Annotated in this window: 53 protein-coding genes and 1 riboswitch (1 of these 54 running past the window's edge); of the genes, 20 read left to right on the plus strand and 33 right to left on the minus strand. The window is 73.3% G+C overall.

The genetic code is table 11. From position 1 onward, the window contains the following. Positions 1-201: 201 nt before the first annotated feature. Positions 202-897, minus strand: coding sequence for a GntR family transcriptional regulator (locus ACPXCS_RS14580; RefSeq protein WP_425951708.1), 696 nt, complete (start codon positions 895-897; stop codon positions 202-204). 170 nt (positions 898-1,067) lie between these two features. Between ACPXCS_RS14580 and ACPXCS_RS14585 the strand changes: the two genes are divergently transcribed. The 5 genes from ACPXCS_RS14585 to ACPXCS_RS14605 are packed head-to-tail and all read left to right on the plus strand — an operon-like array spanning position 1,068 to position 5,449. Further along, on the plus strand, positions 1,068-2,369 hold the full coding sequence (locus tag ACPXCS_RS14585) for an MFS transporter (protein WP_425951709.1): 1,302 nt from the start codon (positions 1,068-1,070) through the stop codon (positions 2,367-2,369). Then, positions 2,366-3,193: a putative hydro-lyase gene (locus ACPXCS_RS14590; protein WP_425951710.1), complete on the plus strand. Its 828-nt coding sequence runs from the start codon at positions 2,366-2,368 to the stop codon at positions 3,191-3,193. Before ACPXCS_RS14585 ends, ACPXCS_RS14590 begins: the two co-directional genes overlap by 4 nt. Positions 3,194-3,210: 17 nt before the next feature. Then, positions 3,211-3,969 carry a LamB/YcsF family protein gene (locus ACPXCS_RS14595; RefSeq protein ID WP_425951711.1) on the plus strand — a complete coding sequence of 253 codons (759 nt, stop codon included), beginning with the start codon at positions 3,211-3,213 and terminating at the stop codon, positions 3,967-3,969. After that, positions 3,966-4,583: a 5-oxoprolinase subunit B family protein gene (locus tag ACPXCS_RS14600; protein ID WP_425951712.1), complete on the plus strand. Its 618-nt coding sequence runs from the start codon at positions 3,966-3,968 to the stop codon at positions 4,581-4,583. The genes ACPXCS_RS14595 and ACPXCS_RS14600 overlap by 4 nt, the downstream gene beginning before the upstream one ends. Beyond that, positions 4,580-5,449 carry a biotin-dependent carboxyltransferase family protein gene (locus ACPXCS_RS14605; protein ID WP_425951713.1) on the plus strand — a complete coding sequence of 290 codons (870 nt, stop codon included), beginning with the start codon at positions 4,580-4,582 and terminating at the stop codon, positions 5,447-5,449. Before ACPXCS_RS14600 ends, ACPXCS_RS14605 begins: the two co-directional genes overlap by 4 nt. A gap of 197 nt (positions 5,450-5,646) precedes the next feature. On the opposite strand, the gene ACPXCS_RS14610 is transcribed toward ACPXCS_RS14605, so the two are convergent. The 5 genes from ACPXCS_RS14610 to ACPXCS_RS14630 form a co-directional block, all read right to left on the minus strand. Continuing rightward, positions 5,647-6,525 carry an SGNH/GDSL hydrolase family protein gene (locus ACPXCS_RS14610; protein ID WP_425951714.1) on the minus strand — a complete coding sequence of 293 codons (879 nt, stop codon included), beginning with the start codon at positions 6,523-6,525 and terminating at the stop codon, positions 5,647-5,649. After that, entirely contained in the window at positions 6,522-7,700 is a 1,179-nt protein-coding gene (locus tag ACPXCS_RS14615) for a glycosyltransferase (protein ID WP_425951715.1), read from the minus strand. Before ACPXCS_RS14615 ends, ACPXCS_RS14610 begins: the two co-directional genes overlap by 4 nt. Next, the gene (locus ACPXCS_RS14620) at positions 7,697-8,824 is read right to left on the minus strand and encodes a glycosyltransferase family 4 protein (protein WP_425951716.1); all 1,128 of its coding nucleotides are present in this window, start codon (positions 8,822-8,824) and stop codon (positions 7,697-7,699) included. Before ACPXCS_RS14620 ends, ACPXCS_RS14615 begins: the two co-directional genes overlap by 4 nt. A 187-nt stretch (positions 8,825-9,011) precedes the next feature. Next, entirely contained in the window at positions 9,012-10,430 is a 1,419-nt protein-coding gene (locus tag ACPXCS_RS14625) for a HEAT repeat domain-containing protein (protein ID WP_425951717.1), read from the minus strand. 300 nt (positions 10,431-10,730) lie between these two features. Beyond that, entirely contained in the window at positions 10,731-11,123 is a 393-nt protein-coding gene (locus ACPXCS_RS14630; protein WP_425951718.1) for an ankyrin repeat domain-containing protein, read from the minus strand. A 296-nt stretch (positions 11,124-11,419) separates the two neighbouring features. Here ACPXCS_RS14630 and ACPXCS_RS14635 point away from each other — a divergent pair, with 296 nt between their 5' ends. Then, positions 11,420-11,614 (plus strand): hypothetical protein, encoded by a 195-nt coding sequence (locus tag ACPXCS_RS14635; protein ID WP_030843336.1) that lies wholly within the window; start codon positions 11,420-11,422, stop codon positions 11,612-11,614. 52 nt (positions 11,615-11,666) lie between these two features. After that, the gene (locus ACPXCS_RS14640) at positions 11,667-13,592 is read left to right on the plus strand and encodes a hypothetical protein (protein WP_425951719.1); all 1,926 of its coding nucleotides are present in this window, start codon (positions 11,667-11,669) and stop codon (positions 13,590-13,592) included. Positions 13,593-13,643: 51 nt separating this feature from the next. Here the strand turns inward: ACPXCS_RS14640 and ACPXCS_RS14645 are convergent, their stop codons facing one another. After that, positions 13,644-15,143 (minus strand): PLP-dependent aminotransferase family protein, encoded by a 1,500-nt coding sequence (locus ACPXCS_RS14645; RefSeq protein WP_425951720.1) that lies wholly within the window; start codon positions 15,141-15,143, stop codon positions 13,644-13,646. A gap of 64 nt (positions 15,144-15,207) precedes the next feature. Between ACPXCS_RS14645 and ACPXCS_RS14650 the strand changes: the two genes are divergently transcribed. From ACPXCS_RS14650 to ACPXCS_RS14665, 4 genes are all read left to right on the plus strand, one after another. After that, positions 15,208-15,897 (plus strand): YczE/YyaS/YitT family protein, encoded by a 690-nt coding sequence (locus ACPXCS_RS14650; protein ID WP_425951721.1) that lies wholly within the window; start codon positions 15,208-15,210, stop codon positions 15,895-15,897. Further along, positions 15,894-16,661 carry a glycerophosphodiester phosphodiesterase gene (locus ACPXCS_RS14655; protein WP_425951722.1) on the plus strand — a complete coding sequence of 256 codons (768 nt, stop codon included), beginning with the start codon at positions 15,894-15,896 and terminating at the stop codon, positions 16,659-16,661. Before ACPXCS_RS14650 ends, ACPXCS_RS14655 begins: the two co-directional genes overlap by 4 nt. 49 nt (positions 16,662-16,710) lie before the next feature. Beyond that, the gene (locus tag ACPXCS_RS14660; protein WP_425951723.1) at positions 16,711-18,057 is read left to right on the plus strand and encodes an MFS transporter; all 1,347 of its coding nucleotides are present in this window, start codon (positions 16,711-16,713) and stop codon (positions 18,055-18,057) included. Positions 18,058-18,323: 266 nt separating this feature from the next. Further along, complete coding sequence (locus tag ACPXCS_RS14665; RefSeq protein ID WP_003977404.1) at positions 18,324-18,698, plus strand: RNA polymerase-binding protein RbpA; 375 nt, start codon at positions 18,324-18,326, stop codon at positions 18,696-18,698. Positions 18,699-18,798: 100 nt separating this feature from the next. Here ACPXCS_RS14665 and fxsA read toward each other — a convergent pair whose 3' ends face one another. The 4 genes from fxsA to ACPXCS_RS14685 all read right to left on the minus strand — a co-directional run bounded on the left by fxsA (position 18,799) and on the right by ACPXCS_RS14685 (position 22,896). Then, entirely contained in the window at positions 18,799-19,377 is a 579-nt protein-coding gene (gene fxsA / locus ACPXCS_RS14670) for an FxsA family membrane protein (RefSeq protein ID WP_425951724.1), read from the minus strand. A gap of 83 nt (positions 19,378-19,460) precedes the next feature. Then, entirely contained in the window at positions 19,461-20,264 is an 804-nt protein-coding gene (locus ACPXCS_RS14675) for a polyprenol monophosphomannose synthase (RefSeq protein ID WP_425951725.1), read from the minus strand. Positions 20,265-20,797: 533 nt separating this feature from the next. After that, positions 20,798-22,399 carry an amidohydrolase gene (locus ACPXCS_RS14680; RefSeq protein ID WP_425951726.1) on the minus strand — a complete coding sequence of 534 codons (1,602 nt, stop codon included), beginning with the start codon at positions 22,397-22,399 and terminating at the stop codon, positions 20,798-20,800. Positions 22,400-22,455: 56 nt separating this feature from the next. Further along, positions 22,456-22,896, minus strand: coding sequence for an Lrp/AsnC family transcriptional regulator (locus ACPXCS_RS14685; protein WP_006136660.1), 441 nt, complete (start codon positions 22,894-22,896; stop codon positions 22,456-22,458). Positions 22,897-23,165: 269 nt separating this feature from the next. On the opposite strand from ACPXCS_RS14685, the gene ACPXCS_RS14690 reads away from it, so the two are divergent. Continuing rightward, positions 23,166-23,600, plus strand: a complete 435-nt coding sequence (locus tag ACPXCS_RS14690) for a hypothetical protein (RefSeq protein WP_425951727.1) — start codon at positions 23,166-23,168, stop codon at positions 23,598-23,600. A 180-nt stretch (positions 23,601-23,780) separates the two neighbouring features. Next, the gene (locus ACPXCS_RS14695) at positions 23,781-24,029 is read left to right on the plus strand and encodes a hypothetical protein (protein WP_383334896.1); all 249 of its coding nucleotides are present in this window, start codon (positions 23,781-23,783) and stop codon (positions 24,027-24,029) included. Here the strand turns inward: ACPXCS_RS14695 and ACPXCS_RS14700 are convergent. Next, entirely contained in the window at positions 23,992-25,164 is a 1,173-nt protein-coding gene (locus tag ACPXCS_RS14700; protein ID WP_425951728.1) for an acyl-CoA dehydrogenase, read from the minus strand. The genes ACPXCS_RS14695 and ACPXCS_RS14700 overlap by 38 nt on opposite strands. Positions 25,165-25,496: 332 nt before the next feature. Here ACPXCS_RS14700 and ACPXCS_RS14705 point away from each other — a divergent pair, with 332 nt between their 5' ends. Beyond that, the gene (locus ACPXCS_RS14705; protein WP_425951729.1) at positions 25,497-26,759 is read left to right on the plus strand and encodes a glycoside hydrolase family 18 protein; all 1,263 of its coding nucleotides are present in this window, start codon (positions 25,497-25,499) and stop codon (positions 26,757-26,759) included. Between the two features lie 63 nt (positions 26,760-26,822). Here the strand turns inward: ACPXCS_RS14705 and ACPXCS_RS14710 are convergent, their stop codons facing one another. The 3 genes from ACPXCS_RS14710 to ACPXCS_RS14720 all read right to left on the minus strand — a co-directional run bounded on the left by ACPXCS_RS14710 (position 26,823) and on the right by ACPXCS_RS14720 (position 29,164). After that, on the minus strand, positions 26,823-27,479 hold the full coding sequence (locus ACPXCS_RS14710) for a TetR/AcrR family transcriptional regulator (RefSeq protein ID WP_425951730.1): 657 nt from the start codon (positions 27,477-27,479) through the stop codon (positions 26,823-26,825). A 75-nt stretch (positions 27,480-27,554) separates the two neighbouring features. After that, positions 27,555-27,695: an SCO1431 family membrane protein gene (locus ACPXCS_RS14715; protein WP_425951731.1), complete on the minus strand. Its 141-nt coding sequence runs from the start codon at positions 27,693-27,695 to the stop codon at positions 27,555-27,557. 92 nt (positions 27,696-27,787) lie between these two features. After that, positions 27,788-29,164, minus strand: coding sequence for a peptidase C39 family protein (locus tag ACPXCS_RS14720; protein ID WP_425951732.1), 1,377 nt, complete (start codon positions 29,162-29,164; stop codon positions 27,788-27,790). Positions 29,165-29,377: 213 nt separating this feature from the next. Between ACPXCS_RS14720 and ACPXCS_RS14725 the strand changes: the two genes are divergently transcribed. Next, positions 29,378-30,034, plus strand: coding sequence for a uridine kinase family protein (locus tag ACPXCS_RS14725; protein ID WP_425951733.1), 657 nt, complete (start codon positions 29,378-29,380; stop codon positions 30,032-30,034). Between the two features lie 433 nt (positions 30,035-30,467). Continuing rightward, complete coding sequence (locus ACPXCS_RS14730) at positions 30,468-32,330, plus strand: AAA family ATPase (RefSeq protein WP_425951734.1); 1,863 nt, start codon at positions 30,468-30,470, stop codon at positions 32,328-32,330. A 71-nt stretch (positions 32,331-32,401) separates the two neighbouring features. On the opposite strand, the gene ACPXCS_RS14735 is transcribed toward ACPXCS_RS14730, so the two are convergent. The 10 genes from ACPXCS_RS14735 to ACPXCS_RS14780 all read right to left on the minus strand — a co-directional run bounded on the left by ACPXCS_RS14735 (position 32,402) and on the right by ACPXCS_RS14780 (position 41,548). Then, positions 32,402-33,478, minus strand: a complete 1,077-nt coding sequence (locus tag ACPXCS_RS14735) for a hemolysin family protein (RefSeq protein WP_425951735.1) — start codon at positions 33,476-33,478, stop codon at positions 32,402-32,404. Then, positions 33,475-34,809: a hemolysin family protein gene (locus ACPXCS_RS14740; RefSeq protein WP_425951736.1), complete on the minus strand. Its 1,335-nt coding sequence runs from the start codon at positions 34,807-34,809 to the stop codon at positions 33,475-33,477. Before ACPXCS_RS14740 ends, ACPXCS_RS14735 begins: the two co-directional genes overlap by 4 nt. 238 nt (positions 34,810-35,047) lie before the next feature. After that, a complete protein-coding gene (locus tag ACPXCS_RS14745) occupies positions 35,048-35,500 on the minus strand; it encodes a PH domain-containing protein (protein WP_425951737.1) in 453 nt (150 codons plus the stop codon). 15 nt (positions 35,501-35,515) lie between these two features. Beyond that, positions 35,516-36,364, minus strand: coding sequence for an ATP phosphoribosyltransferase (hisG, locus tag ACPXCS_RS14750; protein WP_425951738.1), 849 nt, complete (start codon positions 36,362-36,364; stop codon positions 35,516-35,518). A gap of 46 nt (positions 36,365-36,410) precedes the next feature. Beyond that, the gene (locus tag ACPXCS_RS14755; protein ID WP_031486114.1) at positions 36,411-36,683 is read right to left on the minus strand and encodes a phosphoribosyl-ATP diphosphatase; all 273 of its coding nucleotides are present in this window, start codon (positions 36,681-36,683) and stop codon (positions 36,411-36,413) included. A 34-nt stretch (positions 36,684-36,717) separates the two neighbouring features. Continuing rightward, positions 36,718-37,203: a 6,7-dimethyl-8-ribityllumazine synthase gene (ribH, locus tag ACPXCS_RS14760; protein ID WP_425951739.1), complete on the minus strand. Its 486-nt coding sequence runs from the start codon at positions 37,201-37,203 to the stop codon at positions 36,718-36,720. Positions 37,204-37,223: 20 nt separating this feature from the next. Next, the gene (locus ACPXCS_RS14765; protein ID WP_425951740.1) at positions 37,224-38,516 is read right to left on the minus strand and encodes a bifunctional 3,4-dihydroxy-2-butanone-4-phosphate synthase/GTP cyclohydrolase II; all 1,293 of its coding nucleotides are present in this window, start codon (positions 38,514-38,516) and stop codon (positions 37,224-37,226) included. Continuing rightward, the gene (locus ACPXCS_RS14770) at positions 38,513-39,154 is read right to left on the minus strand and encodes a nicotinamide mononucleotide transporter family protein (protein WP_425951741.1); all 642 of its coding nucleotides are present in this window, start codon (positions 39,152-39,154) and stop codon (positions 38,513-38,515) included. Before ACPXCS_RS14770 ends, ACPXCS_RS14765 begins: the two co-directional genes overlap by 4 nt. After that, positions 39,151-39,759, minus strand: a complete 609-nt coding sequence (locus ACPXCS_RS14775; protein ID WP_425951742.1) for a riboflavin synthase — start codon at positions 39,757-39,759, stop codon at positions 39,151-39,153. Before ACPXCS_RS14775 ends, ACPXCS_RS14770 begins: the two co-directional genes overlap by 4 nt. A gap of 145 nt (positions 39,760-39,904) precedes the next feature. After that, a riboswitch (FMN riboswitch) is annotated at positions 39,905-40,035 on the minus strand. Positions 40,036-40,318: 283 nt separating this feature from the next. Next, complete coding sequence (locus ACPXCS_RS14780; protein WP_425951743.1) at positions 40,319-41,548, minus strand: ROK family transcriptional regulator; 1,230 nt, start codon at positions 41,546-41,548, stop codon at positions 40,319-40,321. Between the two features lie 136 nt (positions 41,549-41,684). Between ACPXCS_RS14780 and ACPXCS_RS14785 the strand changes: the two genes are divergently transcribed. Continuing rightward, on the plus strand, positions 41,685-42,890 hold the full coding sequence (locus ACPXCS_RS14785) for an MFS transporter (RefSeq protein WP_425951775.1): 1,206 nt from the start codon (positions 41,685-41,687) through the stop codon (positions 42,888-42,890). Here ACPXCS_RS14785 and ACPXCS_RS14790 read toward each other — a convergent pair. Next, complete coding sequence (locus tag ACPXCS_RS14790) at positions 42,850-43,308, minus strand: acyl-CoA thioesterase (RefSeq protein WP_425951744.1); 459 nt, start codon at positions 43,306-43,308, stop codon at positions 42,850-42,852. The genes ACPXCS_RS14785 and ACPXCS_RS14790 overlap by 41 nt on opposite strands. A gap of 141 nt (positions 43,309-43,449) precedes the next feature. On the opposite strand from ACPXCS_RS14790, the gene ACPXCS_RS14795 reads away from it, so the two are divergent. Then, a complete protein-coding gene (locus ACPXCS_RS14795; RefSeq protein WP_425951745.1) occupies positions 43,450-44,829 on the plus strand; it encodes a uracil-xanthine permease family protein in 1,380 nt (459 codons plus the stop codon). Here the strand turns inward: ACPXCS_RS14795 and ACPXCS_RS14800 are convergent. Beyond that, on the minus strand, positions 44,808-45,941 hold the full coding sequence (locus ACPXCS_RS14800) for a glycoside hydrolase family 6 protein (RefSeq protein ID WP_425951776.1): 1,134 nt from the start codon (positions 45,939-45,941) through the stop codon (positions 44,808-44,810). The two genes, ACPXCS_RS14795 and ACPXCS_RS14800, sit on opposite strands and share 22 nt — an antisense overlap. A gap of 175 nt (positions 45,942-46,116) precedes the next feature. Between ACPXCS_RS14800 and ACPXCS_RS14805 the strand changes: the two genes are divergently transcribed. After that, entirely contained in the window at positions 46,117-46,842 is a 726-nt protein-coding gene (locus ACPXCS_RS14805) for a DUF5995 family protein (protein WP_425951746.1), read from the plus strand. Here ACPXCS_RS14805 and ACPXCS_RS14810 read toward each other — a convergent pair. Together ACPXCS_RS14810 and ACPXCS_RS14815 are read right to left on the minus strand one after the other, a co-directional pair. Next, positions 46,839-48,536 carry a flavin monoamine oxidase family protein gene (locus ACPXCS_RS14810; RefSeq protein WP_425951747.1) on the minus strand — a complete coding sequence of 566 codons (1,698 nt, stop codon included), beginning with the start codon at positions 48,534-48,536 and terminating at the stop codon, positions 46,839-46,841. The two genes, ACPXCS_RS14805 and ACPXCS_RS14810, sit on opposite strands and share 4 nt — an antisense overlap. A 47-nt stretch (positions 48,537-48,583) precedes the next feature. Then, positions 48,584-49,372, minus strand: a complete 789-nt coding sequence (locus ACPXCS_RS14815; RefSeq protein WP_425951748.1) for a carbon-nitrogen hydrolase family protein — start codon at positions 49,370-49,372, stop codon at positions 48,584-48,586. Positions 49,373-49,691: 319 nt separating this feature from the next. On the opposite strand from ACPXCS_RS14815, the gene ACPXCS_RS14820 reads away from it, so the two are divergent. Beyond that, on the plus strand, positions 49,692-50,327 hold the full coding sequence (locus tag ACPXCS_RS14820) for a Repetin (protein ID WP_425951749.1): 636 nt from the start codon (positions 49,692-49,694) through the stop codon (positions 50,325-50,327). Here the strand turns inward: ACPXCS_RS14820 and ACPXCS_RS14825 are convergent. The 4 genes from ACPXCS_RS14825 to ACPXCS_RS14840 form a co-directional block, all read right to left on the minus strand. After that, positions 50,296-51,492, minus strand: coding sequence for an MFS transporter (locus ACPXCS_RS14825; RefSeq protein ID WP_425951750.1), 1,197 nt, complete (start codon positions 51,490-51,492; stop codon positions 50,296-50,298). The genes ACPXCS_RS14820 and ACPXCS_RS14825 overlap by 32 nt on opposite strands. A 136-nt stretch (positions 51,493-51,628) precedes the next feature. Further along, a complete protein-coding gene (locus tag ACPXCS_RS14830; protein WP_053668336.1) occupies positions 51,629-52,081 on the minus strand; it encodes an Lrp/AsnC family transcriptional regulator in 453 nt (150 codons plus the stop codon). 10 nt (positions 52,082-52,091) lie between these two features. Further along, positions 52,092-53,561, minus strand: a complete 1,470-nt coding sequence (locus ACPXCS_RS14835; RefSeq protein WP_425951751.1) for an amino acid permease — start codon at positions 53,559-53,561, stop codon at positions 52,092-52,094. Between the two features lie 299 nt (positions 53,562-53,860). Then, positions 53,861-55,292, minus strand: the 3' portion of a protein-coding gene (locus ACPXCS_RS14840; RefSeq protein WP_425951752.1) for a GuaB1 family IMP dehydrogenase-related protein. The gene runs 11 nt beyond the window's last position; 1,432 of the gene's 1,443 nt are visible here — the last part of the coding sequence; the start codon falls outside the window, past its right edge — the gene reads right to left on this strand; it ends in the stop codon at positions 53,861-53,863.

Below are 55,292 nucleotides of genomic sequence, written 5' to 3' on the forward strand. Positions count from 1 at the left end.
CAACCACCACCGCTGCCACACCGCACTCGGCGGCAAGCCACCGATCAGCCGCGTGAACAACGCTCCGGGTCAATACAACTAGGTCCTGGGTCTGACATCGGCCCAAACGACGCGGTGCGCCTCTCCGGAGACGCCGGGCGGGGCGGCCCGCACATCCTCACCGGCGCCCGGCTTTCGGCCGTCCTCACCGGCGCCCGGCGTTCAGCCGTCCTCGCCGACGCGGCGGCGGTACACCTCCACGACCCGTTCCAGCGAATCGTCGAGGTATCCGGCGAGCAGGTGCTCGGCCCGCGCGCGGTCTCCGGCCTGAAGGGCCTGGAGAATAGCGACATTTCGCGCTATGTAGGGTTCGTGCAGTGGCTGCGGTTCGTCCACCACGTGGAAGGCGAGGCGCAGTTCGGCGAAGACGCTGCGCATCAGCTCGGCGGTGCGCTCGCTCGCGGCCAGCGCGACCAGTTCCCGGTGGAAGTGGATGTTCGCCGTGCCCACCGCCTTCCAGTCGCCGTCACGGGCCGCCCGCTGCCCCTCCTCGACGGCGCCGGCCAGCCCGTCGAGGCCGTACGGCGGCTCTCCCAGGCCCCGCACCACGGCGCACTCGACCAGCCGCCGGGTGCGGTAGATGTCCTCGACGTCCTCCACGGTCAGGACCCGGACGAAGACGCCCCGGTTCAGCTCGTGGACCAGCAGGCGTTCGTGGGTGAGCAGCCGGAACGCCTCGCGCAGCGTGTTGCGGGAGACCCCGAGCGCCCCGCCGATGCTGTCCTCCGACAGCCGCGTCCCGGGCGGGAAGTAGCCCTCGGCGATGCGGCTCCTGAGGATGTCCGAGACCCGCTCGGCCGTGCTGGTGCGCCCCAGGAGAGCCCGGTCGTCGGCGAGGTCCTTCAGCTGCTCTGCCATGCCGGAATTCAATCGCAGATCCCAAGAACGAACCAACATGGGTATTGAGGGATCGTTGAACAATCCTCTACGGTGCTGTGCACGGCGCCGCTCCCGCACCGCGGCGCCGACGGCTTCCGCACGGCCCGCTCACCTCCAAGCACCCTCCGTCCTCCCTCTGCGAGGTGCCCATGAGCACGACCCCTCCACCGCAGGCACTGACCGGCACAACGCGCCCCGGGCCCGCCGGACCCGCCCCGGACGACGGGGCGTTCGGCTGGCTGCGGGCCCTGGGCCCGCGCGGCCGCCGCGCGTTCGCCGGCGCCTTCGGCGGCTATGCGCTGGACTCCTACGACTACTTCACGCTGCCGCTCAGCATGGTCGCGCTGTCGGCCTACTTCGGCCTGAACAGCGGCCAGACCGGTCTGTTCACGACCGTCACCCTGGTGGTCTCCGCGGTCGGCGGCGCACTGGCGGGCGTCCTCGCGGACCGCATCGGCCGGGTCAAGGCCCTGATGATCACGGTGATCACGTACGCGGTCTTCACCGTCGCCTGCGGCTTCGCGCCCAACTACGAGACGCTGCTGGTCTTCCGCGCCCTGCAGGGCCTCGGCTTCGGCGGCGAGTGGGCGGTCGGGGCGATCCTGGTCGCCGAGTACGCGAGCGCCAGGCACCGGGGCCGTACGCTCGGCGCGATCCAGAGCTCGTGGGCGGTGGGCTGGGGCATGGCCGTGATCGCCTACACCGTCATCTTCTCGCTGGCCGGCGACGACCTGGCCTGGCGCATCATGTTCTGGACCGGCGCGCTGCCCGCGCTGCTCGTCATCTGGTTGCGGCGCAGTGTGCACGACGCGCCCGAGGCGACCGCGGCCCGCGAACAGAGCTCGGAGAAGGGCTCGTTCAAGGCCATCTTCAAGCCGGGCCTGCTGCGGATCACGCTCTTCGCCGGACTGCTGTCGACCGGTGTCCAGGGCGGCTACTACACGCTGGCCACCTGGGTACCGACGTATCTGAAGACCGAGCGCGACCTGTCGGTCGTCGGCACCGGCGGCTACCTCACGTTCCTCATCTCCGGCGCCTTCATCGGCTACCTGACCGGCGGTTACCTCACCGACAAGCTGGGCCGGCGGCGCAACATCTGGCTCTTCGCCCTGCTGTCGGCGCTGTGCATCCTGGCGTACGCGAACATCCCGAGCGGCGCCAACACCCTGCTGCTGATCCTCGGTTTCCCGCTCGGGTTCTGCATGTCGGCGATCTTCAGCGGCTTCGGTTCGTACCTGAGCGAGCTGTACCCGACGGCGGTGCGCGGCACGGGGCAGGGCTTCACGTACAACACCGGGCGCGCGGTGGGTGCCGTGTTCCCGACGACGGTCGGTTTCCTGGCGGACAGCTGGGGCGTGGGCGGCGCGCTGGTCTTCGGCGCGATCGGCTACGGCATCGCGGCGCTGGCGCTGCTCGGGCTGCCCGAGACGCGCGGGAAGGAGCTCACGTGAACCGCACGAGCGCCGGGGACCGTCCGGTGGTCCTGGTCGACGAGCACGCGCGCGCCTGGAGCCCGGCCGCGGCCCGGGCCCGCTTCCGCGACGGCCTCACCGGCCCCACGGCCGGGGTCGCGGGCGGCCACACCCAGGTCAACCTGATCTCGGTGCCCGCGGACTGGGCCTACGACATGCTGCTGTTCTGCCAGCGCAACCCCAAGCCGTGCCCGGTCCTCGACGTCACCGACGCCGGCTCCTGGACGACCGTGCTCGCCGAGGGCGCCGATCTGCGCACGGACCTGCCGCGCTACCGGGTGTGGCGGGACGGCGAACTGGTCGACGAGCCGACCGACGTGCGCGCGTACTGGCGCGAGGACCTGGTGTCGTTCCTCATCGGCTGCAGCTTCACCTTCGAGTGGGCGCTGGGCGAGGCGGGTGTGCCGATCCGCCACGTCGAGCAGGGGCGCAACGTCCCGATGTACGTGACGAGCCGGCCCTGCCGTCCGGCGGGGCGGCTGCACGGCCCCATGGTGGTGTCGATGCGGCCGGTGCCGCCCCGGCATCTGGCGGCGGCGATCCGGGAGAGCAGTCTGCTGCCCGCGGTGCACGGCAGCCCGGTGCACTGCGGCGATCCCGCAGGGCTCGGCATCGCCGACCTCGCCCGCCCCGACTTCGGCGACCCGGTGGACACCGAGCCGGACGACATCCCGGTGTTCTGGGCGTGCGGGGTGACCCCGCAGGCCGCCGTCATGGCCTCGCGGCCGCCGTTCGCCCTCACGCACGCCCCGGGGCAGATGTTCCTCACCGACGCCCGCGACGAGCAGTACCGCGTGGCCTGACAGGAGACACTGGATTCATGGCCTGCATCGACCTGAACGCCGACCTCGGCGAGGGCTTCGGCCGCTGGCGGCTCACCGACGACGAACGGCTGCTGTCCGTCGTCACCAGCGCCAACGTGGCCTGCGGCTTCCACGCCGGGGACGCGGTCACCATGCGCCGGGTGTGCGCGCTGGCGGCCGAGCGCGGGGTGCGCATCGGCGCCCAGGTGTCCTACCGGGACCTGGCCGGGTTCGGGCGGCGCGCGATGGACGTGCCGCCCGCCGAACTCGCGGCGGAGGTCGCCTACCAGATCGGCGCGCTGGAGGTCTTCGCCCGCGCGGCCGGCTCCCGCGTGTCCTACGTCAAACCGCACGGCGCGCTCTACAACCGGGTCGTGCACGACGAGGGGCAGGCCGCCGCGGTGGTCGACGGCGTGCTCCTCGCGGACCCCGCGCTGCCCGTCCTCGGCCTGCCCGGCTCGCGCCTGCTGGAACGGGCGGGGAAGGCGGGGCTGCCGGTCGTCACGGAGGCGTTCGCCGACCGCGCCTACACCGACGCGGGCACCCTCGTGCCCCGCTCCCGGCCGGGCGCGGTGGTCACCGACCCGGACGCCGTCGTGGAGCGCTCCCTGGGCCTGGCGGCCTCCGGTGCGGTCGTCACCGAGTCCGGGGCGCGCATCGCGGTGCGCGCCCGGTCCCTGTGCCTGCACGGCGACACGCCCGGCGCGGTGGAGCTGGCCCGCCGGGTCCGGGAGCGGCTGGAGTCCGCGGGCGTCCGGGTGGAGGCCTTCGCATGAAGGTGCTGCCGGTCGGTGAGGACGCCCTGCTCGTCGAGGTCGCCTCGGGCGACGAGGCCCAGGCCCTGCACGCGGAGCTGCTGCGGCGCCGCGCGGAGGGCTCGCTGTCGGCCCGCGAGATCGTCCCGGCGGCCCGTACGGTCCTCCTCGACGGCCTCGACGCACCGGCCCGGGTGGCCGCCGAACTGACCGCGGCCGACCTGCCGCCCGCTCCCCCGCCCGCGCGCGACGTGATCGAGATCCCCGTGCGCTACGACGGCCCGGACCTGGCCGACGTCGCCGCGCACTGGGGCGTGCCGGAGCCGGAGGTGGCGCGTATCCACGCGGGCACCGACTTCCGGGTCGCCTTCTGCGGCTTCGCACCGGGCTTCGGCTACCTCACCGGCCTGCCGCCCCGCTACGACGTGCCGCGCCGCGCCACCCCGCGCACCGCCGTCCCGGCCGGTTCGGTGGCCCTGGCGGGGCCGTACACGGGTGTCTACCCGCGCTCCTCGCCGGGCGGCTGGCAGCTGATCGGCACCACGGACGCCGTGCTGTGGGACCACGCGCGCGTGCCGGCCGCGCTGCTGTCGCCGGGCGTGCGCGTGCGGTTCGTCCCCGAGGCGGGATCATGACGGACCGCGCGCTCGCCGTCGTACGCGCCGGGGCCCTCACCACCGTGCAGGACCGGGGCCGCCCGGGGCACGCGCACCTCGGCGTGCCCCGCTCCGGTGCGCTGGACGGGCCGGCGGCGGAGCTCGTCAACCGGCTGACCGGCAACCCGCCCGGGGCGGCCGTGCTGGAGACGACCCTCGACGGCTGTGCCGTGCGGCCCCGTTCGGCCGTCACGGTGGCGGTGGCGGGCGCGCCCTGCCGGGTCACGGTGGACGGACGGCCCGCCCCCTGGGGCGCGCCGGTGCGGGTGCCGGGCGGTGCGCTGCTCGACATCGGACCGGCCCGGTCGGGGGTCCGCGCCTACCTGGGCGTCTCGGGGGGCATCGCCGTCGAGGCGGTGCTCGGCAGCCGGTCGACCGACCTGCTGTCCGGGCTCGGCCCGCCGCCCCTCACGGACGGCACGGTGCTGCCGCTGGGCCGGCCCTCGGGCGTGCACGCGCGCGTGGACGTCGCCCCGCAGCCGGCCCCGCCGGCCGAACTGGTCCTGCGGGTGACCCTCGGCCCGCGCGCGGACTGGTTCACGCCGGAGGCGGTCCGGACCTTCGTCTCGCGCGCCTACCGGGTCTCCTCCGCGAGCAACCGCATCGGCCTGCGCACGGACGGGCCCGCCCTGGAGCGCGGCAGGGCCGGGGAACTGCCCAGCGAGGGCATGGTGCTGGGCGCCGTGCAGGTCCCGCCGGACGGCCGCCCGGTGGTGTTCCTGGCCGACCATCCGACGACCGGGGGTTACCCGGTGATCGCCGTGGTCCGCCCCTCGGATCTCCCGGCCGCCGCCCAGGCGAGGCCCGGCACCCCGGTCCGCTTCGTGGCCGTACGGCGCCGCTGACCCGTGTCACACCGGCAGAGCCCCGGCACCTGCCGGCGGTCCCGGCGGCCGCACGACCGACGACCTCGCCGGGACGCCCACCTGCCGCGGGTAGCAGCTGCTGCCCGCGGGAACGCAACCCCCGAACCGCCCGCCGGCCGGGCCCGGTGGACCGACGGGGGCGCCCCGACCACCGGGAACCCGGCAGCGGGGCACGGTCAGGCCGCGTCCGGCTGTTCCGCCCCCGACAGCGTGGCGAGGGCCGCGGACACCGCCGCCGAGGCCCGCAGATCCAGCCGGGCGCTGGTGCCGCGGGCGCGGTGGCGGAGTTCGTCGGCGGCCAGGGTCAGCAGCTGGGGCAGCAGGTCGGTGCACCGGCGGGCCACCCAGCCGGTACCGGCCGTGGCCAGCCACCACAGGCTCGCCGACCTCGTCGGGCCGGGCGACTCCGGCTCGGGCGACGGCGCGGATCCGGTGGCGAGGCCGTGCCCGGCGAGCAGCGCGTGGAAGCGCAGGGCGAGCTGCCGGTGCCCCCGCTCCCCGGGGTGCAGCCGGTCCGCGCTCCACATGGCACGGTCGGTGGTCCAGTCGCCCTCGCAGGCGTGCAGGTGCAGCGCCCCGTAGCGGTCGGACAGGGCGTGCACCACCGTGTTCACGGCCCGCTGCCGCCGGGCCAGGGGACGCGCCAGCGCCCCGGGCAGCCCGAGCATCGTCCCCGGGTCGGGCAGGCAGGCCGTGAGCAGGACCGCGCCCTGCCCGGCGCAGGCCGCGTACACCCGGTCGAGCCGGGCCGCCACAGCCCGTATGTCGAAGGTGCAGCGGAGGGTGTCGTTGACGCCGACGACGACGGACACCAGGTCGGGCCGCAGCTCCAGCGCGGTGGGCAGCTGCCGCTCCAGGACGTCCCCGGTCTGTGCCCCGCTCACCGCGAGGTTGGTGAACCGGACGGTTCCGGTCCCCAGCCCGGCGGCGAGCAGCGCGGCCCAGCCGCGCCACCCGTCGCCCACCGGGTCCCCCACCCCCTCGGTCAGCGAGTCCCCGAGGGCCACGAAACGCAGGGACCCGTCGCGCCCTCCCGCGCCCCGCGCGGGTCTCATGCCACGCCCCCGGGCACGGACGGCCGCGCGGGAACGGCCGCGTCGTGGGCGGCGAGGAACGCGTCGACCGCCGCGTGCCACCCGAAGCACTCGGCACGCGCGCGTGCCGCCTCACGGCGGTCCGCCTCCAGGCGTTCCAGCAGCAGGTCCACGGCGTCGGCGAAGGCCTCCCCGCGGTCCGCGGCGACGGCCCCGGCGGAGCCGATCACCTCCGGCAGCGCGGACGACGCGCTCGCCACCACGGGCGTGCCGCAGGCCATGGCCTCCAGCGCGGCGAGCCCGAAGGTCTCGGCCGGTCCGGGTGCCAGGGCGACGTCGGCGGACGCCTGGAGCGCGCCGAGCAGGGCGCGGTCGCGGAGGTGCCCGAGGAAGGTGACCGGCAGGCCGCTCTCCCGCGCCCGCTGTTCGAGCCGCGGCCGCAGGGGGCCGTCCCCGGCCACCACCAGCACCGCCCGGCGCCCGCGCCGCCGCAGCGCCTGCAGGGCGTCCAGGGCCGTGCCGGGCCGCTTCTCCACGGACAGCCGCGAGCACATCACCAGCAGCGTCTCGTCCTCGCGCGCGTGCCGCGCCCGCAGGCCCGGGTCGCGCAGGGCCGGGTGCCGCTGCACCAGGTCGACCCCGAGCGGGGCCCGGACGACGTTGCGCGCCCCGATCCGCACGAACTCCCGCTCGGCGAACTCGGTCGTGCACACCACGCGCGCGTACGTGTGGGCGGTCCGGACGTTGAGGGCGTCGGCGGCACGCCGGGCGGCCCCCTCGGGCAGGCCCCAGGTGCGCAGGACGCCGTCGGCCGTCTCGTGGGAGACCATCACGGCCGGGATCCGGGCGCGCCGCGCCCACTTGCCGGTCCACCGCAGGGTCGTGCGGTCGGACACCTCCAGCCGGTCCGGCGCGAGTTCCTCCAGCAGCCCGGCCACCCGCCGCCTGTCGGTGAGGACGCGGTAGCCGCCGGTCCCGGGCAGCAGCGGACCCGGGAGGGTGATGACCCGGCCCTGCTCGGTCTCGCGGTCGCTGGTCCGCTCGCCGGGGACCACGAGGACGGGCTCGTGGCCCGCCTCCCGGTAGCCCCGGCCGAGTTCGCGCAGTGCGGTGCGCAGACCGCCGGAGGCGGGGGCGACGAAGTTGGCGAGGCGGACGATCCGCAGGGAGCGGCCCTCGACGCGGTTCGCGTTCATGCCGCCACCGCCGTCCGCCGCCCGGCGAGCACGTTCGCGTAGTGCCCGATCAGCCGGTCGCCGACGGCCGCCCAGGTGCGGCCCTCGACGGTGGCGCGCCCGGCGGCGCCGAAGGCGGTGCGCAGCGCGGGTGCGGCGGCCAGGGTCCGCACGGCCTCCCGTACGGCGGCCGCGTCGCGCGGCGGCACCAGGAACCCGGTGTGCCCGTGCGCGACGAGGTCGAGCGGTCCGCCCGCGGCGGGGGCCACCACGGGCAGGCCGCTGGCCATGGCCTCCTGGACGGTCTGGCAGAAGGTCTCGAACGGGCCCGTGTGCACGAAGAGGTCCAGGGAGGCGAAGACCCGGGCGAGGTCGTCGCCGGTGCGGCGGCCGAGGAAGACGGCGCCGGGCAGCGTCTGCTCCAGCGAGGGCCGGCTGGGTCCGTCGCCGACGATCACGACCCGGACGCCGTCCAGGCCGCAGGCGCCGGCGAGGAGTTCGACCTGCTTCTCGGGGGCGAGCCGGCCGACGTAGCCGACGATCAGCTCGCCGTTCGGGGCGAGTTCGCGGCGCAGCGCCTCGTCGCGGCGGTCGGGCCGGAACCGTTCGGTGTCGACGCCGCGCGGCCACAGCTCGACCCGGGGCACCCCGTGGGTCCGCAGGTCGCGCAGGGCCGCGCTGGAGGGGGCGAGGGTGAGGTCGGCGGCACCGTGGACGGAGCGGATGCGCCGCCAGGCCGCGGCCTCCCCGGCGCCCATGTAGGTGCGGGCGTATCCGGCCAGGTCGGTCTGGTAGACGGCGACGGCGGGGATGCCGAGCCGGGCGGCGGCGGCCATGCCGCGCACCCCGAGGACGAAGGGGCTGGCCAGGTGGACGACCTCGGTGCGGTGCTCGACGAGGGTGGCGGCCAGCCGCCGGCTGGGGAGGGCGACGCGCACCTGCGGGTAGCCGGGGAGCGGGAGGGAGGGGACGTGGACGACGGGGCACGGCGCGGACCCGTCGGGCTTGTTCCCCGGGGCGGGGGCCGGGGCGACGACGACGGGGGCGTGACCGCGATCGACGAGGTGCCGGGCGGTCTGGAGCGCGCAGTGGGCCACGCCGTTCACATCGGGGGGAAAGGATTCGGTCACGATGACGACACGCATACCGGTGTTGTCGCCGGGCTGGACGTGGCCGCGTCAACGTCGATCTTTCCGGCCGAGGAACGTCCCATGAGCGTTGCGATGCGCACCCGCGCAGGTCAGGCCGTGTCCATGCCCTCCTGACCCGCGAGCCACCGCACGTTCATCTCGGTGGCCTGATGCGGCCCTGGCAGTTCCTCCTGGAGGGGGGTCACACGGCGGTTTCCTCGGGGCCGATCCGGCTGCGTACGGCCGTCTGGACCTCGGCCTCCTCGGCGGGGTCTGCGGCGAGGCGGCGCAGGCGCTCGACGACGCGGGCGTCTCCGGTCTCGGCGTGCCGGGCGGCGATTTCGCGGGTGGTCTCCTCGCAGTCCCACAGGCATTCGACGGCGAAGCCCGTGGCGAAGGAGGGGTCGGTGGCGGCGAGGGCGCGGGCGGTGCGGCCGCGCAGATGGGAGGAGGCGGTCTCGCGGTAGACGTGCCGCAGGACGGGGGCGGCGCAGGCGATGCCGAGCCGTCCGGTGCCGTCGACGAGGGTCCACAGGGTCGGCGCGTCGGGTCCTTCGCCCCGTACGGCTTCCCTGAGGGCGGCGAGGACCAGGTCGCGGTCCTGGGCTCCGCCCCGGCAGGCGAGGACGCGTCCGGCGGCGGCGCCGAGGGCGTCGGGCCGCCGGACCCAGCCGCGCGCCCGGTCGACGGCGGCGAGGGAGCGCATCCGCTCGAAGGCGTCGACGGCGGCTTCCCCGACGACCGTCGAGCCGGTGGCCACGGCGCCCTCGATCAGGTCGAGGGCGTCGGGATCGTTGCCGTCGGCGAGATAGCGCAGGGCGGTGCACCGGGCACCGTCACCGCCGTCCCGCGCCGCGCGGACGATCTCGGCCCGGTCCTCGGGTCCCGCCACCGCGGTGAGACAGCGGGCGGCCGGGACGTGCAGCGCGGCGCCGCGGTCGAAGCCCTGCTGGGCCCATTCGAAGACGGCCTGCACGCTCCATCCGGGGCGGGGTCCCGAGGGGCGCATCTGCCGCTGCCAGCGGTCGAAACAGCCGGCTTCATGGGCGGCACGCACGCGTGAGGCGACGGATTCGCGGGGGTCCTCGGCCCACAGCCGCCACGGCCGGGGCTCGAAGGCGTCCCGGACGGCGGCGGCCAGCTCGGCCTCACCCTCCGGATCGGCCGGGAACCGGGCCAGGACGGGGGCGGCGAGGGCGCGCAGGCCCGCGTCGTCGTCCCGCAGGGCCAGCTCGTCCAGGGCCCAGGCCCAGTTGGTGCCGTGGGCGGCGTACCTGCGCAGCAGAGCGAGCGCGTCCCGCCTGCCGTAGGAGGCGAGGTGCCCGAGGACGGCGAGGGTGAGCCCGGTGCGGGACTCGTCGGCGTCGAGGACGTCCTCGGCGTCGAAGAGGTGGGCCTCGATCTCGTCCAGCTCGCCGTTCAGGTCGAGGTAGAGGCGGGCGTAGTAGAGGGAGCGGTTCTCCACCTGCCAGTCGTGGCGGGGATCGCGCAGCACGCAGTGGTTCAGCGCCGCGAGCGCCTCGGGGCGCGGGGCGGTGAGCGCGTGCAGTGTGCCGTCGCCGCGGCCCCGCTGGAGCAGGCCGAGCAGCGTACCGCTGGGCGCTATGACCGGATCGAACATGGGAAACAGCCTCACATCAAGCGTCGACGCAACCGGGGACGTGTACTACCTGGCCGCGCGACAACACGTCGGAGTGCCCGCCGTTTCCTGCTTGCTGTAGACCATCTTCCTCTGCCTCTCGTCGGTGGCCCTTGCGGACCGCGTCACGGCCCGCGCGGTGCGGCAACACCTGCCCAACCATCACGTCCGTGAACCACGTCGTCATGATGACTCGGCACTTCCGTCTGCCGCGACCGAAATTTCGGCGGCCCCGTTCCGCCTCCCCCGTTTCTCGTGTCGTTCCAGGTCAGCCTGGTCGGCCTAGTGCGCGCCGAACAGTTCGAGCAGTTCCGTCCGGCCGAACATGCGGGCCGTGTCGACGGCCGAGGGCGTACCCGCGGACGGGTCGGCGCCGCCCTCCAGGAGGGCCTTGATGACGTCCGTCTCGCCCTTGAAGACGGCCCCCGCGAGCGGGGTCTGGCCCCGGTCGTTCACCCGGTCCGCCTCGGCGCCGCGGGCGAGCAGCGCGCGCACCGCGTCGGAGTGGCCGTGGTAGGCGGCGAGCATCACGAGCGAGTCGCCGCGGTCGTTGGTGAGGTCGGCCGGGACGCCCGCGTCGACGTACGCCACGAGCGCCTCGGTCTGTCCCCGGCGGGCCAGATCGAAGATCTTGGTCGCCAGCTCCACGACCTCGGGGTCGGGGACTTCGGTCATCTGCCGGACCGCCTCTCCATCACGTCTCGTCGAGTGCGTACGCCTGCGCCGGGTGCAGCCGTACGAGTGAATCGCCAGGGTACTGGCTCGCGCGGCACATGACCCGATGTGCCCGAGGTAAAGATCACCACAGTCGTGTCCGGGCGCAACAGCCCGGCTCCACCGGATCAGGGACCACTCCGCCACGCGGGGGAAATCGTCCGAATTTCACCCACTTGCACCTTTTATCGTATGGATACATCCTGTGAGCCTGGAAGTACTCATGGTGACTGTCCCCGCGAACCAGGAGAACTCAAATGATCCTGTCCATCTCAGGCGTGGTCCTGCTCGGCATCGTCGTCTTCATCTTCTTCCGCAAGGACGGCCTGAAGGCCTCCCACGCGGTGGTGGCGATGCTGTTCGGCTTCTACCTGGCGAGCACGGCCATCGCCCCGAGCATCAAGGCGGGCGGCGAGAGCCTGGCGAGCCTCCTCGGCGGCATCAAGTTCTGACGACCCCACTTCCCGTACGCACCCCGCCCGTACGCACCGACTGGAGGCAGCAGTGGCCCGGCGCCCCCTCCCCCGCATTCTGAGCAACGGCAGCGCCCAGCTCGCCCGGAGCCGGGAGCTGGCCCGGACGGCCGCCGACAGCGCCACCGACGTCCTCCACCCGCTGATCACGATCATGCGGGGTCTGCGCCGGCTGGCAGCGGCCGGCCGGCGCAGATGGACCGAGACCCCGAAGGAGAGACGGGGGGCGCTGCTGTTCCTGGTGGCCTCCGTGATCCTCGTGGTGGCCCTGGTGCCGTACGGGCCGCTGCTGGCCGCCATCACCCTGATGGCGGCCGCGGCCTGGCAGGGCCGGGACCGCACTCCGGCGGCTCCCGACGGCCCGGACGAGTCGCAGAGCGAGCGCCTGAAGTCGCTGTACGAGGCGCTCGTGCCGTACTTCTCCGCCGCCGAGGACCCCGAGCCGCTGTACGCGCACGGCGGCGCCTGGGACAAGGTCTTCCCCACCTACGCGTTCGACGGCGGCGGCCGGATCTCCCACCTGGTGGTGCGCTACCCGGCGTACTTCACCGACGGCGAGGCCGAGTCCCGCGCGCGGATCGAGCACCTCCTCGCGGCGAAGTCGGGCCGCGGCCGCGAGTACCACTTCACGTGGGACGAGGAGGGCAACCAGTTGACGCTCGGCGTACTGCAGCCCCTCCCCGTCGACATCACCGCCCAGCCCTTCGTCACCGCTCCCGGCGAGACGGTCCTGGGCTTCACCGACCCGACGCAGGTCCGGCGCACGCTCCCCGTCGGCCACGGCGAACGGCAGCGGGACGTGCCCCCGGTCCTGTGGCGCACGGGCCTGCGCTCCACGGAGCCGCACCTGCTCGTCCTCGGTCAGCCGGGCAGCGGCGTCTCGACGCTGCTGCGCTCCCTGGCGCTGCAGGCCCTCCGGCACGGCGACGTGGTGATCGTCGACGGGGGCGGCACCGGCGAGTACGCCTGCCTGACCGGACGGGACGGCGTGCTGGCCGTCGAGTGCGGTCTCAGCGGGGCGACGGCCAGCCTGGAGTGGGCCGCGTCCGAGACGGAGCGCCGCCTCATCGCCGCCAACCGCGCCCACCAGGCGGGCCATCCCCCGCCGGAGGACACCAAGCGGCCGCTGTGGATCCTCCTGGACCGGCCCACCGCGTTCACCCACCTGGCGGCGGCGGACGACCGCAAGGACCCGCAGTCCCTCCTCCAGGTGCCCCTGCGGCACGGCCGCCCGGCGCACGTCACGGTGGTCGTGGCCGACCAGCTGGACAGCTTCGAGGCCCTCGCGGAGCCGGTGCGCAGGCACACCCGCGCCCGCGTGGTCCTCGGCCCGGCGACGGCCGACCAGCTCCGGTCGGTGCTGGGCGCGCCCCCGCACACCACCCCCGTCGACCAGATCCCGCCCGGCCGCGGCTACGCCCGCCTGGGCACGGGCCCGGTCCACCGCCTCCAGGTCCCGGCCACGCCGAACCCCTTCGACGACGCCAGCCCCGAGGCGCACCGCGAGGCGGTCCTCGCCCTGCTCCCGCCCCGCACGACACCGGCGGACGGGGAGACGGTCCCGGAGCCCGACGGATCCCCCGGCGAGCCGGAGCCGCTGCCCACGGAACAGGAACCGGCACACACACCGGCACAGGCGCAGACGCCGGCACACACACCGGCACAGGCACAAGCACAGGCACAAGCACAGACGCCGGCACCGGCGCCCGTGCAACAGCCGGAGCCCGTCCCGGCCGCGGTGACCGCCGAACCCGCCCCGGCCGCGGCCGCGGTGACCGCCGAACCCGTCCCGGCCGCGGTGACCGCCGAACCCGTCCCGGCCGCGGTGACCGCGGAACCCGCCCCGGTCGCGGAGCCGCAGGAGCCGCGGTCCGCACCGGTGCCGGTCCTCACCAAGGACCCCCTGCCGAACCCGGTCCCGGTGCTGACCAAGCCGACGGATTCCACGCGCGGCTGACCGGCCCGCCACCGGCCGGCCCCTGCACAGGGTGGGGCGTGCGGAGACCCGCTAGGCCACGAAGGTTCGCGGCGCCTCCGTACCCCCCACCCCGCCGGACTCCACCAGTCCCGCCGCCGCGGCCAGCCGTACCGCCGCCTCCTCGGCCACCGCGCCTCCGACGGTGAACGGCAGCCGCACGTATCCCTCGAACGCCCCGTCCACGCCGAACCGCGGTCCCGAGGGCACGCGCACGCCCACGCGCTCCCCCGCCTCCGCCAGCCGCGAACCGGACAGCCCGCCGGTGCGCACCCAGAGGGTCAGCCCGCCCTGCGGCACCTCGAACTCCCACCCGGGCAGCTCGCGGCGCACGGCCGCCACCAGCTCGTCGCGGTTGGCCCGGGCCTGCTCCCGCCGCACCTCCACGGCCTGCTCCCAGCCCCCCGTGCCGAACAGCCAGTTCACGGCCAGCTGCTCCAGGACCGGCGTACCGAGGTCGGCATAGGCGCGCGCCGCGACCAGGCTGCGGATCACGTCCGGGGCGGCCCGCACCCAGCCGATGCGCATCCCGGCCCAGAACGCCTTGCTCGCCGACCCCACCGTGATCACGGTCGAGCCGGCCGGGTCGAAGGCGCACACGGGCCGCGGCATCCGCACCTCCGCGTCGAGCCACAGCTCGCTCATCGTCTCGTCGGCGATCAGCACGGTCCCCGCGGACCGCGCGGCGTCCACCAGCCGCCGCCGCTGGTCCTCGTCGGCCAGGGCCCCCGTCGGGTTGTGGAAGTCGGCGACGACGTAGGCGATCCGGGGCGCGGCGTCCCGCAGGACCTGCCGCCAGCGGTCCATGTCCCACCCGGTGAGTCCCTCGGCCATCGCGACGGGCACCAGGCGGGCCCCGGCCTCCCGCATCAGCTGGAGGATGTTGGCGTAGGAGGGCGACTCGACGGCGATGCGCTCGCCCCGCCCGCCGAAGAGATGGCAGATCGCGTCGATCGCTCCCATCGCCCCGGTCGTCACCATGATCTGCTCGGGCATGGTCGGGATGCCGCGCGCGGTGTAACGCTCGGCGATCATCGCCCGCAGCGCGGGCAGCCCCGCCGGATAGTCGCCGTGCGTGTGGGCGTACGGCGGCAGTTCCTCCAGCGCGCCCTGCACGGCCCGGGTGAGCCAGGGCTCGGGGGCGGGCAGCGCGGCGCAGCCGAGGTCGATCACCGAGCCGAGGGCCTCGGGCGGCAGGGGCTCCAGCCCGCGTGCGGGCAGCGGGTTCCCTGCGGGCACGGCGGTCCAGCTGCCCGCACCCCGCCGCGACTCCAGGAAGCCCTCGCTGCGCAGCGCCTCGTACGCGGCGGCCACCGTCGTGCGGCTGACGGAGAGGGAGAGGGCGAGTTCCCGCTCGGCGGGCAGGCGGGCGGCCACCGGGACGCGCCCTTCGAGCACCAGCAGGCGGATGCCGTCGGCGAGGGCGCGGTAGGCCGGCGGGCGTCGCGTGCCGGGCCCGGCCGGGCGGTCCTGCTGGGAGTTGAGCAGCCGGGCGAGCTGTGCCGCCCCCACGGCCGAGGTCCACTGCGCCATCGGAATCAGTCCACCTTCCCCGGATTGGCCCTGGATGGCCGCTCCATCCACGCCACAGGGTGTCATGCATCAGTCCACCACCACCACACGGGGGCACATCATGGCCACGCGGGGACGCCTCACCCGGCGGCTCGTCCAGCTCTACGCCGGTCTCGCGCTGTACGGCGCCAGTTCCGCCCTGCTCGTCCGGTCCGGGCTCGGTCTGGAGCCGTGGAACGTGCTGCACCAGGGCCTCGCCGAGCGGACGGGACTGTCGATCGGCGTCGTGCTGACGATCGTGGGCGCGGCCGTGCTGCTCGCGTGGATCCCGCTGCGCCAGCGGCCCGGCCTCGGCACGATCTCCAACGTGCTGGTGATCGGCATGGCGATGGACGCGACCCTGGCCCTGGTGCCCGACGCCCACGGCTGGGTGCTGCGCGTCGGCCTGATGATCGGCGGGATCGTCCTGAACGGCGCGGCGACCGGCCTGTACATCGCCGCCCGCTTCGGCCCGGGCCCGCGCGACGGACTGATGACGGGCCTGCACCAGCTCACGGGCGTCTCGATCCGCCTGGTGCGGACGGGCATCGAGCTCACGGTCGTGGCGACCGGCTTCGTCCTGGGCGGCACCGTGGGCATCGGCACCCTGCTGTACGCGCTGGCCATCGGGCCGCTCGCCCAGCTGTTCCTGCGGCTGTTCGCCGTCCCCGCGGCACCCGCCGGCAGCACGGTCGTTGCCACCGGTCAACCGGAAGGAGCGATACTGCGTCCGTGACCCCGCGGATACGCCATCCCTACCTCGACCACCCCGGCCCCCTCGCCTTCGCCCACCGGGGCGGGGCCGCGGACGGTCTGGAGAACACCGTGCGGCAGTTCCGCAACGCCGTCGAGGCCGGCTACCGCTACATCGAGACCGATGTGCACACCACGCGGGACGGCGCACTCGTCGCCTTCCACGACACGACGCTGGACCGGGTGACCGACGGCACGGGCCGGATCGCCGATCTGCCGTGGCAGGAGGTACGGCAGGCGCGCGTGGCGGGGCGGGAGCCCGTGCCGCTGTTCGAGGAGCTCCTGGAGACCTTCCCGGACGTGCGCTGGAACGTGGACGTCAAGGCGGAGGCCGCCCTGCTCCCCTTCCTCGACCTGATCGGCCGGACGGACTCCTGGGACCGGGTCTGCCTCGGCTCGTTCTCCGAGGCACGGGTGGTGCGCGCCCAGCGGCTGGCCGGTCCGCGACTGGCCACGTCGTACGGCACCCGGGGCGTGCTGAACCTGCGGCTGCGCTCCTGGGGGCTGCCGGCCACGGTGCGCCGCTCGGCGGTCGCCGCGCAGGTCCCGGAGGTCCAGTCCGGCATCCAGGTGGTCGACCACCGCTTCGTGCGCGCCGCCCACGCGCGCGGCCTGCAGGTGCACGTCTGGACGGTCAACGAACCCGGGAGCATGCACCGGCTTCTCGACCTCGGTGTGGATGGCATCATGACCGATCACATCGACACGTTGCGCAAGGTCATGGAGGACCGCGGCGTCTGGGTCTGAGACCCCGGGCCCGGCGCCTTCGCGCGTTCACGGGGAAGCGAGGGCACGGGTGGGCACCGACACCCTGCGGACACCGCCCGACGATGGGGCGGATCTCAGACGCGAGCAGCGCGGCTGGTACTTCTACGACTGGGCGTGCTCCGTCTACTCGACGAGCGTGCTCACCGTGTTCCTCGGCCCCTATCTGACGTCGGTCGCCGAGTCGGCCGCGGACGCCGACGGCTTCGTCCACCCGCTCGGCATACCGGTGCGCGCCGGGTCCTTCTTCGCGTACTCGGTCTCCCTGTCGGTGATCGTGGCCGTGCTGGTGATGCCGCTGGTGGGGGCCGCCGCCGACCGCACCGGCCGCAAGAAGCCGCTGCTCGCGGCCGCCGCGTACACGGGTGCCGGGGCGACGACGGCCATGTTCTTCCTGGACGGCGACCGCTATCTGCTCGGCGGCGTGCTCCTGGTCGTCGCCAACGCCGCCCAGAGCGTGGCGATGATGCTCTACAACTCCTACCTGCCGCAGCTCGCCCCGCCCGAGCAGCGGGACGCGGTGTCCTCGCGGGGCTGGGCCTTCGGGTACGCGGCGGGTTCGCTGGTCCTCGTCGTCAACCTGGTGCTGTACACCGGCCACGACGGCTTCGGCCTGTCGGAGGGCATGGCCGTCCGCATCTGCCTGGCCTCGGCCGGCCTGTGGTGGGGCGCCTTCGCGCTGATCCCGCTGACCCGGCTGCGCGACCGCCGGCCCGCCGCGCGCCGGACCGCGGCCCTCCCGGGTTTCCGGCAGCTCGCCGCGACCGTCCGCGACATGCGCCGGCACCCCCTGACCCTCGGCTTCCTGCTCGCCTACCTCGTGTACAACGACGGCATCCAGACGGTGATCTCGCAGGCCTCGGTCTACGGCTCGAAGGAGCTGGGGCTCGGGCAGTCCACCCTGATCGGCGCCGTGCTGCTGGTGCAGGTGCTGGCCGTGGCGGGCGCCCTGACGATGGGACGGCTGGCCCGGAGGTACGGCGCCAAGCGCACGATCCTGGGCTCGCTGGTCGCCTGGACGGTGACGCTCGCGGCCGGATTCTTCCTGCCCGCCGGGGCGCCGGTGTGGTTCTTCGTCCTGGCCACCGGGATCGGCCTGGTCCTGGGCGGCAGCCAGGCGTTGTCCCGCTCCCTGTTCTCCCATCTGGTCCCGCCCGGCAAGGAGGCCGAGTACTTCTCGGCGTACGAGCTGAGCGACCGCGGCATGAGCTGGCTCGGGCCGTTGCTGTTCGGGCTCACCTACCAGCTGACCGGGAGCTACCGGGACGCGATCATCTCGCTGGTGGCCTTCTTCGTCCTGGGATTCGCCCTGCTCGCGAGGCTGCCGGTACGGCGTGCGATCGAAGAAGCGGGGAATCCGGTTCCTGACAGGATTTAGCACTCGACGCGAAAGGGCTGTAGTGTACGCGTTTGGCCTGCCAGGCGTACCGTTACTGCGCGTCAAAGATGCCGAAACGCTGGGTTACATCTGCTAGCAGATGTGACAAACCGGGCGCTGGTGGGTACAACAAGGGCGGCTACGACGGCGACGCATGACCCGGAACGGGACTCGGAACGGGAATCTTTACCGCCGACCGGACGTTGACCGGATGACGACGACAGCGACACCTGTCCTGTGGGCGACAAGCCCGGGAGGCACGATTCATGAGTGAGCGAGCTCTTCGCGGCACGCGCCTCGTGGTGACCAGCTACGAGACGGACCGCGGCATCGACCTGGCCCCCCGCCAGGCCGTGGAGTACGCATGCGAGAAGGGGCACCGCTTCGAGATGCCCTTCTCGGTCGAGGCGGAGATCCCGCCGGAGTGGGAGTGCAAGGTCTGCGGGGCCCAGGCACTCCTGGTGGACGGCGACGGCCCTGAAGAGAAGAAGGCCAAGCCCGCGCGTACGCACTGGGACATGCTGATGGAGCGGCGCACCCGCGAGGAACTCGAAGAGGTCCTCGAGGAGCGCCTGGCGGTTCTTCGCTCCGGGGCGATGAACATCGCAGTTCATCCCCGGGACAGCCGCAAGTCGGCCTAGGTCCCGGCAAGGCCTGGCGGATAGATCAGCGCACAACGGTGACCGCGGGCGCCGTACGAGAGTACGGCGCCCGCGGTTTTGCCGTGCCCTCGCGGGACCGTCAGTGCGTCAGCGGCGGGCGCGGCTGACCGGTGGCACCGCCGCCCGGTTCGTCCCGGACGACCTCGCCCTGGACGACCTTGCCGTCGGGGCGGTACATCCGGGCCTGCTGGAAGGCGCCGCCCAGGGTGCCCGGGTCGACCTCGCGCAGCTTGCGCTCGAAGGTGCGCTCGGCGGAGCGGCTCACGGCCTTCTGCACCGGGGGCAGCAGCAGGAGCAGGCCCACCGCGTCCGAGAGCAGGCCGGGGATGATCAGCAGCAGACCGCCCAGCATCATCAGGCCGTTGCCCTCGCTGTTCGGCCGGGCCGCCGCGGGCATCGCTCCGCTCTGCTGCTGTTGCAGCGTCTCGGAGAGCTTGCGGAAGGCGCGCCGGCCGGCCCGCTTGATGACGACGGAGCCGAGGACGAGGCCCGCCAGCAGGATCAGCAGGACCACGAGACCGCTCGACGCCCCGGCGACCAGCGTGAGCAGCCAGATCTCCAGCACGAGCCATGCCGCGATCCCCAGCGGCAGGAACCTGAGCAGGCGTGAGCGCCGGGGCCGGGCGGGGTGGCTGGGGGTCTGAGCGCCAGTCGTCATGACTCCAGTGTGCCTGGCCCCTGCTCAGCACGGGATAAGGCCCCGATCAGGTGTTCCGGTACGTCGGGCGGGCCCCTCGGGTGCTACGGCCTGGACGGCTTGGCGCCGCGCCCCGTGACCTTGCTGACGCGCTCCCCCACGCCCCACGCCGTGACCCGCCACAGGGCCTCGACGAGGATGTCACGGCTCATCTTGGAGTCGCCGAGCTCGCGTTCGACGAAGGTGATGGGCACCTCGACCACGTGGTAGCCGGCCTTGACCGCGCGGCGGGCGAGATCCACCTGGAAGCAGTACCCCTGGGAGGCGACCTCGTCGAGGCCGAGGCCCTCCAGGGTCTCGCGGCGGAACGCGCGGTAGCCGCCGGTGATGTCGCGCAGCGGCAGGTCGAGGGCGAGGCGGGAGTAGAGGCTGCCGCCCCGGGAGATCACCTCGCGCGACTTCGGCCAGTTCACCACCCGGCCGCCCGGCACCCAGCGCGAGCCCAGCACCAGGTCGGCGCCCTTGAGGGCGGTGAGCAGGCGGGGCAGTTCCTCGGGCTGGTGGGAGCCGTCGGCGTCCATCTCCACCAGCACGCCGTAGTCGCGCTCCAGGCCCCAGCGGAAGCCCGCGAGGTAGGCGGCGCCCAGGCCCTCCTTGCCCCTGCGGTGCAGGACGTGGACGTGGTCGTCCGAGACGGCCAGTTCGTCGGCGAGCTTGCCGGTGCCGTCCGGGCTGTTGTCGTCGGCCACGAGCACGTGCGCCTCGGGGACGGCCTCGCGCACCCGGCCGACGATGCTCGTGATGTTCTCCGCCTCGTTGTAGGTCGGGATGATCACCAAGGCCGTGCCGAGCGGGCCGAACTTCCTCCCCTGGGCCCCCCTCGCGCGGGTGCCGTCGCCGTCGTTCACTGCTGCCCCTTCATGTCCGTACGCAGGGGTCCACCATAGTGGCCCTCGCCTGCGCTGACGTGACAGGACGTTCGAATGGTGGTGTCGAATCGGCGGGACGCGGGCAGGAATGCGCCCCGCGGCGCGCGCGGACGGCGGATGGGGGCCCGGCGCCCTTCGGGCCGACCTGGGATCCGCCGGCTGCGGATCGACCGAAAGCCGTTGTCTACTGAGCGTCCGGGCCCCACCCGGGTCACACCTCCCCGACCGGCCGGAACGCTCCCTCGGCGTCGCGCCGGCCTGAGCCTGGCTCCCAGTGGCGGTGCCCGGTGCGGCACACCGTCCCTGACCCGGCGGCGCTGCGACGAGTGTGCGAACGCTCCCCGGTCGGGCGTCCGGTGGTGGACTCGGCCGAACCTACCGGCCCCCTGCTGCTGCCTGTCAACAGCCTCCTGACCTGCGCTTCTCGCGGCAAGGGCCAGGTCAGTGCGGTGGATGCGCAGGTCGCACGCGCGGGGGTGGGCGCACGATCGCGGGTGCGCCCACCCCGTAGATCACTCGCCCGGCCGTACGAAGACCGTGCGTCCGCCCACCACCGTGCGCAGGCAGACGGGCAGGTCGTGGCCGGGGGTCAGGTCGGGCAGCCCCGGGGTGCCGGAGCGGGGGTCGGTCGACCAGCGGGCGACCCGGTCGTCCGGGGCCTGGACGACGAGTTCGCCGGTGCGCCACACGGCGTAGTCGGCCGGGGCGCCCGGGACGAGGACCCCCGCGTCGTCCCGGCCCACGGCCCGCCAGCCGCCCCGCGTGTGCGCCGTGAAGGCGGCGCGCACGGAGACGCGGTGCTCCGGCGTGCGGTGGAAGGCGGCGGCCCGGACCGTGCCCCAGGGGTCGAGCGGCGTGACCGGGCTGTCGGAGCCGAAGGCGAGCGGCACACCGGCGCGCAGCAGGGCAGCGAAGGGGTTCAGGGCGCGGGCCCGCTCCGCTCCGAGGCGCTGGGCGTACATGCCGTCCTCGCCGCCCCACAGGGCGTCGAAGGCGGGCTGGACGGAGGCGGTGAGGCCGAGTTCGGCGAAGGCGGCGATCGACTCCGGGGTGAGCATCTCGGCGTGCTCCACACGGTGCCGGGCCGCCCGGATCCGGGCGAGTCCCAGCTTGTCGGCGGCGGCGCGCACGCCCTCGACCACGGCGTCCACGGCGGCGTCGCCGATGGCGTGGAAGCCGGCCTGGAGCCCGGCCTCGGTGCAGGCGACGACGTGGGCGGCGATCGCGGTGGCGTCCAGGTAGGCCCTGCCGGTGTGCCCGGCGTCGGCGTACGGCTCGTGCAGGCGGGCCGTGTGCGAGCCGAGGGCGCCGTCGGCGAACAGGTCGCCGGCCGCGCCGGCCGCGCCCAGCTCGCGCGCCTTGGCGACGTCCTGCTCGGCCCAGTAGCCGACCACGCGCGGTCCGGGTTCCTCGGCGGCCAGGCGCAGCAGGCCGGTGAAGTCGTCCTCGGAGGAGATCTCCGGGCCGGCGCATTCGTGGAGAGTGCCGATGCCGAGCGAGACGGCGTGCGCGAGGGCGGCGCGCTGCGCCTCGGTGCGCTGCCGGGGCGTCACGGCCGCGAACGCAGCGGCGCGGACGGCGTGGTGGGCGTCCGCGGTGAGCGGCCCGTCCTCGCGGGGTGCGTCCTGGACCAGGTCGAGCAGAGCCGTCGTCACGACGGCCGAGTGGACGTCGATCCGGCTGAGGTACAGGGGCCGGTGCCCGGTGGCCTCGTCGAGCTCGGCCCGCGTGGGCGGGCGGCCTCCGGGCCAGCGCGCGGCGTCCCAGCCGTGCCCGAGCAGCACGCGGTCCTGCGGGCGGGCCGCGGCGAAGTCCCGGACGCGGGCGAGGGCGGCTTCGAGGGAGGGGGCGTTCGACAGGTCGAGCCCGGTCAGGGCCAGGCCGGTGGCCGTGGTGTGCACGTGGGCGTCCGTGAACGCGGGAGTGACCAGCGCCCCGTCCAGATCGACGACCTCGTCGACACCGTCCGCGAAGGCGTCGGCGGCGCCCTCGGACCCGACCCAGGCGACCTGGCCCCGCTCCACGACCATCGCGGTGGCGAACGGATCGGCGGGGCTGTGGACCTCCCCGCGACGGAGCAGAACGGTCTGGGGCGGCGTACGGGACTCACTCATGGAGCACAGTTTCACAGGCCCCGCTCCCGTGCTCCGCCAAGGGGTGTCGGCGGAGGTCAGATCCGGGGCGGCCGCGCCTCGTACGGGGTGGACAGCACGACCGTCGTCCGCGTGGAGACGCCGGCCAGCGACCGCACCCGCGCCAGCAGCTCCTCCAGTTCGTGCGGTGTGGCCACCCGCACCTTGAGGATGTAGTTCTCGTCGCCGGCGACGCTGTGGCACGCCTCGATCTCCGGCACCCCGGCCAGCCGGTCCGCGATGTCGTCGGGCGCGCTCGGATCGAACGGTTTCACGGAGATGAACGCGGTCATGGGCAGCCCCACGGCCTCCGGGTCGACGACCGCCGCGTAGCCCCGGATGACGCCCCGCTGCTCCAGCCGCCGCACCCGCTGGTGCACGGCCGAGGTGGACAACCCCGTGGCCTTGCCCAGGTCGGTGTAGCTCATCCGCCCGTCCTTGACGAGCAGCTGCACGATCTGTCGGTCCAGCTCCTCCATGGCGCAAGAACCTACAGGGCGGTTGATCTCCTCGGATACCTGAGGAGCCCAGGTCATACCCGGTTCGTGATGTGGCCGGAAGCCGACCGCCGACCGTCCGGGGGACAAACCCGCCGGAGGGGGCACCTGCGAGCGGCATGTGACGAACGCCACAGGGCTCGAACGGTCTCCGTGATGTTCTCGTGATTACCACCCAGGGGGGACGGGAAGTGCTTGCTGTGGTCGAGGCCGCAGTGCCTGATACGGCCCAGCCCGAGGGGGAGAACCCAATGCAGAGTCTCAAGCGCCCTGGTCGCACCGCACCCAAGCGGCCGCAGCTCGTCGTCGAGCCCGAGCCGGAGGGCGTCGAACCCGACGCGTTCGACGACGAACTCGACGCCTACGACACCTTCGAGATGTACCGGGTCGTCTGCCCGGACTGCGCGCAGCCCATCGCCCTGCTGGCGGACGAGGAGGTGCTGCCGGAGCACGCGCTGTGCGCCTCGCCGTGGAACCCGTTCGGGCTCACGGTCTGCGCCGGGACCGGCCGCAGGGCCTCGGACGCCCGCCCCGCGGACGAGTCCGTGGACCCGCAGGAGCAGGACACCGCGCTGCTGTTGACGCTCCCTCAGGGCCTCGACTGGCGGACGCAGCCCTTCTCGCACGTCGGCGGCCCGGGCTCGCGCCCCATCAGGGTCCCGGTCATGCGCCGCGACGCGGCCTGAGCGCGGTTCTTTTCCCGCCCGCTGGCTCCACCCCGTGACTGTCCCGCACCACGGCGCCCTGACTGCCGTGGTGCGGGCTCACCGTGCCCGCGGCCCGGTGCACCCGGGTGATCGCACGGGGAACGCACGCCCGATTCCACCATCCGGTGACCTGTCCGGCCTCTGTCGCGTTGCCCGGGTATGACCCCCATCTCCTCAGCGACCGGGCGTCAGCGCCTCCTCTACGTCCCACCGCCCGCAGAATCGGTTCGGCCGGGTCCGCCGCGCTATCAGGACCCGCCGATCTACCGCGACCTGATGCGCACCTGGGCCGAGGGAGGCCGCACCCTGCCGGGCCGGCACGACCCGGAGTGGATGCGGCTCGCGGCGCCCTGGCGGGGCCTCGACCAGTTCAGCGTTCCTCTGGACCCACGAGATGGCGGGCGATGACCATCCGCTGGATCTGGTTGGTGCCCTCCACGATCTGCAGCACCTTGGCCTCGCGCATGTACCGCTCGGCCGGGAAGTCGGCGGTGTAGCCGTAGCCGCCGAGGACCTGCACGGCGTCGGTGGTGACCCGCATCGCCGTGTCGGTGCAGTGCAGCTTGGCCATGGCCGCCTGCCGGGCGAACGGCCGGCCCGCGTCCCGCAGCCGCGCCGCGGCGAGGTAGAGCGCGCGGCCCGCCTCGATCTGCGTCGCCATGTCGGCGAGCATGAAGCGCAGTCCCTGGAAGTCGGCGATGGGCTTGCCGAACTGGCGCCGCTGCGCCGCGTACGACAGCGCCTCGTCGAGCGCCGCCTGGGCCAGGCCGATCGCACACGCGGCGATGCCGAGCCTGCCCGAGTCCAGGGAGGACAGGGCGATCGCGAAGCCCAGCCCCTCGTCGCCGATGCGCCGGGCGTCGGGGACCCGCACGCCGTCGAAGTGGACCTGGGCCGTGGGCGAGCCCTTCATGCCCATCTTCCGCTCGGGCAGCGCGGCGCTCACCCCCGGGGCGTCGCCGGGCACCAGGAACGCGGTGATCCCGCGCGGGCCCTCCTCGCCGGTGCGCGCCATGACCGTGTAGAAGTCGGCGATGCCGCCGTGGGTGATCCAGGCCTTGGAGCCGGTGATCACCCAGTCGTCGCCGTCCCGCACGGCCCTGGTGCGCAGGGCGGCGGCGTCCGATCCGGAGTGCGGCTCGGAGAGGCAGTAGGCGCCGAGCAGACCGCCGCCGAGCATCGCGGGCAGGTGCTCGACCTGCTGCTCCTTGGTGCCGTAGGCGGCCAGGGCGTAGGAGGCCAGCGTGTGCACGCTGACGCCGAGGCCGACGGTGAGGCGGGCCGCGGCCAGCTCCTCGAGGACCTGGAGGTACACCTCGTAGGGCTGGTCGCCGCCGCCGTACTCGGAGTCGTAGGGCAGGCCGAGCAGGCCGGAGCGCGACAGCAGGGTGAAGAGCTCGCGCGGGAACCGGCCGGCGTCCTCCTCCTCGGCCGCCTTCGGGACGATCTCCTGCTGCGCGATGTCGCGCACGAGCGAGATCAGGTCCCGGGCCTCCTCCGTGGGCAGTTGCCGGTCCACCGGCTGCGGGGCGCGGTCGGGCATGGCGACGCTCTCCTCCCTGTCGGGCGCTGGCGGACGGGCCCGTGGGTGGGGGCGGCGCCGCCGGGTCGTTCTGGTGCCTGGCCGATGCTTGCAGTTCCGGGTCGCGGAAGCTGCTGACCAGCGGCTGTGCGCTGTGAGTATGCCCGATCGGCGGCATCCCGTCACCAGTTAACGACCGCTTACTCCAAGAAATGGCCGAGCGCGCCCCGGGCGGCGAGATTGGTCCGCACCATTGACCAACTGGTCTAGTCCTCCTACTGTTTCGCTCCACCGACTCACCGCGTTCATGCCAATGAGCGCGGCGTTCCCCTCTCCCCACGAGGAGACACCGGATGCACACCCCCCACACCTCCCGCTTCCGTGCCGTCGTGTCCGCCGCCTGCTGCGCCGTGCTCGGCGCCGGGCTGCTGGCCGGCGCGGGCGGCTCCGCCACAGCGGCGACCTCGGCTCAGGAGGCCGCCGCGGACGTGCGGACCGCACCGCAGACCAAGGCCGGCTCCAAGGTCCTCGGGTACTTCACCGAATGGGGCACCTACGACCGCAAGTACCACGTCAAGAACATCGAGACGTCCGGATCGGGCGCCCGGCTCACCCACATCAACTACGCCTTCGGCAACGTCACCGGCGGCAAGTGCGCCATGGGCGACGCCTACGCGGCCACCGACCGGGCCTACACCGCCGCCGAGTCCGTCGACGGCAAGGCCGACACCTGGGACCAGCCGCTGCGCGGCAACTTCAACCAGCTGCGCAAGCTGAAGCAGAAGCACCCGAACCTCAAGGTGCTGTGGTCCTTCGGCGGCTGGACCTGGTCGGCCGGCTTCGGCGAGGCCGCCAGGAACCCGGCCGCCTTCGCCCAGTCCTGCTACGACCTGGTCGAGAACTCCAAGTGGGCCGACGTCTTCGACGGCATCGACATCGACTGGGAGTACCCGAACGCCTGCGGCGCCACCTGCGACACCAGCGGCAAGGACGCCTTCCGGAACCTGATGCAGGCCCTGCGCGCCAAGTTCGGCTCGCAGAACCTGGTCACCGCCGCGATCACCGCCGACGCCACCCCGGGCGGCAAGATCGACGCGGCGGACTACGCGGGCGCCGCCCGGTACGTCGACTGGTACAACCCGATGACGTACGACTTCTTCGGCGCGTGGGACGCGGCCGGGCCGACGGCCCCGCACTCCCCGCTGACCTCGTACACCGGCATACCCAAGGCGGACAACCACAGCGCGGCGACCATCGCCAAGCTCAAGGGCCTCGGCATCCCGGCCTCGAAGCTGCTGCTCGGCATCGGCTTCTACGGCCGCGGCTGGACCGGCGTCACCCAGGCGGCCCCCGGCGGCACCGCGACCGGTCCGGCGGCGGGCACCTACGAGCCGGGCATCGAGGACTACAAGGTCCTCAAGACCAAGTGCCCGGCGACGGGGACGGTGGCCGGCACGGCGTACGCCAAGTGCGGCAGCGACTGGTGGAGTTACGACACCCCGGCGACCATCGCGACCAAGATGGACTACAAGAACCAGCAGGGTCTGGGCGGCACGTTCTTCTGGGAGCTGAGCGGCGACACCGCGGGCGGTGAGCTCATCAAGGCCATCAAGTAGGCCCCGGACGACCGAGGGGGCGGAGGGTCCGCGCGGACCCTCCGCCCCCTGTTGGTGCGCCGCTCACGCGCCCCGGCGGGCGGGTTCGGGAGCCCGGTAGGCGGGGTCCAGTTCCTCGATGGCCCGCAGGGCGCCGCCGAGCGTCTTCACCAGCAGCTCGCACATGGTCGCGCGGGGCAGTTCCGGACGGTCGATCCACTCCAGCGTGGCGCCCTCGACGCTGCACACCCAGGCGAGCAGGGCCATGCGCGCCAGCGGCGTGACGTCGGTGCGGCCGTACGCCCCCTCGGCGATGGTGGCGATCACGGCGGCACGCACGCCGTCGCGGATGGCGTGCACCTCGGTGTCGAAGCCGACGCCGCCGCTGACGATGGTGCGGTAGGCGGCCTGGTTCTGCTCGGCGTAGCGCAGATAGCTGTCGACGGTGCGCTGCACCCGGTCGACCGGGGGGAGTTCGAGGCCACCGGCCGCCAGCGTGATCAGCTCGGTGACGGAGTCCTGGACGATGGCCAGGTAGTAGCCGCGCTTGGACTGGAAGTAGTAGTAGATCAGCCCCTTGGCGACGTGCGCCTGCCGGGCGATGTCGTCCATCGACAGCGCGTCGTAGGACGTGTCGGCGAACAACCTCCGCCCGATGGCGATGAGTTCGGCTCGGCGCGCCGTCGAGCGCTCGGTGCCGCGGGCCCGGGGGCGCGCGGCGGGCTGGGGGCTGATATTCAATTTCGACCCTGGTCTCACGGGCGGGGGCGGGACATGCGCAGTATGGCAGGCCCCACACCCGCGGCGTGGGTCAGGTCACAGCAGGCCGAGCTGGGTCACGAGCATCGCGACGACCACGACCAGGGCCCAGCCCATGACGTGCTCGACGATCTTGGGGCCGTCTTCCTGAGGGCCGCCGGTGCGGACGCGGGCGATGGTGGCGGAGTGCGCGGTCATGGCTTCTCGCTCGTTCGGTGGTGCTGGACGGACTTCCCGAAGGGTCTGTCCCACCTTGCCACCCCAAGCGGCTTTTGCGGCCGAGAGCTTGCTCACACGCGGACGCCCACGGCCCCCAGGGCCCTGCGCTGGGCCGCGGTCGGGCCCGCCGGGAAGTAGAGGTAACAGACGCCGCCGGTGCCGGAGACGACCGTGCCGGAGCTGTTGTGCCGTCTGGTGCGCAGCCAGATGTTCTCGAACTCGCGCCGCCGGTAGACGCGCCGCACCGCCTCGTTGCTCTCGGAGTACGGGTCGTTGGCGATCACGTCGCCGTCCGCGGTGAAGCCGATGACGGTCATGAGGTGCCCCGCCGTGCCGTACCCGGCGCCGGTCAGCTCCCCCTTGGTGAACGACTGGGACGTTATGGCCGGGATGCCGGCTGCGATCAGCGTCTCCAGGTCGGTGAGCGAGCCGAGCCGCGTGACCACGCCGGCCAGGCCCTCGAAGGTGGCCGCGTAGGCGGCGTTGAACGGCCAGTTGCCGCAGCCGCCGTACTGGTGGTCGTAGGTGAACCGGGCCGCGTGGCAGACCTGCGGGTCGGCGTACGAGGGGTTCACCCAGGCCAGCTGCTCGGGGGTGAGCCGGCCGCCCCAGTACTCGACGACCATCTGCGAGGAGGTCGGGCTGCACCAGGCCTCGCCGCCGTTGTCGTACTCGGGGTACTGGCCCTTGTGGATCTCCTGCGAGTAGCGCGGGACGGTCAGTTCCCGGGCGAGGCCGGGCGCGGAGGCCGGGACGGTGAAGCGGGCGGGGACGTCGGAGGCCATCAGGTGGAGCCGCCGGACGGTGGGCGCGGCCCCGGTGCCGGGCCTGCGGTACAGGGTCAGGCGCAGCCGGCAGGAAGCCAGCCGCAGCCCGGCCGACGGGTCGTCGACGGCCAGGGTGTCCGTCCAGACGGTGCTCCTGCCGTCGCTCTGGTCGTCGACCGAGGTGCGGCGGACGTCCTGGTCGCCGGCGGCCCAGCGGCCCATCACGTACCAGGGGCCGGTGGTGCCGTCGGTGTAGGTGGCGCGGGCCTCGATCTGGATCCAGGTGCCGGGCGGGGTGTGCGCGTTCCAGGAGACGATCGCCTCCGTCGCGGGGACGGCGAGGCGGTGGACGGGGGACGTCCAGGTGCCGTACTGCCAGGACGCGGTGGTGCCGGTGTGCGGGTCCGTGTAGTCGGTGGTCCCGGCGGGGGTGGCGAGGGCGAGGCCCGCGGGGTCGCCGGCGACGGCGCGGGTGCCCCGGGTGGTTCCGGAGCACCAGTCGCCGTGGGTGAACCAGGCACGGTTGTCCACGGTCCGGGCCGGGGCCGGGCCGGCGGCTGCGGTGTCGGTCGTCATGGCGGCCTCGGATTCGGCGGCCGCCGGACCCGCGCTTCCGGTGACGGCGGCGGCGACCACGGCGGCCAGGACGGTTCTGCGGGACGGCTGGTCGACTCTGCTCATGACGGGACCCCCGATGGTCGGAGTCGGGCAGGGCGGGACAGGTCCGGTACACGGTCGATCGCACCCGTGTGTGCGCCACATATGAGCACAGCCCGCCGGGTCCTGCCAGCACTTCGACCCGCGCCACGCCCACCAATATTGGCGTCGACCAGTGGCACCGCCCGGCCACCCGCGCCGGAGGCCCGCGCGCCCGTGGCTAGAGTGCTGCGCGAGATGACTGAGTCCTTCCGCCCCGCACCGGGGCCCATCCTCGGCACCCTGGCGTCCCGGATCCGCCGGCTGCCCCCCTCCTGCGGTCCCGTCCGGCTCGTGGGGATCGACGGGCACGCCGGCTCCGGGAAGACCACGTTCACCGGGGAGTTGGCCGGGGCCCTGGGCGGCGCTCCGGTGCTGCGCCTGGACGACGTCGCCAGCCACGACGCGCTCTTCGACTGGACCGGCCGCGTGCTGGAGCAGGTGATCGCACCACTGGCCCACGGCCGTACGGCGCACTACTCCCCCTACGACTGGCGGGCCCGTCGCTTCGGGGCGCCCCGAGCGCTGCCGCCCGCCGAGGTGCTCCTGCTGGAGGGCGTCGGCGCGGGACGCCGGGCGCTCCGCCCCCATCTGGCCCTGCTGGTGTGGCTGGACCTGCCCCGCGAGGAGGCCTGGGCGCGGGGGCGCTCGCGGGACGGGGAGGAGCAGCGGGAGTTCTGGAACGGCTGGGTCCCGGCCGAGCGCCGGCATTTCGCCGAGGACCCCTCACGGCCGTTCGCCGACGTGCTGGTACGTCAGGGGGAAATGGGATATGAGGTGCTGCCGGGGCCCGCGGTGAAGCCCGGACCGGACCAGCCCCTCACGCAGGGTGACGGACCGCCCGCTGTGTGCTGAACTTGTGAAGACCCTCCCGAGGCAACTTCCCGGAGGGCCTCAACTCGGCTTGACCGACGGGCCGTACAGGTCTTACGTTCTCAATGTGCGGCTGTTCCCGGCCGCCCTCAGACGCGAAGCCCCCGGTTGTTCCCCCGTGATCGGGGGCTTCGTTCTGTCCTCGTGCCGTTCCGCGGGCCCCGTGCGGCGCCGCGCGCTCACCCTCGGTCACCATCGGCGACCGTGCCGCATCCCCTCCCACCTCGCCGAACGGCCCGTGCGGCACCCTGGGGCCGCGCCGCCCCCGCGGGTACGATGCCCTCGTCGCGACCTGCGGACGGGTGCTGCGCGCACGGTGCAACTCCGTTCCGGGGCACGGCGGTTCGAGCAGGGAAGCCGGCCGGGGGGACGGCTCGTTGGCCTACCGACGGGGGCACGCTTCGTGGGGGACGGGATGGACTTCGGCACGCAGGGCCCTCAGGCCCCGGCCGACCTCGCCTGGTTGCGGGGCGTGGACGCGTACACCATGGGGGCCTATCCACAGGCCGAGGAGGAGTTCCGGGCCGCCGTGCGGATGGATCCCTCGATGGCCGACGGCTGGCTCGGGCTGCACGCGCTGCGCGTCGACACGACGACCGCGCTGCTGAGGATGTTCCGCCACCGGGAGCGCTTCGGGGAGCAGCGCACCCGCTACCGTCGCACCCTCAACTCCTGGTACTGGCTGGGCTGGTGGGTGCAGCCGGTGCTGGAGAGCCCGCGCGACCTGCTGCTCGCCCACGCCTCCCACTGGCTGGACGGCCGCCACGTGCCCGAGCTGGACCGGGCCCTGGCCGGGCTGCCGCCGGTGGACGCCGACCACCAGGTCCGCTTCCTGCACGCCTGCCGCGCCTATCTGGTCAAGGACTGGGAGCAGTTGGTCCGGCACACCGATCCGCTGCTCGACGACCCGATGCTCGGCATCGAGGCGGGCCTGTTCGGCGGCATGGCCCGGGTCCGCCTGGAGATGTACGGGCAGGCCGAACCGCTGCTGTCCGCCGCGCTGATGCGCTGCCGCAGCGAGCAGCCGCAGCGCAAGGAGCTGCGCTACTGGCTGGCCCGGGCGCACGAGGGCACCGGCCGCAGCGCCGCCGCGCTCCCCCTGTACCGGGCGGTGCACCGCGTCGACCCGGCGTTCATGGACACCTCGGCCCGGCTCGCCGCGATCGCCGAGGGCGACGGGTACGAGGACGCCGCCGGCTTCGCGGCGATCACGCTGACCGGGGCCGGGCTGGACGCCGTGGACGGGCCGGACGGCTTCGACCCGCTCTTCGGCACCGAGGGGCGCGACCTGAGGCTGCCCGACCTCGAACCGCCCGTCTCCGTGCCCCTGCCGCCGGTCACCGGCCCGGCGGTGCGCGAGAGGACCGGCCCGGTGCCGTCCCTGCCCACCGGACCCACCGACCCCGCGTTACTGGAGGAGGCGCTCGCCGAGCTGGAGCGGATGGTCGGGCTGGAGCCGGTGAAGCGCCAGGTCAAGGCGTTGTCGGCGCAGTTGAACATGGCCCGGTTGCGGGCCGGGCAGGGCCTGCCCGTCCAGCCGCCGAAACGCCACTTCGTCTTCTCCGGCCCCTCCGGCACCGGCAAGACCACCGTCGCCCGCATCCTCGGCCGCGTCTTCTACGCGCTGGGGCTGCTCGGCGGGGACCATCTCGTGGAGGCTCAGCGCGCCGACCTGGTCGGCGAGTACCTCGGGCAGACCGCCGTGAAGGCGAACGAGCTGATCGACTCGGCCCTCGGGGGCGTCCTCTTCGTCGACGAGGCGTACGCGTTGTCCAACTCGGGCTACGGCAAGGGCGACGCCTACGGCGACGAGGCGCTCCAGGTGCTGCTGAAGCGGGCCGAGGACAATCGCGACCACCTCGTGGTGATCCTGGCCGGCTACCCGGAGGGCATGGACCGGCTGCTCGCCGCGAACCCCGGACTGTCCTCCCGCTTCACCACGCGCGTCGACTTCCCCTCCTACCGTCCCCTGGAGCTCACCGAGATCGGCAAGGTGCTCGCCGCGGAGAACGGGGACGTGTGGGACGAGGAGGCCCTCGACGAACTGCGGTCCATCGCCGGGCACGTGGTGGACCAGGGCTGGATCGACGAGCTGGGCAACGGGCGCTTCCTGCGGACGCTGTACGAGAAGAGCTGCGCGTACCGGGACCTGCGGCTGTCGGTGTACCCAGGGACGCTCGGGCGGGAGGATCTGGCGACGCTGCGGCTGCCGGACCTGATGCAGGCGTACGGGGAGGTCCTGTCCGGGCGGGGACCGCAGGATCCGTCGGCCGCCTAGCCGCCCCGGACGCGGGCGGGCGGCAGGCGCGCGGACCGCGCCCGCGCCGGGCTGCCGCCCACCCGGCCGCGCTACGTCGCCAGGACCTCCTCGCCCGACCTCGGCTCGGTCAGCCTCACCTCGCGCACCTGGCGGTGCGCGGGATCCCGCACCTCGCCGACCAGCAGCTCCAGGACGTCCTCCAGCGCCACCAGCCCGAGCACCTTCCCGGAACCGTCGGCCACCTGGGCCAGATGCGTCGCGGCCCGGCGCATCACCGTCAGCGCGTCGTCCAGCGGCAGCTCCGACCGCAGGGTCGTCATGGGCCGCCACAACTGCTGCGGCACGGCCCGGTCCGAGTCCTCCAGGTCCAGGACGTCCTTGACGTGCAGGTAACCCATGAACGCGCCGTTGTCCGCGGCGACCGGGAAGCGGGAGTAGCCGGTGCGGGCGGTGAGCTCGACGATCCGCCCGGGGGTGACCGAGGGGCTGACCGTCACGAGGGACTCGCGCTTGAGCAGGACGTCCGTCACCGGGCGGGAGCCCAGCTCCAGCGCGTCCTCCAGGCGTTCGGCCTCCTCCGGGTCGAGCAGGCCCGCCTGGCCGGCGTCCTCCACCAGCCGGTTGAGCTGCTCGCTGGTGAAGACGGCCTCGACCTCGTCCTTGGGCTCGACGTGGAAGAGCCGCAGGATGCCCTGGGAGACGGCGCCGAGGGCGACGGTGATCGGCTTGCAGAAGCGGGCGAACCAGACCAGGCCGGGGCTCAGCCACAGCGCGGCCTTCTCGGGCGCCGCCATCGCCAGGTTCTTCGGGACCATCTCGCCGATGACGAGGTGGAAGAAGACCACGGCGGCCAGGGCGATCACATAGGTGAGCGGGTGGATCATGCCCTCGGGCAGGTGGACCCGCTCGAAGAGCGGCTCCAGCAGATGCGCCACCGTCGGCTCGGCGACCGCGCCCAGGGTCAGCGAGCACACCGTGATGCCGAACTGGGCCGCCGCCATCATCTGCGGCAGCCGCTCGAGACCGTGCAGCACCTGGCGGGCACGGGCCGTGCCGAGGGGTTCGATCTGGCTGCGCCGTACGGAGACCAGCGCGAACTCGGCGCCGACGAAGAAGCCGTTCGCCAGTACCAGCAGCGCGGCGAAGAGCAGTTGCAGCACGCTCATCGGACGGCCTCCACCCTGGCGGTCACCGGGGCGGTGCGGACGAGCCGGACCCGCTCCGCGCGGTAGTGGCCGACCTGGCGCACCGCCAGGCGCCAGCCGGGCAGCTCCGCCTTGTCGCCGACGGCCGGGATCCGGCCCAGCAGGTCGGCGATCAGGCCGGCGACCGTCTCGTACGGGCCTTCGGGCACGTCGAGGCCTATGCGCTGGAGCACGTCGACGCGGCAGCTGCCGTCGATGTCCCAGGCGGGCCTGCCGTCCTCCGGCGGCGCGGCGGCCAGCTCGGGCAGGTCGTGCCCGTCGTGCTCGTCGCGGACCTCGCCGACGAGCTCCTCGACGATGTCCTCCAGCGTGACGACACCGGCGGTGCCGCCGTACTCGTCGACGACGACCGCGATGGGCTGCTCGCTGCGCAGCCGGGTCAGCAGCGGCCGTACCGGCAGGGTCTCGGGGACGAGCAGCGGCGGGCGGGCGATACGGCCCACCGGGGTGCGCAACCGGTCCTGGACGGGCACGGCCAGCGCGTCCTTGAGGTGGACCATGCCGACGACCTCGTCGATCCGCTCCCGGTACACCGGGAAGCGGGACAGGCCGGTGGCGCGGGTCAGGTTGACCACGTCCTCGGCCGTGGCCGAGGACTGCAGGGCGCTGACCTTCACGCGCGGCGTCATCACGTGCTGGGCGGTGAGCTCGCCGAGGGACAGGGTCCGCACGAAGAGGTCGGCCGTGTCCTGTTCGAGGGCACCGGCCAGGGCCGAGTGGCGGGCCAGGGAGACGAGCTCGCCCGGGGTGCGGGCGGAGGCCAGTTCCTCGGCGGGCTCGAAGCCCAGCGCCCGGACGAGCCGGTTCGCGACGGCGTTCAGGCCGGCGATGACCGGGCGGAACAGCCGGGCGAAGACGTGCTGCGGTGCCGCGACGAACCGCGCGACCTGCAGCGGCCTGGACACCGCCCAGTTCTTGGGCAGCAGTTCGCCGATCACCATCTGCACGGCGGAGGCCACCAGCATGCCGACGACGACCGTGACACCGGGGACCGCTCCCCGGGGGATGCCGATCGAGGTGAACGGGCCGCGCAGCAGCTCCGCGAGCGCCGGCTCCGCGAGCATGCCGACGACGAGGGAGGTGATGGTGATGCCGAGCTGGGTGCCGGAGAGCTGGAAGGAGAGTTCCCTGAGTGACTCCACGACGCGCTGGGCGCGCCGGTCGCCTTCGGCGGCGGCCCTCTCGGCCTCCGCGCGCTCGACCGTCACGAGTCCGAACTCGGCGGCCACGAAGAATCCGTTGGCGAGAATCAGCAGGAACGCGGCTGCCAGAAGCAGCAGGGGGATGGTCATGATGCCGCCGCCTCCGCACGGTCGCGGACACGGTCCGCGCTATGTCGGCAGGGGGCGGCGCAGGTACTGCAGGACGATCCGTCCATCGCCGGAGGGGGTCACTCCTCGGTTAGCAGGTAGCCTCTGCGCACCGGGCGGGGCAGCAGCGGCGAAGGCGCGTCCGTAGCGCCTCCGCCAACAGATTAATCAAGACACCGCCCGGTGCGGCAGTGGCGACGGCCGTGCGAATGGCCACGCCTCAGTCGGGGCGCCCGGGGGCCGCGACGGAGCGGGCCTCGACGAGGGCGCGCAGGGCCCGGGCGTCGGCGAGGGCGCGCTGCCTGGCGATGCCCGGCTGGATGCCCAGGGCGGGCAGGCTGGTGCCGTCGCTGAGGTTGAGGAACACCCAGGGGTCGCCGGGCCGGAGGGTCACCTGGAGGATCTCCGCCCACTCCAGCCGCCGCTTGTTCGTGAGGTTCACCACGGTCACGCCGTCCTCGTCGGCGACGACCTTGGGCCGGGCCAGCAGGAGCAGCACGGCGTCCAGCAGGAGCGCCGTGATGACGAAGCTGAGGCGTTCGGCGGGGCTGAGCTGCTTCAGCAGCATCGCGACGGCCGTGATCACCACGAGGATCGCGACGGCGGCGGTGAGCAGCACCGCGCGGGTGCTGCCCGGCCGGAACGTGACGGGCAGGGTGGGCAGGTCGGACATCGGTCTACGCCCCTTTTACAGCCGGCAGGCGTGGATGGCCGTGGTCAGGATGGCCCGGGCGCCGATGTCGTACAGGTCGTCCATGATCCGCTGCGCCTCCTTGGCCGGGACCATCGCGCGGACGGCGACCCAGCCCTCGTTGTGCAGCGGGGACACGGTCGGCGACTCGAGACCGGGGGTGAGGGCGACGGCCTTCTCCAGCTGCTCGACGCGGCAGTCGTAGTCCATCATCACGTACGTCCGGGCGACCAGGACGCCCTGCAGGCGGCGCAGGAACTGCTGGACCTTGGGGTCGTCGGGGTCGGAGCCGGTGCGGCGGATCACGACGGCCTCGGACTGCATGATCGGCTCGCCGACGACCTCCAGGCCCGCGTTGCGCAGGGAGGTGCCGGTCTCGACGACGTCCGCGATGACCTGGGCGACGCCGAGCTGGATGGCGGTCTCGACGGCGCCGTCGAGGTGGACGACCGAGGCCTCGATGCCGTGCTCGGCGAGGTGGCCGGCGACGATTCCCTCGTAGGAGGTGGCGACGGTCTTGCCGGCCAGGTCGGACAGGCCGGTGATGGTGCCGGGCTTGCCGGCGTAGTGGAAGGTGGAGCGGGCGAAGCCGAGCGGGAGGATCTCCTCGGCGTCGGCGCCCGAGTCGATCAGCAGGTCCCGGCCGGTGAGGCCGATGTCGAGCTGGCCGGAGGCGACGTAGATGGCGATGTCGCGGGGGCGCAGGTAGAAGAACTCGACCTCGTTGGCCGGGTCGACGATCCGCAGTTCCTTGGACTCCCGGCGCTGCCGGTAGCCGGCCTCATGCAGCATCTCCGCCGCAGGTCCTGACAGGGAACCCTTGTTGGGGACGGCGATGCGCAGCATGAGGTCGGCTTCCTTTGCGTGGGTGTCTGACGGGAGCGGGTGCGGCTTACAGGTGGGCGTAGACGTCGTCGAGGGAGATGCCGCGGGCGACCATCATCACCTGGACGTGGTACAGCAGCTGCGAGATCTCCTCGGCGGCCGCCTCCTTGCCCTCGTACTCGGCGGCCATCCACACTTCGGCGGCCTCCTCGACGACCTTCTTGCCGATGGCGTGGACGCCCTTGCCGACCAGTTCCGCGGTGCGGGAAGTGGCGGGGTCGCCGTTTGCGGCCTTGTGCTGGAGCTCGGTGAAGAGCTCCTCGAACGTCTTCTTGGACATGGTGACGCTCAGCCTATGCCACAGCCGGCTTCCGTCAGCGCCAGGGTTCGGATACTGAGCGGAGCGTGGCCGCGGTCGCCACCGCGGCCGTGACCGCCTCGTGCCCCTTGTCCTCGTGGGAGCCCTCCAGACCGGCGCGGTCCAGGGCCTGCTCCTCGGTGTCGCAGGTCAGCACACCGAAGCCGACGGGGACGCCGGTGTCGACGGAGACCTGGGTGAGGCCCTGGGTGACGCCCTGGCACACGTAGTCGAAGTGGGGGGTTCCGCCGCGGATGACGACGCCGAGGGCGACGATCGCGTCGTAGCCGCGGCCCGCGAGGACCTTGGCGACGACCGGGAGCTCCCAGCTGCCGGGGACCCTGAGCAGGGTCGGCTCGTCGATGCCCAGGTCGTGCAGGGCGCGCAGGGCGCCGTCGACCAGACCGTCCATCACCTTCTCGTGCCACTGTGCCGCGATGACGGCGACCCGGAGGTCACCCACATTGCGTACGGACAGTTCCGGTGCACCCTTGCCGCTCACGTTGCTCCCTCAGTGCTCTGTTACTGGTTGCCGCAGGCCGGCACGGTGGTCGTGTCCAGCCAGGGCAGGTCGTGGCCCATCCGGTCCCGCTTGGTGCGCAGGTAGCGGAGGTTGTGCTCGCCGGCGCTGACGGGCATCGGCACACGGGCCTCGACCGTGATGCCGTGGCGGATCAGCGCGTCGGTCTTGTCGGGGTTGTTGGTCAGCAGCCGGACGCCGCGCACGCCGAGGTCGGCGAGGATCTGCGCGCCGGCGGCGTAGTCCCGGGCGTCGGCGGGCAGGCCGAGTTCCAGGTTGGCGTCGAGGGTGTCGCGGCCGCGCTCCTGGAGCTCGTAGGCGCGCAGCTTGGACATCAGGCCGATGCCGCGGCCCTCGTGTCCGCGCAGGTAGACCACGACTCCGCGGCCCTCGTCCTGGATACGGGCCAGGGAGGCGTCCAGCTGGGGGCCGCAGTCGCAGCGGGCCGAGCCGAAGACGTCGCCGGTGAGGCATTCGGAGTGGACCCGGACGAGGACGTCCCGGCCGTCGCCGATGTCGCCGTGCACCAGGGCGACGTGCTCGACGCCGTCGACCGTGGAGCGGTAGCCGTACGCCGTGAACGTGCCGTGGGCGGTGGGCAGTTGCGTCCTGGCCTCGCGGCGGACGGTGGGCTCGCTGCTGCGCCGGTAGGCGATCAGGTCCTCGATGGAGATGATCGTCAGGCCGTGCTTGCGGGCGAAGGGGACCAGCTCGGGCAGGCGCAGCATCCGCCCGTCCTCGCCGGCGATCTCGACGATCGCGCCGGCCGGACGCAGACCGGCGAGGCGGGCGAGGTCGACGGCTGCCTCGGTGTGGCCGTTGCGGGTCAGGACGCCGCCGGGCCGGGCGCGCAGCGGGAAGATGTGGCCGGGGCGGACGAAGTCGTCGGGCCCGGACACGCCGTCGGCGAGCAGCCGCAGGGTGGTGGCGCGGTCGGCGGCGGAGATGCCGGTGCTCACGCCGTGGGCGGCGGAGGCGTCGACGGAGACGGTGAAGGCGGTCTTCATCGACTCGGTGTTGTCGTCGACCATCTGCGGCAGGCGCAGCCGGTCCAGCTCGTCGCCCTCCATGGGGGCGCAGATCAGCCCGCGGCACTCGCTCATCATGAAGGCGACGATCTCGGGGGTGGCCTTCTCGGCGGCGATGACGAGGTCGCCCTCGTTCTCCCGGTCCTCGTCGTCGACGACCACGACCGGGCGGCCGGCGGCGATGTCGGCGACGGCCTGCTGGACGGGGTCGAGCGCGAGGTCCTCGAACTCACCGTCGGTGCTGTACAGGATCGGTGCGGTGCTCATGCCGGCGCTCCTTCCAGGGTGGGCCGCGCGGCCTGACGCGAGCGCAGCCACCAGTCGCGCAGGCCCCACAGGACGAGCGCGCCGTAGATGACGTAGACGAAGCCGGAGAAGGCGTAGCCGTTGGCGAAGTTGAGGGGCACGCCGACGAGGTCGACGAGCAGCCAGGCGAACCAGAACTCGACCATGCCGCGGGCCTGGGCGTACATGGCGACGACCGTGCCGACGAAGATGTAGGCGTCCGGCCAGGGGTCCCAGGACAGCTTCGGGTAGGCCGTGAACAGCAGCGCCACCGCGACCGTGCCGGCGGCGGCCGCCGCGGCCATCGCGGCGCGCTCGCGCCAGGTGGCGAACCGGACGGCGATGTGGCCGTCCTCGCCCTGTCCCCTGCCGCGCTGCCACCGCCACCAGCCGTACAGGGCGACGACCATGACGACCGCCTGCTTGCCCGCGCTGCCGGTGAGGTGGCCGAAGAAGGCGCCGAAGAGGATGAGGCCGGCCAGGAACTGCACGGGCCAGGTCCAGATGGAGCGCCGCCAGCCGAGGGCGAGGGCGGCCAGGCCGAAGAGGTTGCCGACCATGTCGGACCAGAGGATGTGCTGGCCGAAGAGGACGAACGCCTCGGAGTTCAGCGCGTTCACTCGGCTGCCCCCCGCGCGCGGTCGCCCAGCATGCGCTCGACGTACTTGGCGATGACGTCCACTTCGAGGTTGACCGGGTCGCCGGGCTGCTTGTGGCCGAGCGTGGTCAGGTCGAGGGTGGTGGGGATGAGGCTGACGGTGAAGTGGTCGGGGCCGGCGTCGACGACGGTGAGGCTGATGCCGTCGACGGTGATGGAGCCCTTCTCGACCACGTACCGGGTGAGGTCGGCGGGCAGGGAGATCTTCACGATCTCCCAGTTCTCCGAGGGCTTGCGCTCCAGGATCTCGCCGGTGCCGTCCACGTGGCCCTGCACGATGTGCCCGCCGAGGCGGTCGCCGACGGCCATGGGGCGTTCGAGGTTGACGCGGGAGCCGGCTTTCAGGGCGCCGAGGCTGGAGCGGTTCAGGGTCTCCGCCATGACGTCGGCGGTGAACTCGTCGCCCTCGTGGTCGACGACCGTGAGGCAGACGCCGTTGACGGCGATGGAGTCGCCGTGTCGGGCGCCCTGGGTGACGACGGGGCCGCGCAGGCGGAAGCGACAGGCGTCGTCGAGGGTCTCGACGGCGGTGACCTCGCCCAGCTCTTCGACGATTCCGGTGAACACTTCCCGGGTCCTCCTGCCTCTTCGGGCACGGACTCCGGGGCTGTCGATGACGACAGATGACACGAACGGGAACACCGGGGACGACGCCGGACGGAGTCCGCCCTCAGGACGGACCGCTCGGGCGGCGCGCACGGATGCCCGCTCGCCGCGCACTGCCTCCCATCCGGACTTTAACCGTCGGTCCAGGAATTTCACCTGGTCAACCGGCCGCTGGAGGCGACCGGGTCGCGGACTGTAACCGCCGGTTCGGACTTTCACCGACCCCGGAGTGCGCTGCTACTGGTACACGGCCAGTGTGCCACGCCCGATCGAGGTCCAGTCGGGTGAACGGTGTGGGGTGCCTCACAGAACGTGGCGCGGCCCTTCCCGAGCGCGACGGCGCGGGCAACTCCCCTGCCCGGCCGGGGACTCGGCTTGGTACGCACCTATTGACGCACTGGTCTAGTCCTTTCTAGGGTCGGCGCCAGGGTCGGCGCGTCCCACCCCCCACGGACCGGCCCGGCGGCGGTGACGACGGCCCTTGCCCGCCGTCGGGCCTTCCCAAGATCGCGCCCCGCCCCTACGGAAGCGGCCGTTCCGGAGAGGTGAAGAGCTCCTCCTGCGCGCGCTCCCGGGCCGTCAGCAGCGCGCCGCGCAGGACCGCGCCGCCGCCCAGGGTGGTGGCCCGCACCTCGGTGGGCAGCGGGGTCATCCGGCCGATGCGCTCCCGGACCCGCGCGGCGAGCTCCGCGCCACCGGCCCGCCCGACCTCACCGCCGAGCACCACGCACCCGGGGTCGAGGATGGCGACGACCGAGGCGACCCCGACGGCCAGCCGGCCGGCCAGGGCGTCCAGGAAGCGGGCGGCGGGAGTGGGGTCGCCTACGGCCGGGGCCTTGCGGACCGCCGCACCGACCAGCCCGGCCGCCGCCCGCAGCACCCCCACCTCCGCGGGCCCTTGGCCCGCCGCCGCGGGCATGGCGCAGCGCGCGGCCAGGTCCACCACGGCCGCCGCCGAGGCCAGGGAGTGGAAACCGCCCTCGCAGTCGGTCGCGGTCGGCAGCGCGGCGGTGCCGGGCACGGGGAGGAAGCCGATCTCGCCGGTGCCGCCGGACGCGCCCCGGCGCAGCGCGCCGTCGAGGACCACCGCCGCTCCCGTGCCGTGGCCCAGCCACAGCAGCACGAAGGTGTCGCGGTCCCGGGCGGCACCGTCGCGCTGTTCGGCCACGGCCGCGAGGTTGGTCTCGTTCTCCACGCTCACCCGCGTCTCGGGCAGCCGCTCCTGCAGGGCGGCGACCAGCCGGCGGTGCCACTCCGGCAGCCCGGAGGAGTCGCGCAGTTCGCCGCTGGCGGGGTCGATCAGCCCGGGCGCGCCGATGCCGACGGTGTGCAGCCGGTCCGCCCCGGCCTCCTTGACCGCGCGCTCCACCAGCGCGACCGCCTGCTCCACGGCGGGCCCCGTGCCGGTGTCCTGGTCGATCGGCACCGACGCCTCGGCCAGCACCCGGCCCACCAGGTCGGCCACGGCGACGGAGACGCTCTCGGTGCGGATGTCCAGTGCCGCGAGGTGCGCCCGGTCGGCGACGATGCCGTACACCTTGGCGTTGGGTCCGCGCCGCTGCTCCCCCGCCTCGCCGACGACGCCGATCAGACCGGCGTCGCTGAGGCGCTCGACGAGGTCGGCGACGGTCGGCCGGGACAGACCGGTCAGCTGCTTCAACTGCCCTGCCGTCAGCGGGCCCTCCTGCTGGAGCAGACGCAGGGCGAGCCGGTCGTTGATGGCCCGGGCGGTGCTCGGGGATGCGGGCATGCCGGGATCCTTCCAGATCGCCGGAGCCTTCGGCCGCGGCCCGGCGGTGGTGGGCCTCTTATTATCAGGCAGGGTTCCTGATAGTTTACGGCCGCACGACGTGGTGCACCGGAGCGAGCAGGAGGGGGACCGCAGAATGGGCAACGTGGTCGACGAACAGCGCGAGGTGAAGCGGTCGCGGTACGCCGTGGCCGCCGTCTTCGCGGTGCACGGCGCCGTGACCGGCTCGTTCGCCACCCGGGTGCCGTGGATCCAGGACCACGCGGACGTCAGCGCCGGCCAGCTGGGCATCGCCCTGGCCTTCCCCGCGCTCGGCGCGTCCGTCGCGATGCCGCTCGCCGGCAGCGTCACCCACCGCTTCGGCGCCCGCAACGCGCTGCGCGGGCTGATCGCCCTGTGGACGCTGTCGCTGGTGCTGCCGGCCCTCGCGCCGAACCTGCTCACGCTCTGCCTGGCCCTGTTCGTCTACGGCGCGACGGCGGGCATGGCGGACGTGGCCATGAACGCGCTGGGTGTCGAGGTGGAGAACCGCCTCGACCGGTCGATCATGTCCGGGCTGCACGGCATGTGGAGCGCCGGCGCCCTGATCGGCTCGGCGGCCGGCACGCTCGCCGCCCACCTCGGCTCGGACGCCCGGCTGCACCACGCCCTGGCCGCCGCGGTCCTCACCGTGGCCGGGGTGCTGTCCTGCCAGTGGGTGCTGGACCTGCAGCCCGCCGAGGACGAGGAGCCGCCGCCCCGGTTCGCGCTGCCGCCCCGGTCGGCGCTGCTCATCGGCGCGATCGGGTTCTGCGCGGTGTTCGCGGAGGGCGCGAGTCTGGACTGGTCCGCCGTCTACCTGCGGGAGCAGCTGGAGACCTCGGCCGGTCTCGCGGCGGCCTGCACGACGGGCTTCACGCTCACCATGGCCGTCGCCCGGATCGCCGGCGACCGGGTCGTGGACCGCTTCGGTGCCGTGCGGACCGTGCGCGCGAGCGGGGTGTTCGCCGTCCTCGGCGGACTGCTGATCGTCCTGGCCGAACACCCGGCGGTGGCGATGACCGGGTTCGCGCTGATGGGGCTGGGCATCGCCGTCGTCGTGCCGCTGTGCTTCGCGGCGGCGGGCCGCACCGGCGCCAACCCGAGCCTGGCCATCGCCGGCGTCGCGACCATCACCTACACCTCGGGCCTGATCGCGCCGAGCGCGATCGGGATGCTGGCCCAGGCGACCAGTCTGATGGTGTCGTTCTGCCTGGTGACGCTGTTGTCCGGCGGCCTGGTCGCCTTCGCGCGGGTGCTGCGCCCCGGCGACCGGGTGAAGATCAGCCGGCCGGACGCAGCAGTTCCCGACCCGCGGCCCTGAACTCCTCGCTCCACGGAGCGGGGCGCAGCGTGGCGGCGTCCAGCCGGACCAGCACCCGCGTCCCGCGGGCGTGGGTGGTGCCGCCGTCCGCCGAGCAGAAGCGGAAGCCGTACGTGAGCCCGGTCGTGCCCAGGCGCTCCAGCCACAGGTGCACGGCGTACGGGCCCGGCCGGGACACCGGGGCCTCGTAGGTGATCGTCAGCTCCTTCACCGCGTTGCAGGCGTCGCCCGCGGCCGCCCAGTCGCCCTCGAAGCGGATGCCCCGCTCCTGCCACAGCTCGGCCCAGGCCCGCTCGACCATGAGCGGGTAGCGGGCGTTGTGCAGCAGGCCCAGGGCGTCCAGGTCGTCGAAGTGGACGGTGACGGGGACCAGCCGACCGTGGGACAGGGCGGGGGTGGTCAGGGCTTCGGCGGTCACGTGCGGGGCTCCAGGGCGTGCGGATCGGTGGTCTCTACAGCGACCGCCATCCTAAGCATCCGCTCACGTGTCCGGAGCATGCCCCGTGAGCGCGGAGAATGGTCCGGACTCAGCTGCCCGCACGACGAAAGCGACACCCCCATGGATCTCGGCGTCCGCTGGAAACTGCACGGCGACGGACGCGTCCCGGCGCCCGGTGCGGTGGTCCGGCCCGATGAGCGGCTCTCCTGGCCCCGCACCGCCGGGCTCGGCGCCCAGCACGTGGTGGCCATGTTCGGGGCCTCCTTCGTGGCGCCGGTCCTGATGGGCCTGGACCCCAACCTCGCGATCATGATGTCGGGCGTCGCGACCATGGTGTTCCTGCTGGCCACCCGCGGCCGGGTGCCCAGCTACCTGGGCTGCTCGCTCTCCTTCGTCGGCGTGGCGGCGGTGATCCGGGCCCAGGGCGGCAGCAGCGCCACCGTCACCGGCGCGGTGTTCGTGGTGGGCGCCGCGCTGTTCCTGGTGGGACTGGCCGTGCGGCGGTTCGGGGCGCGGATCATCCACGCCGCGATGCCCCCGATCGTGACCGGCGCGGTGGTGATGCTGATCGGCTTCAACCTGGCGCCGGTGACGGCCTCGACGTACTGGCCGCAGGACCAGTGGACGGCCCTGCTGGTGATGCTGTTCACCGGACTGGCCGTGGTCTGCCTGCGCGGTTTCTGGTCCCGGATCGCGATCTTCCTCGGTCTGGTCTTCGGCTACGGCATCTCCTGGGTCTTCGACCTGGTCTTCGGGAAGATCCACTCGGCGGACGGCAGCGGCAAGGTCACCGACCACTGGCGGCTGGACCTGTCCGGTGTGGGCCAGGCGGACTGGATCGGGCTGCCGACGCTGCACGGCCCGTCCTTCGAGTGGTCGGCGATCCTGGTCGCCCTGCCGGTCGTCATCGCGCTGGTCGCGGAGAACGCCGGGCACGTGAAGGCGGTCGGCGAGATGACCGGCGACTCGCTCGACGACAAGCTCGGCACGGCGATCGCGGCCGACGGCGTCGGCTCGATGCTGTCCACCGCGGCCGGCGGCCCGCCCACCACCACGTACTCCGAGAACATCGGCGTGATGGCCGCGACCCGCGTCTACTCGACGGCCGCGTACTGGGCCGCCGCCTGCTTCGCCCTGCTGTTCGGCCTCTGCCCGAAGTTCGGCGCGGTCGTCGCGGCGATCCCGGGCGGCGTGCTCGGCGGCATCACCGTCATCCTCTACGGCATGATCGGCCTGCTCGGCGCGCAGATCTGGATCAACGCCGAGGTGGACCTGCGCAATCCGCTGAACCTGGTCCCGGCCGCCGCGGGCATCATCATCGGTGTCGGCAACGTCTCCATGACGTTCACGGACACGTTCTCGCTGAGCGGCATCGCCCTCGGCACCGTGGTCGTCATCACCGGCTACCACGCGCTGCGGGCCTTCGCCCCCGCCCACCTGAAGACGCAGACGCCGCTGCTGGACGAGGGCACCTCCTCCTACGACGACGCCAAGTCGTAGGCGTAGGAGGCCGTGAACGTCCCCGGCCTGCCCCTGCAGCCGTCCGACTCCCCCGGCAGCTTGACCCACAGGTAGGCGTCGATCCGCGACGCGCCGGTGGCCAGGGTCGGGGTGCGGCCCAGGCTGCGGCCCGCGGGGTCGCACCACTCGCCGTCGGCCGGGGCGCCGTTGCCGTTGCGGCTGGTGTCGATGACGGCCCCGAGGCCGGCCGGGCCGCCGAGCGCGTCCAGCACCCGCCGGTCGTAGGCCACCTCGTCGGCGGTGGTGTGGAAGTTGGAGACGTTGCTGAAGATCCCGTCGGAGGACCCGGACGAGGCGGCACCGGCCTGCCGGAGCCAGGCGGCCTGCTTGGCGGGCGCGTTCCAGCCCGAGTGTCCGGCGTCGAAGTAGACCCGGGCCCGCGGGTTGGCGTCCTTCAGGACGCGTCCGGCCCGGGCCAGGGAGGCGAAGCGGTCGGCGCGCGCACCGGCCGGGAGGCACCCGGCCTGCGCGACGGAGTCCGGCTCCAGGACGACGATGACCTCGCCGGAGCCCAGCCCCGCGGCGAACCGGTCGATCCAGGCGTCGTAGGCGTCCAGGTCGGGCGCCCCGCCCTGGGAGTGGCCGCCGCAGTCCCGGCCGGGGATCGCGTACGGGACCAGGACGGGCACCCGGCCCCGGGCGGCCCCGCCCGAGGTGACGGCGGCGACCCGGGCGGTGACGGTGTCCGGCGCGTACTCGGCGAACCAGACCGCGGCCGGCTGCTCGGCGATCCGGGAGGCGATGACCGCGTGCCGGGGGTCGCCGGAGTGGGTGCGGACCCAGTCGAGCACCTGGGAGTCGGGGTGGCGGTAGAGCCGGCCGGCCACCGGGGCGCCGCGCTGCTTGCGCACGGCCCTGCTCGGCGACGGGGACGGCGGCGGAGGGCTCTCGCTCGCGGACGCGCAAGCCGACGGCTGCGGAGCGGACGGGGACGGACTGGGCGACGGCGCCGCGGGCAGGGGCGCCAGGCGCGGTGAGGCGGTCACCTGGGGCGTCCTGGCCTGGTCGGAGCCGCGCCGCTCGCCGTCGAGCGCGGAGAGCGTCCCGGCGACCGCGCCCGCCACGACCACGACGGCGGCCGCCGCGACCATCGCGCCGCGCCGGGCGGCACGCCTGCGCGCGGCCCTGCGGGCGGCCAGGCGCTGGGCACGCGAGCCTGACACGGTGCTGCTCCCCCTCCCCCTGCGGCGGGCGGTGTTCCCCCGTTTCGGGGAAGCGCCGGGCCCGCCGGTACTCCCGCCAGCCTAGAGCTGGGACTCTGCCCGCATGCCGCGATGCGAACAAGTCCCCCCGGCCGTGGACACACCGGTCGACGGAGTCATCCGCCGGATGCGCGCCCTCGACGCGGCCCTGCACCCGCGGGACGGGGTGGCGGTCTTCAACCGCGTCTACCTCACCGTCACGGAGACGGTGGACCGGTACGTCGACACCGGGCGGTTCGCGGATCCCCGTGCCGCGATCACGCTGGACGTACGGTTCGCGCGGCGGTACCTGGACGCCGTCGGCGCGGCCGCGCAGGACCGGCGCGCCCCGGCCTGCTGGCGGCCGCTGTTCCAGTTCCGCCGCCATCCCGGGGTACGCCCGTTGCAGTTCGCGCTGGCGGGCGTCAACGCGCACATCGGCCACGATCTGGCGCTGGCCGTCGTGGACACCTGCCGTACGCTCGACTGCGCTCCGGCCGAGCTGGAGGACGAGTTCGACACCGTGGGCGATCTCCTCGTGTCGTTGGAGGAGCGCATCCGCGAAGATCTGATGCCGGGCCCCGACCTCCTGCAGATCGCCGACCCGCTGACCCACCTGCTGGGCTCCTGGAGCCTGGAGCGGGCCCGCGAGGCGGCCTGGACGGCGGCCCGGGCCCTGTGGGCCCTGCGCCGACTCCCCGACCTCGCCGGGGAGTTCACCGACCGCCTGGACACGGCGGTCGGCCTGGCGGGCCGCATGCTGCTCACGCCTCTGGCCGCACCGCCGGCCACACCGCCGCTGTGGAACTAGTCCTCCGGCAGTTCGACGGGCGCGATCTCGTCGTACACGTCGCCCGGGCCCGGGTTGGTCGGGTCGGTCGTGCCGCCGAGGTGGTGCATGACGCCCCAGACCGCGTTGAGGGCGGTCTGGATCGCGCCCTCGGCCCAGCCGGCCGTCCAGGAGATGTCGTCGCCGGCGAGGAAGATGCCGCGCTTGTCCTCGGGCAGCCGGTCCTGCATGAAGTGCGTGAACAGGCGGCGCTGGTAGCGGTAGTGGCCGGGCAGGTTGGCCTTGAACGCGCCCATGAAGTAGGGCTCGTTCTCCCAGGAGACGGTGACCGGGTTGCCGATGATGTGCTTGCGGATGTCGACCTTCGGATAGATCTCCGACAGCGACTTCAGCATGACCTCCATCCGCTCGTTCGCGGACAGCGGCAGCCACTTCAGGCTGTCGTCGCACCAGGTGTAGGACAGGCAGATGACGGCGGGCTTGTCGGGGCCGTCGTCCAGCAGGTAGGTGCCGCGCGTCATGCGGTCGGTGAGCGTCATCGACATGACGTCCCGGCCCGTCTCCTCGTCCTTGTCCAGCCAGAACGGACGGTCCACCGGCACGAACAGCTTGGAGCTCTCCATGTAGTGGGTGCGCTCGATGGCGGTCCAGTGGTCGATCGGGAAGAGCGAGTCGTCGCACTGGATCTTCGACAGCAGCATCCAGGACTGGGCGGTGAAGATCGCCGCCTTGTAGGTGCGGATGTCGCCGCGGGCGTCGGTCACCGTGATGCGGTTGCCGGCCGTGCGGTGCAGCCGGGTCACCGCCGGGCGCGGCTCGCGGCCCTCGTGCAGGCTCGCCAGCGAGGTCCCCTGGGCCCAGTGGACGATCTTCTGCGGCTCACGCTCCCACAGGCGCAGCGGCAACTGCTGGGAGCCGCCGACGATGCCGCGGTGGTGGTCGTCGGCCTCGGTGTAGACGACCCGCAGGATCTCCAGGATGGAGTTGGGGAAGTCGGTGTCCCAGCCGCCCGTGCCGAAGCCGACCTGGCCGAAGATCTCGCGGTGCCGGAAGGACTTGAACGCCTCGGAGTCGCACAGGAAACCGTAGAAGGTCTGGTTGTCGAGCTTCTCGACGAGCCGGGACCAGATCTCGCGGATGCGCGGGACGTCCCGCTCGCGCAGCGCCCGGTTCATGTCGGAGAAGTCGGCGCCCTCCTCCAGGCACCGGCCCCAGGCCTCGGCGACGTCCCGGTACACCTGCGGCAGGTCGTCGATGGTCTCGGCGTAGTGCGACTCGCCCTTGAGGTCGACGACGGTCGACGGGGTCGCCTCGGCCAGCGGGTTGGGGAACGGCCGCGTCTTGAGGCCGACGAGGTCGATGTAGTGCTGCAGGGCCGTGGAGGACGGCGGGAAGCGCATCGCGCCCATCTCGGCGGTGAGGGAGTCGTCGCAGCCCTCGAAGCCGACCGTGCGCAGCCGTCCGCCGATCTGGTCGGCCTCGTAGACGACCGGCTTGAGGCCCATCTTCATCAGCTCGTACGCGGCGACGATGCCGGACAGGCCGCCGCCGATGACCGCGACCTCCGTGCCGAGCTCGGTCGCGGGTATCTGCCCGAGACCCGCCGGGTGGGCGAGGAAGTCGTCGTAGGCGTACGGGAAGTCCGGGCCGAACATGGTGATCGGCGGCTGCTGCGCGTCTGCGTGCTCGACGGCGTTGGGCACGGTGGACGTCATGGGGTACGGACTCCTTGCACAGAAACGAACGGGCGGTTCAGGGGGTTTCAGACGAGCGACCCGTACAGGCCGGGGCGCCGGTCCCGCAGATACGGGTTGTTCTCGCGCGACGCGGCCAGGAAGGCCGGGTCGACGTCGGCCAGGACGAGGTCCTCGCCCCGCCCGGCCCGGGTCCGGGCGATCCCGTCGGGCCCGGCCAGGGTGGACAGGCCCACGAACTCGAACTCGCCCTCCCGGCCCACCCGGTTGACGTACGCGACGTACATCTGGCTCTCGAAGGCCCGCACCGGGATCATCGACTCGGCGACGAACTGGAACGGGTGCATCTGCGCGGTCGGGACCACCAGCAGGTCGGTGCCCGCCAGGGCGTGGGCGCGGACGTTCTCCGGGAACTCCACGTCGTAGCAGATCAGGATGCCGACGCGGACGCCGTCGAGCTCGGCCTGGACGACCTGCTGCTCGCCCGGCGTGAAGTGGTCGCGTTCGAAGCAGCCGAAGAGGTGGGTCTTGCGGTAGTTCGCCAGGCGGGTGCCGTCGGCGGAGATCAGCTGGGCGGAGTTGAACACCGCGTCGCCGGCCCGCTCGGGGTAGCCGTAAGCGATCGCCAGCCCGTGGCTCGTCGCGATCTCGGCGATCGCGTCCGCGCAGTCGCCGTCGGCCGGTTCGGCCAGCCGGCCGATGTCGTCGCCGATCGCGTACCCGGTCAGGAACATCTCCGGGGTGAGCAGCAGCCCGGCGCCCGCGGCGGCGGCCCGGCCGGCGGCCTCGTCGAGGACCTTGAGGTTCTCGACGGTGGAGCCGGGGCGGCCGGAGCTCTGGAGCAGGGCGGTGCGCATGCGTGTTCCTCACCGGGCGGAAGGGGGTCGAAGGCCCGCACAGGGTGGTTGGAGGGGCCACGTAGACGGTACGGGCGGCTGACCAGGGCGGACAAGCAGGAGCCGTTGCGCGCCGGTGAACGGTTCGTTGCGTGCTTGGCGGGGCCGGCGGCGATTCGTTGCGCGACTTCGGGCGTAGCCCCGCTCCTCCCGGGAGCCCGGCCCGGTCCGGTCCTCCCCGCCGCGCGAGGGAGGCGGGATCCCGTCCGCAGCGCGATGTCCCGTCCGCGCCGGACCGGGAGAGTGAGGGCCGTCCACACGACCTGCGGAAAGGACCGCGATGAAGCGCCGTACCAAGATCGTCGTGCTCGGCTCCGCACTGCTGCTCACCGCCGGGGCGGCCTCGGCCGCGACCGCGTCGGAGACACCCCGGCCGCGCGAGGCGGCGGCGTCGGAGGCGGACCGGCCGCGCGAGGCGGCGGCGTCGGAGGCGGGCCAGCCGCGCGAGGCGGCGGCGTCGGAGGCGGACCGGCCGCGTGAGGCGGCGGCCCTCACCGGCACCGCCAAGCTGTACCGCTCGGCCGGGGACGACATCACCTTCTCCTTCGACGCCCACCTGGCCGCGAAGGACGGGGCCGACCCCATGAAGGCCACCGGCACCTTCTCCTTCAGCCACTACCGGAACGGCGACGGGGCCCGGGCCGAGGTCGCCGTCGACTGCCTGCTGACCGGGGGCAAGGTCGCCGTCGTCTCGGGCATCGTGACCGAGTCCGACCTGCCGGGCGCCGAGGGCAAGCGGGTCGGGGTCACCGTCCACGACCTCGGCCGCCACGACCGGCTCGGCTACAGCTGGGCCGCCACGGGCACTCCCGCGGAGATGGACGGGCTGCCCGAGTGCGTGAGCTCCGCCCCCTTCGAGAAGGTCGAGAAGGGGACGGGGGACTTCACGGTCGTGCCCCGGCAGCCCGAGTTCTGACCAGCGCCAGGCCCGTCACCAGGTAGGGCACCGCCAGCACGGCGAAGACGGTGCCGTGCGCCATGCCGGTGCCGAGCAGCGCGTACGCGCCGAAGGTGGCGACCGTGGCCAGCTCGGTGCCCAGGCTCGCCACCGAGGTGAGCGTGGCCCGGCGCGACGCGTCGATGCGGTGCTGCAGGCGGACGTCGGCCAGCACCTCCGCCAGCTGGAACCCGGCGAAGGCCAGGCCGACGAGGGCGACGCCGGCCAGGGAGCGGGACGCACCGCCCGCGGCCAGGGCGAGGGCGGCGCCCGCGAGCAGGGCCGCGAAACCGGCCGTGCCGAGCCGCTCGGCCGGTCCGGCCAGGAGGCCGCCGACGGTGGCACCCGCCCAGATCAGCATGATCAGGTAGGGCACCGTCGCCTCCGCGACACCGATCTCGCGGACCAGCAGCGGGGTGTACTCGTCGAGCGCGCCCCACACCGCGGCCACGGCCGGCACCAGCAGCAGGGCGCCCCGCACCGCGCGGTCCCTGCGGGCCTGGGCGAGCCCGGTCCGCAGGGTGGCCGCCCAGCTCTCGCCCGCGGTCCCCGGACGCTTCCGGTGCTCGGGGAGCCGGGTCGCGGTGAGGGCGGTCAGCACACAGGCCAGGACGCTGGCGGCACCGACGGCCGCGTACCCGCCCTGGGCGAACACGGGCCCCGCGAGGCCGAGGGAGGCCACGGTGCCCGTCAGCCGTGCGGCCCGGGCCCGGCCCATGACCCGCGCGTACCGGCCGGCGGCGCCCAGGTGGTCCAGTTCGTCGTGGACGAGAGCCTCCAGCGCTCCGGAGCCGAGCGCCCCGCCGGCGCCCCACAGGACGAAGCCGACGGCGAAGGCCCCGTACGACGGGGTGGCCGTCCACAGTGCGAAGCCGGCGGCGGTGAGCAGCGGGCCGATCCACAGCAGCCGGCGGCGTGAGACGGCGTCGGCCCAGGCCCCGGAGGGCACTTCGAGCGCCACCGCGGTGATCGACCAGAGGGCGAACAGGGAGGAGATCTGCCAGAGCGACAGGCCGGTGTCGGCGAAGAGCAGCGCGTACACCGGGTAGAGCAGGACGAAGTCGTCGAGGAACGCGTAGCCGTACAGCGTGGTTGTCAGCCGCCGGACGCCGGTGGCGGGCACGCGTGCGGGTGAGAGTGTCATGGGGCCTTCCCGTCAGGACCGATCGGACGCCGGAGGTACGGCGGCCGAGGCGGTCCCCGGGAGGCACGGCGGGTGGATCAATGTCGCCAGGTCATGACACCGATGCTAGACGCCGGCCGGCGGATCGTCCCCTGCTTTACGTGGGCGACCCCGACGAGAAGCGCCGCAGCAGCGGGGACAGGACGAGCACGGACTTGGTGCGTTCGACGAACGGCTCCCCGGCGATGCGCTCCAGGACCCGTTCGAAGTGCCGCATGTCGGAGGCGAAGACCTGGGCGATCGCGTCCGCGTCGCCGGTGACGGTGGAGGCGGCCACGACCTCCTGGTAGCGCTCCAGGCCGCGCTGGATGGTCTCCGGGGAGGTGTTGCCGCGGCAGTAGATCTCGACGAACCCCTCGGTCTCCCAGCCGAGGGCGCCCGGGTCCACGCGCACGGTGAAGCCGGTGATGGCCCCGGTGGCCCGCAGCCGGTCCACGCGCCGTTTGACGGCGGGCGCGGACAGGCCGACGAGTTGGCCGATGTCGGCGTAGGAGCGGCGGGCGTCCTCGGCGAGGGCGTGCACGATGCGTTCGTCGAGATCGTTCAGCACTGTGGGTCGATCACTTCTCGGATGGTGCCAGTCGGGAACGGCGGTAGCCGTACACGAAGTAGAACACGAGCCCGGCGGCCATCCAGACACCGAAGACCACCCAGGTGACGGCCGACAGACTGCCCATCATCCAGACGCAGAAGGCGAAGCCCAGCGCGGGCAGGACCGGGGAGAGCGGCACGCGGAAGGTGCGCGGCAGGTCCGGCTTGGTCCGGCGCAGCACCACGACGGCCACGTTGACCAGCGCGAAGGCGAACAGGGTGCCGATGCTGGTGGCGTCGGCGAGCTGCCCGAGCGGGATCGCGGCGGCCAGGACACCGCAGAACAGGGAGACGATCAGCGTGTTGGCGCGGGGCGTGCCGGTCCGGGGGTTGACCCTGGCGAACACCTTGGGCACCAGACCGTCGCGGGACATGGCGAACAGGATGCGGGTCTGGCCGTAGAGCACGGTCAGCACGACGCTCGCGATGGCGATGACGGCGCAGAACGCCAGCAGCGTGCCCCAGAAGGTCTGCCCGGTCACCTCGCGCATGATCTGGGCCAGGGCGGCCTCGGAGTCGGTGAAGTTCCGCCAGGGCTTGGCACCGACGGCGACGGCGGCGACCAGGACGTACAGCGCGGTGACGATCACCAGCGACAGCATGATCGCGCGGGGCAGGTCGCGCTGGGCGTCCTTGGCCTCCTCGCCCGCGGTGGAGGCGGCGTCGAAGCCGATGTAGGAGAAGAACAGCGTGGCACCGGCGGCGCTGACCCCGGCCATGCCGAGCGGCATGAAGTTCTCGTAGTTGCCCGAGCGGAAGCCCTGGACTCCGATGGCGCAGAACAGCACCAGCGCGCCGATCTTCACGGCGACCATGATCGTGTTGGCGCGGGCGGACTCCCGGGCGCCGCCCAGCAGGAACGCCATCGCGAGCAGGACGACGATCAGCGCGGGCAGGTTGAACACGCCGCCGTCACCGGGCGGCGCGGACAGGGCGGCCGGGATGGTGACGCCTATGGTCCCGTCGAGCAGTTCGTTGAGGTACTCGCCCCAGCCGACCGCGACGGCGGCGACGGACACGCCGTACTCCAGGACCAGGCACCAGCCGCAGATCCAGGCGATCAGCTCGCCCATCGTTGCGTACGCATACGAATAGGAGGAGCCGGAGACGGGGATGGTGCCGGCCAGTTCGGCGTAGGACAGGGCCGAGAACAGGGCGGTCAGACCGGCGATGACGAAGGAGAGCGTGACGGCCGGGCCCGCCTTGGGGACGGCCTCGCCGAGGACCACGAAGATGCCGGTGCCGAGGGTGGCGCCGATGCTGATCATGGTGAGCTGCCACAGCCCGAGGGTGCGCCGCAGCGACCCTCCCTCGCCCTGGCCACCCTCCGCGACCAGGCGTTCCACGGGCTTGCGACGCATGAGGCGCGCGCCGGTTCCCGGGGACGAGGGGGCGGCTGTCTGGCCTGTGTTCTGCGGGGGTGCGCCTTGGTCGAGCACGCGCTGGCTCCTTCATCGCTGCCGGTCAGGGCGGCAGGGACCGCGGGCACCCTTGAGCAGGGACCCGCCGAGCGTAAGTCCCCGCCACGCCACGTACGAGGCGACAGCCTACGAGGAGGGACGTTGCTGTCGAAATGCAGCAACCTTGCGCATCCACGCAAGATCATTGCGTGCCTGGGGGCTCACCGGAGGTTCGTTGCACCACCGCTTTCGACCGTTGCGCGGGCCGACGCGTGCGGCCCCCGCCCAGCCCTGCCGGGCAGGGTGAACGGGGGCCGTACGGGCGGGAGTCGGGCCGGTCAGGTCCAGCTGGCGTGCAGCGGCTTGCCCTCGGCGTAGCCGGCGGCGCTCTGGATGCCGACGAGGGCCTTCTCGGCGAACTCCTCCAGGGAGGCGGCACCGGCGTAGGTGCAGGAGGAGCGGACGCCCGCGATGATCGAGTCGATCAGGTCCTCGACGCCGGGGCGGGCCGGGTCGAGGAACATGCGGGAGGTGGAGATGCCCTCCTCGAACAGCGCCTTGCGGGCCCGGTCGTACGCCGACTCCTCGGAGGTGCGGTTGCGCACGGCACGGGCGGAGGCCATGCCGAAGGACTCCTTGTAGGCGCGGCCCTGGGCGTCGTGCTGGAGGTCGCCCGGGGACTCGTAGGTGCCGGCGAACCAGGAACCGATCATGACGTTGGACGCGCCGGCGGCGAGCGCCATGGCCACGTCGCGGGGGTGGCGGACGCCACCGTCGGCCCACACGTGCTTGCCGTACTTCCTCGCCTCGGCCGCGCACTCCAGCACGGCGGAGAACTGCGGACGGCCGACGCCGGTCATCATGCGCGTGGTGCACATGGCACCGGGTCCGACACCGACCTTGACGATGTCCGCGCCGGCCTCGATGAGGTCGCGCACGCCCGCGGCGGCCACCACGTTGCCGGCGACGACCGGGACCTGCGGGTCGAGGTCGCGCACCAGCTTCAGGGCGCTGATCATCGACTCCTGGTGGCCGTGCGCGGTGTCGATGACGAGCGCGTCGACGCCCGCGGCCAGCAGCTGCTCCGCCTTGCCCGCGACGTCGCCGTTGATGCCCACTGCGGCGGCGATGCGCAGGCGGCCGCGAGCGTCGGTGGCCGGGGTGTACAGCGTGGCGCGCAGGGCGCCCTTGCGGGTCAGGATGCCGGCCAGCGTGCCGTCCCGGTGCACGGCCGGGGCGTAGCGGCGGTTGGCGTGGTCGAGGGTGCCGAAGGCCTCGCCCGGGTCCATGTCCGCGTCGATGAGCAGCAGGTCCCGGGACATGACCTCGGACAGCTGCGTGAAGCGGTCGACGCCGGACAGGTCGGAGTCGGTGACCACGCCGACCGGCTTGTGGTTCTCGTCGACGACGACACCGGCGTTGTGCGCCCGCTTGGGCAGCAGCGAGAGGGCGTCCGCGACGGTCTGGTGCGGGGACAGGATGATCGGGGTGTCCAGCACCAGGTGGCGGCTCTTCACCCAGGAGACGACGTCGGTGACCACGTCGATCGGGATGTCCTGCGGTATGACCACCAGGCCGCCGCGGCGGGCCACGGTCTCGGCCATGCGGCGCCCGGCGATGGCGGTCATGTTGGCGACGACGAGCGGGATGGTGGTGCCCGTGCCGTCCGGGGAGCTGAGGTCGACGGCCTGCCGGGAGCCCACCGAGGAGCGGCTCGGCACCATGAAGACGTCGTCGTACGTCAGGTCGTACCCGGGCTGGATGTCATTG

It is taken from the genome of Streptomyces sp. DT190 (assembly GCF_049846985.1).
Taxonomy (GTDB): Bacteria; Actinomycetota; Actinomycetes; order Streptomycetales; family Streptomycetaceae; genus Streptomyces.

Bases quoted from the DNA above. Each gene is read 5' to 3' on its own strand.
- ACPXCS_RS14580 (WP_425951708.1), bottom strand. From the start codon at position 897: ATGGCAGAGCAGCTGAAGGACCTCGCCGACGACCGGGCTCTCCTGGGG.
- ACPXCS_RS14585 (WP_425951709.1), top strand. From the start codon at position 1,068: ATGAGCACGACCCCTCCACCGCAGGCACTGACCGGCACAACGCGCCCC.
- ACPXCS_RS14595 (WP_425951711.1), top strand. From the start codon at position 3,211: ATGGCCTGCATCGACCTGAACGCCGACCTCGGCGAGGGCTTCGGCCGC.
- ACPXCS_RS14600 (WP_425951712.1), top strand. From the start codon at position 3,966: ATGAAGGTGCTGCCGGTCGGTGAGGACGCCCTGCTCGTCGAGGTCGCC.
- ACPXCS_RS14605 (WP_425951713.1), top strand. From the start codon at position 4,580: ATGACGGACCGCGCGCTCGCCGTCGTACGCGCCGGGGCCCTCACCACC.
- ACPXCS_RS14610 (WP_425951714.1), bottom strand. From the start codon at position 6,525: ATGAGACCCGCGCGGGGCGCGGGAGGGCGCGACGGGTCCCTGCGTTTC.
- ACPXCS_RS14615 (WP_425951715.1), bottom strand. From the start codon at position 7,700: ATGAACGCGAACCGCGTCGAGGGCCGCTCCCTGCGGATCGTCCGCCTC.
- ACPXCS_RS14620 (WP_425951716.1), bottom strand. From the start codon at position 8,824: ATGCGTGTCGTCATCGTGACCGAATCCTTTCCCCCCGATGTGAACGGC.
- ACPXCS_RS14625 (WP_425951717.1), bottom strand. From the start codon at position 10,430: ATGTTCGATCCGGTCATAGCGCCCAGCGGTACGCTGCTCGGCCTGCTC.
- ACPXCS_RS14630 (WP_425951718.1), bottom strand. From the start codon at position 11,123: ATGACCGAAGTCCCCGACCCCGAGGTCGTGGAGCTGGCGACCAAGATC.
- ACPXCS_RS14635 (WP_030843336.1), top strand. From the start codon at position 11,420: ATGATCCTGTCCATCTCAGGCGTGGTCCTGCTCGGCATCGTCGTCTTC.
- ACPXCS_RS14645 (WP_425951720.1), bottom strand. From the start codon at position 15,143: ATGGCGCAGTGGACCTCGGCCGTGGGGGCGGCACAGCTCGCCCGGCTG.
- ACPXCS_RS14650 (WP_425951721.1), top strand. From the start codon at position 15,208: ATGCATCAGTCCACCACCACCACACGGGGGCACATCATGGCCACGCGG.
- ACPXCS_RS14665 (WP_003977404.1), top strand. From the start codon at position 18,324: ATGAGTGAGCGAGCTCTTCGCGGCACGCGCCTCGTGGTGACCAGCTAC.
- fxsA (WP_425951724.1), bottom strand. From the start codon at position 19,377: ATGACGACTGGCGCTCAGACCCCCAGCCACCCCGCCCGGCCCCGGCGC.
- ACPXCS_RS14680 (WP_425951726.1), bottom strand. From the start codon at position 22,399: ATGAGTGAGTCCCGTACGCCGCCCCAGACCGTTCTGCTCCGTCGCGGG.
- ACPXCS_RS14685 (WP_006136660.1), bottom strand. From the start codon at position 22,896: ATGGAGGAGCTGGACCGACAGATCGTGCAGCTGCTCGTCAAGGACGGG.
- ACPXCS_RS14690 (WP_425951727.1), top strand. From the start codon at position 23,166: ATGCAGAGTCTCAAGCGCCCTGGTCGCACCGCACCCAAGCGGCCGCAG.
- ACPXCS_RS14695 (WP_383334896.1), top strand. From the start codon at position 23,781: ATGACCCCCATCTCCTCAGCGACCGGGCGTCAGCGCCTCCTCTACGTC.
- ACPXCS_RS14700 (WP_425951728.1), bottom strand. From the start codon at position 25,164: ATGCCCGACCGCGCCCCGCAGCCGGTGGACCGGCAACTGCCCACGGAG.
- ACPXCS_RS14705 (WP_425951729.1), top strand. From the start codon at position 25,497: ATGCACACCCCCCACACCTCCCGCTTCCGTGCCGTCGTGTCCGCCGCC.
- ACPXCS_RS14715 (WP_425951731.1), bottom strand. From the start codon at position 27,695: ATGACCGCGCACTCCGCCACCATCGCCCGCGTCCGCACCGGCGGCCCT.
- ACPXCS_RS14720 (WP_425951732.1), bottom strand. From the start codon at position 29,164: ATGAGCAGAGTCGACCAGCCGTCCCGCAGAACCGTCCTGGCCGCCGTG.
- ACPXCS_RS14725 (WP_425951733.1), top strand. From the start codon at position 29,378: ATGACTGAGTCCTTCCGCCCCGCACCGGGGCCCATCCTCGGCACCCTG.
- ACPXCS_RS14730 (WP_425951734.1), top strand. From the start codon at position 30,468: ATGGACTTCGGCACGCAGGGCCCTCAGGCCCCGGCCGACCTCGCCTGG.
- ACPXCS_RS14735 (WP_425951735.1), bottom strand. From the start codon at position 33,478: ATGAGCGTGCTGCAACTGCTCTTCGCCGCGCTGCTGGTACTGGCGAAC.
- ACPXCS_RS14740 (WP_425951736.1), bottom strand. From the start codon at position 34,809: ATGACCATCCCCCTGCTGCTTCTGGCAGCCGCGTTCCTGCTGATTCTC.
- ACPXCS_RS14745 (WP_425951737.1), bottom strand. From the start codon at position 35,500: ATGTCCGACCTGCCCACCCTGCCCGTCACGTTCCGGCCGGGCAGCACC.
- hisG (WP_425951738.1), bottom strand. From the start codon at position 36,364: ATGCTGCGCATCGCCGTCCCCAACAAGGGTTCCCTGTCAGGACCTGCG.
- ACPXCS_RS14755 (WP_031486114.1), bottom strand. From the start codon at position 36,683: ATGTCCAAGAAGACGTTCGAGGAGCTCTTCACCGAGCTCCAGCACAAG.
- ACPXCS_RS14765 (WP_425951740.1), bottom strand. From the start codon at position 38,516: ATGAGCACCGCACCGATCCTGTACAGCACCGACGGTGAGTTCGAGGAC.
- ACPXCS_RS14780 (WP_425951743.1), bottom strand. From the start codon at position 41,548: ATGCCCGCATCCCCGAGCACCGCCCGGGCCATCAACGACCGGCTCGCC.
- ACPXCS_RS14785 (WP_425951775.1), top strand. From the start codon at position 41,685: ATGGGCAACGTGGTCGACGAACAGCGCGAGGTGAAGCGGTCGCGGTAC.
- ACPXCS_RS14795 (WP_425951745.1), top strand. From the start codon at position 43,450: ATGGATCTCGGCGTCCGCTGGAAACTGCACGGCGACGGACGCGTCCCG.
- ACPXCS_RS14800 (WP_425951776.1), bottom strand. From the start codon at position 45,941: ATGGTCGCGGCGGCCGCCGTCGTGGTCGTGGCGGGCGCGGTCGCCGGG.
- ACPXCS_RS14805 (WP_425951746.1), top strand. From the start codon at position 46,117: ATGCCGCGATGCGAACAAGTCCCCCCGGCCGTGGACACACCGGTCGAC.
- ACPXCS_RS14810 (WP_425951747.1), bottom strand. From the start codon at position 48,536: ATGACGTCCACCGTGCCCAACGCCGTCGAGCACGCAGACGCGCAGCAG.
- ACPXCS_RS14815 (WP_425951748.1), bottom strand. From the start codon at position 49,372: ATGCGCACCGCCCTGCTCCAGAGCTCCGGCCGCCCCGGCTCCACCGTC.
- ACPXCS_RS14820 (WP_425951749.1), top strand. From the start codon at position 49,692: ATGAAGCGCCGTACCAAGATCGTCGTGCTCGGCTCCGCACTGCTGCTC.
- ACPXCS_RS14825 (WP_425951750.1), bottom strand. From the start codon at position 51,492: ATGACACTCTCACCCGCACGCGTGCCCGCCACCGGCGTCCGGCGGCTG.